The sequence below is a fragment of the Bacillus cereus group sp. MYBK30-2 genome (assembly GCF_051915945.1).
In the GTDB taxonomy this organism is placed as follows: domain Bacteria; phylum Bacillota; class Bacilli; order Bacillales; family Bacillaceae_G; genus Bacillus_A; species Bacillus_A paramycoides.
This window is the reverse complement of sequence record NZ_JBQAFR010000014.1, coordinates 1-42,717: the sequence shown is the minus strand read 5'-3', so window position 1 is coordinate 42,717 and position 42,717 is coordinate 1. Positions and strand designations below refer to the sequence as shown.

The window sequence follows — 42,717 nt, the reverse complement described above, 5'->3', positions numbered from 1 at the left end:
TATTTACTAACATAGGTTGCACCTCACTTTGTTATAGGATATCTACAGTATACAAAAAAACGTAGGCTTACGCCTACTGACATTCATCTCCCACCTACCGTTGGGCTAGCGTCCTTCACACGCTTGAGGAAGGAGTATTCTGTCAGAAAACGATAAAAAATCTTTCCCTTTCCTCTTTGTTATTAGTGTTGACACATAAAAAGAGGTCCAAACGCAAAAATAGGCTGTGGGGAAGACTTTCTCCACAGCCTGAGAAAACACTTCTCTTAAGATAGAGAAGTGTTTTTCCTTCATTATTGATTAGAGCTAGAAGATTGTGATTTTTTTGCAGCTGATTGTGCATTTTGTTTTTTCACTGCATGCACATCCGTTTCAGTTGCAAATTCTGTACCATAACTAGCATTTGCACTTTGTGTACCTGAAGCTTGTGCTTTCTTTGCCTCTGCTTGTGCATTTGCTTGTTTTACTGCTTGTACATTTGTTTCAGTTGCGAATTCTGTACCATAGCTAGCATTTGTGCTTTGGATGCTAGCGCCAGAAGTTGCCTTATTGTAACCTTGTTGTTTTTTGTTCATCTTTCTCACCTCCACAACCAATAATATAACCAATCCATTTAATAGCTATCCTTAATTTTATTTTTAAACTTCCGTATATTATTTCAGTATTCATTCAAACTACATATTATGGAGATGAAAGTATGTATATAGGACGAGATATGACTAAACTAACCATGCTTGTGAGAAATAAATGGAAAGCGAACTCTCTGAATCATCTTTTTCACTTAACTTAGTGTCCAGTTTAGTGTACCATCTCCAATCGCTGCGTAATTTTTCTGTCTAACTTTTCGGGTTCAGTTCATTATATTTTCTACTTTGTCTTTATATACAACATACTCTTTCCCATCTACTACTGCTACCACCGCAAATTCATCTTTGGGATTGAATGAAAGCCAGTCAGCCCACATGTTTGTATTTGGTCCTCCGCCCCACATATTATGAACAGTGTTTTTAGTTAAATTCATAACTTTATAAGACGCATTTGGTGCATTTGATCCAGTCTTTATTTCAAATGTATATGCGTTATGAATTTTTTTATAAAAGTAGAAAACGCTTGATGGACGAAGCTGATTCATAAAATCCTGTTCTTTTTTCTCTGCAATTTTTATCCCTTCTTGTAATGTGACAACATCTGTTCGTAATGTTTTCCAACTGTCTTTCGCTGCATTCAAGTTAGGGATTAAGAATTTATATCTATTTTGATCAACTTTTTGATCCGCTTTATCAATATGTCCCAGTACGCCCGCATATCGAGAGTCTAAATCATCCCATTGCGTGGACATATAAGTAAGAGCAGTAATAGCATTATCAATCGCACTATGCATATCACTAATATTATGAAACGCAACTCCTACTACACGATTTAATGTTATTTTATAATCTACATTCTGGCGTAATTTTGCTAATTCCGGCTCTAACCAGCCTAACTTACCTCTTGCATCACCTATCATTATCCCACCAGCAATCAATGTGGGAAGAAAGGGGATTTTCACCATGTCCAATCCCTTAGATTCTATATCTTTCTGATAGTTTACTTGCCCTAAAAGGTCCTCTAGACGCTTTTGATCATCCTCAACCGCAGCTCCTTGGCTTTTTAAAATAGACTGCAAGGTCTCTTTATGGCTTCCAAATACTCTAACATCTTCTCCAATAGCATTTTTAAATTTAGTTAATTCTTCTATTAATACTTTTGCAGACTTTTGATTTTGTTGAATTTCCCCCCGTAAATCTGTAATCCCTTTTTTTAAAGTATCTCCATTCCCAGTATTGATTGCCTCTACTAATGTTTCATAATGATTTTCAAATTTTGTATCGTATTCAATAATACCTGTCAATGTATCTAAAAGCTGTTTTTTTACTTTCGTATTCCATGAAACTGCATGTTCTCTTGCATTCTTTTGATCTTGTACAATTTTACTAGGTAAATCTGCATACCCATTAATAGTAATTCCTTCAAAACTCACATCTGGATTATTAATTAGCAAATAAGAATATTCATTCATAGATTTTACAAATAACCCAGCATCTTGCACAGTTTTTTTCATCTGTTCTTCATTTGCTGAAAGAGACATATCTCCATTGTTAGTTTGTTCAATTTCACTTGCAAAGGCTGCTACTGGTGTGACTGCATAAGTAGTTGTCATAGTTAAAAACGCTGATACAGCGAGTATTTTATACGGAATTTTTTTCATCATTTCATATTCCTCCGATATAAGATTTGATTTCAAGTTCTATTCTTCTTTAAAAACGATGTCTTTCGAAATGGGTTATACACCTTTTATAAGTATCATCCTTACTTTCTTTAGCAGCCTTTAAATCATCAAGTATTAAAAAGAATCTATGTTGTTGCCTAGAGTCGATATTATCAAGCAAATCTTTATAATCTGTCCCATATTAATCGGTTCTGTTGCAAAGTTTTAAAAAACAAGTAAAACTGCACGGTTATCTTTTTATTTGGATGAAAATTATATAAGTGAAAGGCGAAGTCTTTAATGAGACTCCGCCTTTCTGGTATATAAGGATTTATTAATTGTCGCCTTACTATTTAAGAGTGTAATCATAGACTCTCTATGTTTTAGGCCACTTTGCAACAGAATTAATATTTCCCTATTTTTGTGGCGTAACAGGTTCCACTTTTAATTCTTTTATTCCTTCTTTTAATGTGACCGCATCTGTTCGTAATGTTTTCCAACTGTCTTTAGCTGCATTCAAGTTAGGTTTTAAGAATTTAAATTTATTTTGATCCGCTTTTTGTGATGCAGTCTCAATATGTCCCAGTACTCCTGAATATTGAGAATCTAAATCATGCCACTGCGTGGACATATAAGTAAGAGCGTTAATAGCATCATCCAGTGCCTTATGCATTTCATTAATATTGCTGTAAGCAACTCCAACTACACGATTTAATGTTACTTTATAATCCACGGTCTGACGTAATTCTGCTAATAAAGGCTCTAACTTACCTAAATTATCTCTTGCTACGCCCACTATGATACCGCCAATTATCGGTAGACCCAAAATGGCACCCTTCATTACATTAAATCCATCAGATTCTAATTGTTTATAATAGTTTACTGATCCTAATACTTCTTCTAGACGCTTTTGATCGGCCTCAACATCTGCACCTTGGTTTTTTAAAATCGACTGCAAGAGATCTTTATTGCTTCCAAATGCCCTAACATCTTGTCCAATAGAGTCTCTTAATTTAGTTAATTCTTCTATTAATTGTTGTGCATACTTTTGATTTTGTTGAATTTCACCTCGTAAATCTGTAATCCCTTCTTTTAAAGTTTCTCCATCCCCTGTATTAATCGCATCTATCATTGTTTCATAATAATTGTCAAATGTTGTATCATATTCAACAATACCCGTCAATGTATCTAAAAGCTGTTTTTTTACTTTCGTATCCCAAGTAACAGCATGTGCTCTTGCATTCTTTTGATCTTGTACAATTCTACCAGGTAAATCCACATATCCATTAATATTAATTCCTTCAAAGTTCACATCTGGATTTTTAATTAACATATAAGAATAGGCATTCATAGATTTTGCAAATAATCCAGCCTTTTGCAAGGTTTCTTTCATCTTCGCTTCATTTGCAGAAAGAGCCGTATCTCCATTGTTTGTTTGTTCAATTTCACTTGCATAAGTTGCTACTGGTGAAACAACCGAAGTTGCTGTCATAGTTAAAAGAGCCGATGCAACGATTAATTTGTACGGGATTTTTTTCATCATTTTATATTCCTCCAATATAGGTTATGATTTTTAAATTCTATTCTTGTTTAAAAGCAATATCTTTCGAAATGAATTCTGCATCTTTATGAATATCATTCCAACTTTGTTTAGCAGCCTTTAAATCATCAGGTATCAACGAGAGTTTATGCTCTTGCATTTGGTCGATATTATCATACAAATCTGTATAATTAGCCCCCATTTTATTCCATTGTTGTTGAATATTCGTTAGAGACAGTATTGCTTGATCCACTGTCTGATACAGATATGCCAAAGTGTCTTTCGCGTTAGTAAGCGAAATAACAGCTTGGCTAGCGAGATCAGCTTTCATACTTAATTGTCCGATTTTGTTAGAAATTTCGTTATAGGAGTCCATATGCTTAGATGCCGTGACACCAGCTGCTGTTCCTAAACCAATTCCAGCTGCACCAAGAGCTGTAAGGCCACCAATAACAGCCGGTGTTGCTGTACCGCCAGTCACAACAATTACTACCGCTCCTGCAATAGCTCCAATAACTAAAATGGCTGCTCCTAATCCACCGCCAATTGACCATGCTAATACATTGTCAAAATGTTCTTTCTGAGTAGAATGTAGCTTCTCAATTTCAGCTTGAAGTTGTGGAATTAGCGCTTGTTGACCCGCTAATAGTGCCGTTAATCCACCTTTTCCATCTGGGCCGCCTACATTATTTTTAAAATCTGTAGAATTTGTATATAGTTTTGTTTTGAAGTCCTGTAACATCTTAATTACTTCTGTAACCTCTTTTGAATTTGTATTAATTGTAGTGATTAAATCATTTATACCTTCTTTTAAGCCTGCCTTATCTTTCTTTTGTGCAGTATCTACTAATGTGTCGTAATAATTTTGAAATTGTTCATCGTAATTTACAATATTACGTGCTGTTTTTTGAATCTTTGGTTTCGCTGTATCTAGCCAATAATTCGCATTGATTCGCGACAGTTCCTGATTAAGGTGAATGTTTTTGATTAATTCTCCTCCTTCTGAACCTAAATCAATATTGGACAGATTTACATTTGGTTGTTTAATCATTGTTTTTGCGTATAAATCCATTACAAGAATATGAGATCCTGTTTCAGCCAATGCTTTCTTCAGTCCTTCAGGCCCTAATGCATAATTCCCTACTTTTTGTTCTTGACCAGTCGTTTCTTGTGCAAATGCATGAATAGTGTTACCGGTAGTAGCAGTTATAACCGTTGCCAGAGTAGCTAAAGTCAACACTTTAAATGGAAATTTTTTCATAACTATTCTCCTTCTCATTCTTTCGCTAGATTCTTATAATCTTTTTAGATTTTCAAAAACATAATATTAAAATTTATAGACCTGTTCTTCAAGGTAACTTATTACATTTTTTAATTGTCTTAATGTATCTTTTTGAGACTGTTGGTTAGTTGTATCAACATTAGTAGATAATTTTGTAAGGCTATTTTTTATTAGACCCAAATCTTCCTTATAGTGCTTTAGTAGGTCAAGTTCTACATCTACTTGATTTGCAAATGTATGTAAATCATTTTGCATAATAAGAAGCATTGATTTTTGTAAATCTGCTATTTTTAGGTTCTTAGTTAAATCATAAAATTTTTGGTTTTGTGTCTCTAAATCTGCTAAATGTGTTCGCTGTTCTGCTGTTAGTTTATTTACTTCAGCGAAAGCACTATATGTTTTCTTAATTTTTTCAGGGTCAATAACTTTCGTAAGGTCATACTCTTTTGTTTTTGCAACTGCAGCTGCAGCTATTTCAGCTTGTTTGCTTTTCTCAATTGCTTCACGGGCTTCTTTTTTGGCAGCTTCAATCTCTAGAGCAGATTTACCCTTTTCTTTCGCTTCTTGCTCTGCTTTTTTCTCTGCTTCTAAAATAGAGTTGTTAATTTCTTTTCCTTTGTTATACGCTGCTACTGCTGTTTGAGCAGCAGGTTCAATGATATCTTTTGAAAGGTTATAGACTTCTTTGAAAATAACAAACCCTTGTTCATTTAAAGCTCCTGGTAATAATGCTATTTGTTGTAAATCATTTTGAATAGATTTTTGGGTATTTTGTAATTCATTTTTTAGCTGATCTATTTTCCCTGTTCCATCTGAACTTAGTACACCCTGTGCTTTTGTTACATCCATATCAAGATCTTGAAGTTTTTTATCCAGCTGTAATTTAAGATCTGTTAATTCATTAATCTGTCTTTGTACGTTTTCTTGGTTCGTCATAGTCATATCTTGAAGAACTTCAAGTCTATCCAAAAACCCTTCTTTATCTTCTTTATTGTCTACAAACGCTTTTAATGTTGGATAATAGCTATTAAATTTAGTTACAAACCCTTTACTTTTTGAATTTACTAGAATTAAATTTGGATAAAGTTCTGATGACCATTCCTTCATATCTTGCTTGATTAGGGATTGATTTGTATTTAAAGCTGGGACTTCTGCTAGCTGTACATTAGGGCTCATTAAACCTTGATCAATATATGTTTGGATTAATTTAGATTGTGCACCTAATTTTCGTAATGATGAGGATATATCCATGCTTTCCTGTTGAGTTTCTGCATGAACGATTGGTGTTGCAAGAGTATTGATAGGAATAGTCGCCCCAGTTACAATTGATGTTATAAAAAGTCCTGTAATTATTTTATTTTTCATTCCGTACACCCCTTTACTATTGTCTATTTACAATCTTATACATACATCTTGAACGACCTAATGCTAGGCTCTTTTTTTCACATGCTCGAGGAAGGAGAAATCTTTCAGATAGAGTGTTAAACCTCGTTATTATTTACTTCTCATAGAATGTAAGGATATTATTTACTTTTAATTTGAATATTAAGTTTCATAAAAGTAAACAATAGAATTTCATCACCTATATTTGAATTAACTGCCCAATGAATAGTATAATATTTATTTTTCTCTTGAGTTGCTGTTTGACTTACAAGAGCCCAGATAGATAAACCCATTGCTCCTACAGCTATCCCTGTCATGACTTTTTTAATAATATAATAATTTCATAATATCTCGCCTAGTTTTGTCGACAAGGTCCTACAAGATTACAAAAGATGAAATTATACTGTACATTGCTTATACTTATATTGCGGAATAAAATCACTTTTGCTATGTAGAAACTTAAAACACTTTTTTTACAAATGTGATACTTTTGAGATTCTAAATTCTCCTCTAAATTAACTGAGCATTAAGTTAATTCAAATCGACATAATATTACTTTCAACTTTACTGCACATTTATTAGTGCAATCTTCTCCCCCCTTGAGTGGTCATACCAATTGCACCTTTATTAAAACATTAAATTTTTAATACGTAAATAGTAGAATTTTGTCGATTATATCCAATAATTTAACTATTAAGTATTAATACGAGCGAGAATGTTATACTTATAAAATGATTTTTTAATATAATTTAAGTAATTATAGCAGTTACAACTTGATTTACTTAGTTAAAAAGGGGTTATTTTAAATATATATAAAATAGCTAATATAATTTGATTTTTGTTTAATATAATTTAATCACACTCTGCATATCGATCCCCTTTATTTAAATATGCATAATTACATACTTCTCCATAACAAAAAACAACAAATAAACAACAAACTAAAGATAAATAAACAACAAATAAAAGACAAATAAGCAATAAATAACAATATTCCTAAAAAACATGTCGTTATTTGTTATTTTTCGTTATAAGATGTATAACGTAATATGGAGAAATGAATTATCCGAAAGAATTCTCCTTCCTCTTACCCCTAGCTTCGCTTCACCCCAGCCACTACGCTCACATCCAAAAACAAATATATCTGCCTTATAAAAATATTGTCTATACATGAAGCGGATAAGCTTCATGTATAGGCAATATTACATATTAATACTTTAGGAAGTTATAAAATAAAGAGGTGACTTTTAAATGTATAATGAGTCAATATATTATCCTTATATAAATTATGATCAATACTTCGATCGTCAATTCCCTGGTCTTCAAATTCCTGGTTTACCAGGGCCATCAGGTTTTCCAGGTGGACCAGGTTTTCCGGGTGGACCAGGTTTTCCGGGTGGACCAGGTTTTCCAGGAGAACAAAGTTCACAAGCCCCAACATCTCCTCCCCCATCATTTATTCCTCAACAATCAACAGCTTCACCATTTGCTGTTGATCCAGGAGCAATTTCATTCTGTTTATTTCGAAACACCTATATATGGCTTACAAATGGTGAACAGTTTTGGTATTATCCGATTTTTGTAGGACCAAGATCTGTTACTGGTTTTAGATGGAACGGTAGGTTTTGGATGATTTTTGGAATTGATACAAGAAGGATTAGTTCATTTACATGTTTTTAAAAATTGTAGAGTAGCAATAAAGGTTTAATTATATAAACAAAAGAGGTATTTGAATGACAAACTTTCAATCATTTGAGGGTACAATAACTATGATTAACGATTTTGTAACAGGATCAAATGAAGAAATAGGATGTAATAAGTTAATATCCGTAAATAATGGTTATGGAACTCTAATAAATTTTGTAGTGAAACCAAATACTTATTTTATTGACTACGCAACAGTAGTAATAGGAGATAAAATAAGTGGATTTTACGATGCTAACGCTCCTGTTCCTCTCATTTTCCCACCACAATTTCAAGCAATTGTTATGGCTAAGTATACACCGCATCAAAATGTAAAAGTAGACTATTTTAATGAACAGTTGGAGAGTAGTGATGGAAAATTAAAATTAAATATTTCTCCTTCTACTCAAATTTTATTAACAAACGGTCAATTTTTTACAGGGAATCTTGTGAATCGAAATTTAATAGCTATTTATGGTCTTACAACAATGAGTATACCAGCTCAAACTACACCATATAAAATCATTGTTTTGTGTTAAAAGGGATACAGACCGATGCTCATCAAGCTAACAAAAAGAAACACCCCAGTATTGACACTCCCACCCCTAAAGGGGCCGGCTGACTAACGCCAGTGGGATTCTTGCTACCAAAGGCGAAGTCCATTTCTGGTATCGCTGACGTGCAAGATTGCGGTGTGCCATCACCACTCCCACAACAGACCATATAGGTTCATGGGCTACGGTACTGTGACCATACCGTACAGATTGTTGGTTCTCAAATGTTTTTACGTCTTTTGCATGACGACTTAATACATTTTACGGAGTAGAAGAATTTGCTACCCCAACCTCATATGTATTCTGTTTTCAGAGAACAGTCGTTTTAGAGTCTTTTGCATGACTATAAATAAAGTATACCATGTTTTGCTATGCAAAAACGCTGCTTTCATCCCACGTCTAAAGACGGACTAAAGTCCTGCGTGGGCTTTCGCGCATCGTAAATTCTGTAAAGATGAGATTTCACTTTAGAAATTGTCTTAGCGTATAAAATTCGGACTTATCTTAATCTCAATGTGAGAACTATTGGATTATCAATGGTTCTCACATTGTTTACATGTATTCAACGAAAGTTTGGTTTCTTCTTCAGACTCAAGCATATAAACACGCTTTTACCTATTAAAAAGTCGATTATCAACGTAAGCCCCTTCGGTTCAATATAATTCATAAGGTGTTCCGATGTATCCGGTTCTGGTGCAAAAAGGTGATAAATAAAAAAGGTTTTTGTTGCGAAGTTTCTCAAGAGATAAACATTTAGACAGTACATTGACAGCAGATTCTATTATTTTTTCTTCATCATTTTCATTTGAATTCAGTAGGGAACCAATTATCCCTAACAGCATTTCTTAATCCTCCGCAATTACAATTTGAATCATTTAAGTTTTCTCCTTATCGGGCATCTACTACTTAAACAAAGACTCCCCTTAAATCAAGGATTATTAAGGGGAGTCAGCCATAAATGATGAAATTATAGTTCGGATTTCACTTGAATAGAAACATTGTTTTTCGCTAAATATTTGACGTCTTTAAAGCTAACAAAATTGTTGTTTTGCTCATCCCATAGACGAAAACGGATTGACCGCAGGCTTGTAGCAAGAGTAATCGTTGGTACATTTTTTAAAGGAAGTGTATTATTGTGTGCCTCTTCTAGTTTATAGTTAGGTACCCTTGGACTTAAATGGTGAACATGATGAAATCCAATATTACCAGTAAGAAATTGCAGGAGTTTTGGAAGTTTATAAAAAGAACTTCCTTCCACTGCTGCTTTCACATATTCCCACTCTTTATCTTCTTCAAAATAAGAATCCTCAAATGTGTGCTGTACGTAAAACAGCCAAATACCTACTGAACCTGATATTAAGAATATGGAACCTTGTACTAAAAGAAACGATTGCCATCCGAGTGCCCAGCAGAGTAACCCTACTAAAGCAACGATTAAAACATTCGTCAAATAGGTGTTCATGCGTTCCTTCTTTCTGGCACCTTTTCGGTTAAATCTATTTTTAAGCAGGAAAACATAAATCGGACCTAATCCAAACATAACCAATGGGTTACGATAAAAACGATATGCTAAACGGTGTCTAAGTGGTGCTGCCAAATATTCATTCACTGTAAGGGTCCAAATATCTCCTGTACCTCGCTTATCCAAATTACCACTTGTAGCGTGATGAATAGAATGCTCATGCCCCCATTGATCAAACGGGAATAAAGTTAAAACACCCATAAATGTCCCAACTATTCTATTTGCATGGCGACTTTTAAAAAAAGAATGATGGGTACAATCATGAAAAATAATGAAAATCCGTGTCAAAAACCCAGCGGCTATCACAGATGGAACTAATGTTAACCAATAAGAAACGGACAGGCTTTTATAAGCAAGGTACCATAATATAATAAATGGCACTATTGTGTTGATGATTTGCCAAATACTTTTTTTTGTCGTTGATTTTTCAAAAGGAGCAACTTGTTTTTTCAGGTTTTTAGTATTTTGTAAGGTCATTTTTTCTAATTCCTTTCCTTTATGTTGCTAATTCATATTATAACAGAATAGAATCGATATTGTTAGTAGTAGGTATTATGTGTAGGGAATAAAAATGTCATATACAATCAAAAGGTTCTGTTGCAAAGTTTTCTAAATGAAACTACACTCTAGAAAAAAGGAACGAGGAGAATCACAAATGCGATATTTTAAGGGGAAACAGTTCAAACGAGATATTATTTTGGGAGCCGTTTTGCTTTAAGCTATCGTGATGTCTCTGAAATTCTGAAAGAACGTGGTATTTCGGTTCATCCCACAACCATTATGTGTTGGGTTCATGAATATGGGAGCTTGATTTATCAAATTTGGAAGAAGAAAACGAAAAACACCCACTTGTCTTGGAGACTAGATGAAACCTATATAAAAGTCAAAGGGAAATGGTGTTATTTATATCATGCGATTGATATAGAAGAGCACACATTGGATATTCGACTTCGTAAAAAGCGAGATCATCAGGCCGCTTATGCTTTTATGAAAAGACTAGTGAAAATGTTTGGAGAACCAACGGTTCTCACTACAAATAAGGCGCCCGCATTACTTTGTGCGTTTAAGAAATTACGGGAAAAAGGCAATTTTTTGGTTAAGAGATCGCCTTTTTTTATGGGTTGAAACTTCCTTAACGTTGTAAACCCTCACTTTCCTGACGGTACCCCACATGCCCATCCACTTAAGATTTTGAAATACCCCCAAGTGTAAAAAAAACGTTATTTTCTAAAGTTAATGAATTTTCAAAGCTCAATTTGTTTTTTCGTTATTTCTCAGTTACTTAATTTTCACAAAAAAGGCTATCTTCTTGCTTATGCACAGGATAGCCTTCTTAATTATTAATAAGTTGGAACAGCCTTTACAAGCGGTGAGAACTTATCTTCATAGATACCTTAGCCTTTAAGACTATATAAGTCCAACGATTATTTTTGATTTTTAATAACTACTTCAATCACGGTTAGCGATTTTCTCGGTTTAATATTATCCATAATAGACGTACTACCAGCATTTTAATGAAAATATACGCTAAGCAAATTTCTTATGTGCAGTCTTTTTATGTTATTAACTACATCTCTCTAAAATACGAGCTAATTCTTCATGGTTTGTTTGCATAACCCAATGCCCACCTCTTTGAATAGAATATATATCCCATTTTCTCTCCTTTGCTATTTCAGCTGATTTTTGAAAAATAGGAGCCATTGGCCAATTTGCTGGATGATCAAGAATTTCTATATATGTATGTGGGATCCCATTTACTTTCGAATTATTCATTTCAATTGATTGTGTAAATGCTAATAGTGGCATTGCAACTCTTCTTTGATCTGATGCATTTCTTGGAATAATACGCCATCCGTCTCCATGAACCTTTACTTCTTCTATAAAATGTGAAGACATTTCCGGTCCAGAAATATCCATTACAGAATCTCCGTTATTTGGAATCATCGCATCAATATACACAATATTTTTAATGCTCTCTGGATTAATTTCTGCAACTCCCGTTATTACCATTCCAGCATAGCTATGCCCGACTAAAATAACCTCCTTTAATTTTTCATAATGAATAACGTTCACAATATCTTGAATATATGTTTTTAATCCTACACCCGGATGTGCAAGATGCTCTCTTTCTCCGAGTCCAGTTAATGTAGGTGTATATACTTCATGCCCCTCTTTTCTCAACTGTGTTGCAACTTCTTTCCAAACATATCCACCATCCCATGCACCGTGTACCAGTATAAATGTTGCCATAATATATCTCCCCTCTAATACATTTAAATTTCACATTTCCAAAATCCATTATAATACATTTTTACAAAATTGACCTTTTAGGAGTAACCTTATATACCACTTAGCTTAAGAGATTTTAATACCCTCAAATACAAAAAACGTTATTCTTTTTGTAAAAATATACAGGTAGAATGATGTTTTTTACAAAGTTTTCGATTCACAGTGAACTACAATTATTTTCTGAAGAATTATCGGAATGGAACAGTAAAAACAGTCTCAGTACATCAGGGTTGATTTAGAACACATTTTGGATACCTTAAAAAATGCACTTTATTTTATCTTTATCTTATCTTTACCTTATCTTTAAATTTTTCTATTAAACTTAACATCTAGAAGAAAAATTTCGAGTCTAAAAAAGCAGGAAAATAGAGGATTATTGCATCTTTTGTAAATAACCAACTACCATTGAAAATGGAATTTCTTATACAAGGAGGAGTAATATTTGAAGAATAAGAGAAAAGTACAAATTATTATATTATTCTTTATTAGTATTTTAGGATTGGGAACAATAATTTGGATACTATATTTTAATTACAAAACCAATACTCATAAAAATAAAGTGCTTGCTACCGAGAAACGTTTATTGCAATATGAGCCCATCATGAAAAAAGAATTAGAAAAATATAATTTAGAAGAGAAAACAACACTTTTGCTAGGAATTATGTACCAAGAGAGTAGAGGTGAGGGCAACGACCCTATGCAGTCTTCCGAATCACTTGGCTTAAAGCCAAATGAAATTCAAGAGATAAACTTGAGCATTAAACAAGGGGTAAAACACTTTGCTCAAATGTATAAATATGGAACAGAAAAAGGTGTTAGCATGGATACAATTATTCAAAGCTATAATATGGGGCCAGGTTATATTGATTTTATTGCCAATCAAGAAGCTAAACAACACTCGGAAGATTCAGCTAAAAGGTTTTCTAAGATGAAAGTTGATCAGAATCCAGCTACATACACTTGTGGTGGAAATAAACAAAATTTTAGATATCCTTATTGTTATGGTGATTTCACATATACAACAATGGTGAATGAAAAAACAAAACTTATTGAAGAACGTCTCCAAAAAAAATTAAAAATGTAATTCGAAGGATTTTAACGAATTTACCGAAAGAATTCTCCTTCCTCAAGCGTGTGAAGGGCGCTGGCTCAACGGTAGGTGGGAGGTGAATTTCGGTTTGGCATAGCCAAAAACTTTTGATAAACTGGCTACATGAAATTCTTTGATAACTTGATATATGAGGTTGCAGGAAGAAAATAGAGTGCGAAAACCAAGCCATTCGGTTCCTGCGTAAAATATCAACCGTACCAAAAGAGCGTCCAAGCATTGGACATCTAGGGTTGGAACACTCCGAAGTAACGCTCAGGGAGATGAAAGGTTGCTTTCGTCGTGGAACTAAAAAGCTCCCATTTCAAGCTTTGCTAAGTGGCGAGTAGTTCACTGTAAGAACTTTAAGATTCATATAAGAAATCTATTAAATTAGAGCGTATTGATTCACGTACTCTAAGAATAGAAGGTGAAGCCCCTTTTTTTATTTGGATAGCATCCTATACCGATTAAACTAAAAAATAGAGACCCCGCGAAAACTCGAAAAATAAAAGGTACAGGCGGATCAGCTATTAATTCATAAATAATTTATTAAAAATAGTTATTGCAAACAAAAAAGTATTCTAGTAGAATATGTTTTATTATTAATTAAATACATAACTAGAAAATATTTGTATAACCCCAAGAATATGGCTAGGGGGTCTCTACCGGGAACCTAAAACTCCTGACTACAAAAAGCATAATAAGTGCTTTGTAGTCAGGAGTTTTTTGTTTATAAAAGTACTCTAAACAGAAAGGAAACGATAAAATGAATTTTAAAGTTTTTATCTTAGCTTTAGCAACCGTTGCAGTAGGTCTTGTCGAACTTGTTGTCGGTGGTATTTTACCAGACATCGCTCAAGACTTTAATATTTCTTTAAGTTCTGCTGGGCAATTAATAACAATTTTTGCATTTATTTATGCAATAACTGGACCTATCTTACTGATTTTAACAAGTAGAATTGAAAGAAAGAAATTATATCTTTTCTCCCTCTATGTATTCTTAATTGGAAATGTACTTACTTATTTTAGCCCTACTTTTTCTTTCATGATGTTATCCAGGGTAATAACTGCTATGAGTACAGCTTTAGTTGTAGTACTTTCACTTACTATTGCAGTAAAAATTGTTACACCTTCTCATCAAGCAAAAGCTTTAGGACTAATCTATATGGGGATTAGCTCATCACTTGTTTTAGGTGTACCATTAGGAATATTAATTTCTAACGTTTTTGGCTGGAGAATTATATTTTTATGTATTGCAGTTCTATCCGTCGGTTCAATCATTTTAATCTCGATATTTCTAGAAAAAATCCCAGGTGAAGAAAATAAAATTCCATTACTTGTTCAATTAAAAGCCGTATGTAGCCTAAAATTAGGATCTGCACATTTAGCAACATTGTTTATGTTAGCTGGACATTACACCTTATATGCTTATTTCACCCCTTTTTTAGAAACAAATTTCCAGATGAATCCTTACTGGATTAGTATATGCTATTTGATTTTCGGATTAGCTGCGGTAAGTGGAGGAGCCATCAGTGGTGTGGTTTCAGACAAAATAGGCGCTTCTAAAAGCATTATAATAATAATTACAATGTTTGCTTTAACACTTTTCTTATTACCTTTTACAACAGTTTCTCTTATTTTATTTATTCCGGTAATGATAATTTGGGCAGCGCTAAGTTGGGGAATAGCACCACCACAGCAAAGCTATTTAATTCAAAGCGCTCCAAAAACATCAGATATTCAACAAAGTTTTAATAATTCAGCTCTCCAAATTGGAATTGCTCTAGGGTCTGCAGTGGGTGGTTTTAGCTTAAATCAAGTACAAAACATATCCCAAATGGCTTGGGTTGGTAGCAGTATTATTGTCCTCTCCCTCATTTGTGCTATTTTTTCTTTAACTAGATTGCATTCTGAAGGAGAAATTAATAATACACAGGTTTAATAACCTATTTCCACCAAAATATCATTATTATAAGATTAGTGATGATACGCTGGTTATATATAATGGATCCCTTATTAGGGTTCTGGTGCAAAAAGACTGCCGTTTGCTTTTAAGTTGAAGTTTTACAATTAACAATTTCCGTGTTCAACTATCTGACCCGATTATTAAACATGAAAAAATCCTACGTATTAACACAGGATTTTAATCAAACTTTATTATAAATGATCCATATTTTTTATAAATAAACGAACTTTGTTTTAAAAGGTCAATCTTTTTTATAAAACCACACTATCCCACTTTAAAAATGACAAAAATGATTTTAAGTCAGTAATGTAGGTATTTTGAAAGTAAAGAAAGAGTCTTAATTTAAACGAAGCCGAAATCTGATCTCTGATTTCGGCTTTTCGACATACGATGAATTACAAATTATATTCAAAATCGCATAAAATGAAAAAATTTTCATAGGAGTAATTTAAGCATGCCTAGACTTTGCAGCAGAATCCTATTTAACGTTTTTATCTCTTTTTCTTATAAAAAAATATGCAGTAATCCACGAAGTAATAGGAATAACCAAAGCTATACCGATTCCAGCGCAAAATATAGTTATCAACTCGGCACTAAATACTTTTGAATTTACAACTTCCCCAATTGAATAAGATAAATCTTTAAACCATAAAAACAATGCTAGATAGCTTCCAGCGAAAGCGAAAAATAATGTATTCGAATTTGACCCTAATATATCCTTCCCAATACTTATTCCAAATGTAAATAAATCTTTCCTACTGATTAATGGATTGTGATTTAATCTTTCTCCCATTGGAGATGCAATAGAAATAGCAACATCAATAATCGCACCTATTGTACTCATGATAATTACAGCAGCTCCAATTTTACTAAAATCTACTCCAATATGAAGGGAAAATATGCTAAGCTCCTCTATTTCTTCTTCACCAAACCCCTGAATCATAGTCTTTTTTGTCACTATAACAATAAAAAATAGTAAAATCATAATAGTGATAATAGTGGAGATAAATGCAGCTATTGTTTTAAGGTTTATTTCATTAATGTAGAACAGAGTAATAACACTGATTATCGTACATGCAATCATGGATATAACAATGGGGTTGGAACTCGGATCTGACATAAAAATTATAATCAGAAAGATTACACCAAAGTTTAGAAATAAGGCAATAAAAGATCGTATTCCTTTTTTTCCACCAATGAGGGTCATCAATATAAATAAAATGACTGTCAGTAATACTAATACATTCATAATCTTGCCTTCTTTCGATTAATAAAATAAATGGTTGTATATAGACCTATCGGAATCGTTAACGCAATTCCAATACCACCTGCTAAGGCTCGAGTTAATTCCAATGAAAGGTTTATAGAAAGCGTATAACCCAATGGGGACGCATTCTTCAAAAATAAAATAATTATCGGAATAGAACCGCTTATGTACGCAAAAAATAAAATGTTCGTCATGGATCCCATAATATCTTTTCCAATATCCATACCCGATGTTTTTAGCGCCTTCATTGAGATGTTATTATTTTCTTCATATAAACCAAAGATAGAAGAAGACATTGTAATAGCTACATCCATTACGGCTCCTAAAGAGCCAATTAATACACCTGCCATAAACACCTCTTTATAAGGTCTAGTTAAAAATTGCATTTCTTCATATCTAAGTCCTTTTTCAGCAGTTAACCATATTATAAGGTAGGTAATTAACAATGAAATAAAAGTTCCTAGTATGGTGGAAAAAATAGCTGCAAATGTTTTCTCGTTAAAACCATTAGTAAGTAATAAAGAAATAAATATAATTAAAATGACACTTACACTGCATATTAGTAATAAATTGCTATTTAACGTATGCAAGTAAACATCTAATGCGTATGATAATAAAACAACATTGATTGCCAAACTTATAATAGAAAAAAAACCTTGCCTTTTTCCAATGAAAATTAAAACGAAGACAAAAATCCATCCACTAATCAAAACATATTTATCACGTTTTACATCTGTTATATCTCCAGTTATCTTTACGCTTTTTTCTGTGCCCTTATGAATTGAAACAAACAATTCATTTCCAACATGATATTCTTGATCATATCCACCGGATAAGGAATATTCATTAACTAAATGGATAAGTTGTCCTTTTTCTTTCCCGTTTTTTAATTGAGCTACTATACTCTGAGTGTATATCTTATCGAGATTATTGTTCCTGTCTGAAATTTCGGACGAAGACTCTAATTTAGTTTTGATAACCTTGGCTATAGGGCTTTCATAATATGAATAATTGTGATGAACAAAAATAATTGAGGCCGAAAAGCAGAGTAGTAATATGGTATAAAGAAGAATTTGTTTCCGAGTTATTCTTTTTAATTTATGTAGCACAGTATCCAAAACAAAACCTCCAACTATTTAATAGGATAAAACAAATAAAAATTTAAGATATATTGTTTGCAGGTGTCTTCAGAGAAAAATATGTCTAAAGGCATTACGTGAGGACAAGCTTAGTATATTAGTATGACAAGGATATTTTGGGTTTGGTACAAAGCATTAAAACTTTGGTTCTGCTGCAAAAATATTAGTTAGAAACATAGAGTAGCAATTTTCTCTTCATTTCTATCTTATGAAGCTAGCCCAAACAATGTATGAATACATTGTTTCTGGTTTTGCACAGAATTGTCCGATAAAACGCGTTGCCCCTTTTTTAGAGTCATACTATCAGTATGCCCAAGTTTAGGAGATTACTTGCAAGAGTTTTGAATTTTTTGCACCAGAACCGATTTAAATGTATCCATGCAAAATTACATAATTATTACTTTAATATTTATGTATAATAATAGAGAACTACTCAACATTTTTCTTTAAAGTCAGATTTTCAATCTATAACTACCTAATGAACTCAAGTAAAGTATCTTAAAAGATAAAAAAGACGCTAAAAAAGCGTCTTTTTTATAAGGACTTTTACTACTTTTTCACTTCCGTACATTAAATGAAAACATAAGTCCTTTTATCGTATTGAATATATATTTTGTATTTTACTTTAGAAAATAGGATGCAGTTATATAGAGTCTATTGGATAGGGCCTAATAACTCAATAATTTCTTCAGCTTTTGGATTTTTAATGCTGTAGTAAATCTCTAGACCTTGTCGATCTCCTTTTAAAACTTTCCCTCTCATTTTAGATAAATGCTGGGATACAGTTGATTGTGGGAGTTTTAAGATTTGGGTTATTTGTGTTACATTTAATGTTTTATGTTTATATAGTTCATTAATTAGTTTTAAACGCATAGGATGTGCCATTAATTTTAAAAGTTCAGCATCTTCCTCTAAATTCATGTACTCCATTTCATGATCTACAAATATCGTCATAGTAATTCCTCTCCTTTTACTATTTGTTTTAATGTAGTTTAATCTTTAAATTACATAATATTCTTATGTTTAGATATTGATTATATAATTTCTTAATTAAATTATATAATTTGAATATGTGCTATTTATGGAATTTATATGTGTTTAATATGAAGTTTTTGGAAGCGTTTACCAGAATGTAATTATATTTTTGATTTAAGAACTATACATGATAAAATACACTTCTAAATGAACAGAATAAAACAAAGAAGCTGACTTATTTTCAAGTTTGCTTCTTTGTCTCCATATCTAATTTACTTCTGAACATATATTGAAACAGAGCCCCCATTTACATGGAACTGCCCCCATCCATCTTTATTAATCGTTACAGTATTTGTTTGATTGCCCGTAATATCGTACCATATTTCCTCTGCATTGTTCTTTCCAACATTCATCCATTTTGATCCTCCTGGTCCATCAGAGATTAATGTTGCTAAACCAGAATTAGCATGTATACTATCCCCTTCTCTTGTCCAGCCAATCACATCTGGATGGTCTAAATAATCATGTTGCGTACCATATGCAAAGTTTTTTCGTGCCATCAGAATTGGATCAATTTTATCCTTTAACGTTGGAATTTCATAACTACTATTTCCATTTGTGCCATAGTAATCTCCATAAAAAACAGAAGGATACCCCTCTGCACGTGTTAAAATAAATGCATAGGCCAACGGCTTAAACCAAGGACTCACAACAGATTCCAATGACTGGCCAGGCTGAGAATCATGATTCTCAACGAGAGTAACAGCTAGTGTAGGATGACTTTCTACTACCGTACCCTTTAAAATATTCCTCATATCATAATTTCCATTTCCTGTTGAAGCATAATGAAAATTATAATGAAGGGGCGCATCGAACACAGATTGATTATAATTTACTTTCCCTAAATAATTGTTTAAAGCACGAATATCATTTTGCCAATATTCAGCTACTGTAAACATTTCCTTCCCCGTTTGCTTTCTAACATGATTTACCCAATCGCGGAGATATTCATGATCAATATGTTTAACTGCGTCTAAACGAAAGCCATCTAAATTTAATTCATCCGCATACCAGGTTCCCCAATTTTTCATTTCATTTGCAACATCAGGATGATCGAAATCAAGATCTGCATACATTAAATAATCATAGTTACCATTCTCACTAGACACTTCCCAGTCCCAAGCTTTACCTACGCCTCTAAATTTATAAATTCTATTTAATTTCCTTCCTTCATCCCAATCTGTTCCATCAAAATGATACCATCTCCATTTAAAATTAGAATAGGAATCCCCGCGTCCTGGAAAATCAAATCCGGTCCACGCATTTATTTGATAATCATCTGATGTTTCAATATTTCGATTATTACGATCTACCTCAACGGCTGTTACAACCTCAGTATAATCTGCCCCACCTTTATGGTTCATAACAATATCACCGTATACATCGATATTTTGATTATGTAAAGCCTTAATTGCAGATTTTAATTGTGCTTTTGTCCCATATTTTGTCCGTACCGTTCCTTTTTGATTGAATTCTCCCAAATCATATACATCATACACTCCATACCCTACATCATTTTGTGAAGTTCCTTTATATGCGGGTGGTATCCATATAGATGTAATTCCTTTATGAGCTAAATTTTCAGCATCAGTACGCAAACGATTCCAATGTTCCCCATCATTTGGCACGTACCACTCGAAATACTGCATTAAAGTTCCATTGTTCACTGTAGCTGCATTTGCTTTATTTTCTCCATATATATTAGGGGAAAATAAAGCAAATAACAAACATACTGCTATTACTCTTTTCAATAAGTTCACACCCTTCAATATTTACGAAAACGTTTTCATTATCCATTAAAATTATTATACCCGTTCTAATTTTAGTAATCTAGCATACTTTTAATTTTTCACACTATTCTTTTTGAATTGATTCAGTCCACTTTCCTTAAAGAAATAATATTTATCTAAATTACCTAAAAATGTTTTCGAAAATTAATACCTAAAATAAAAAACCAAGATAACTTCCTAAAATCATATTGATTTTTCTTTGTTAAACATGTCTTCATTATTTTTAATTAATAGAGATCGAATCTAACACGTCTACTTGACTCCCCATTGTTTTCGTAAGTTTTTCCATCCAGTTTCTACTCACACAACTTTCACATCATCCTAAGTTTATGTATGATATACCAAAAATACCAACAAATAATTATGTAAAAAACACATAATTATTTGTTGGTATTAACGTCATAAATTCTATATCAACATATCAGCGAAAGTGGATCCTACATTATTTTTACGCTTCATATGCTTCTCTAAATAGATCTTTGTTGTTTGAATATTTTCATGGCCAAGTGTTTGCATTAAATGATATAAATCTGCATTTCCTTGCTCTACTGCCATAATTGCAAAGGCATGTCGAAATGTATGTGCGGTTACTGGATTTTCACGGTATTGTAAGAACTCTAAGTTTGTCCTTTTTATCATATCTGTTACCTGATTAGATAGTGTTTTAGAGTTATAAGCATTTCCTCTTTGATTTATAAATAACGGACTCTCATCCCCTTTTTCCAATACCGTTTGGAAGCCTCTTCTTCTCCTCATTTCACAAATACATTGATATAAATGTTCTGAAACGAAAAGTTCACGTACCTTGTCCCCTTTTCCTCTAACTTTTAACCAATACTTCCCGTCATAGTGCAAATCTTTTACGCTTGCAGTACACAACTCCTGAATACGTGCACCAGTACTAGCCAATGCAAGTATTATTGTATAGTTTACTAAATGTCCTCTCTCTTTATAAAAACCTAATATTTTCATGACTTCCTCATAGGATAAATCACGATTTGGCCGATCTAGTTCATTTACATTTACTCGCTGAAGTTCTTCATGAAGCGGTTTTTCGATATAGCCAAATACATGAAGGTGTTTAAAAAAAGAACGAATTAATACTGTTTTCTTCGCGAGTGTTGCGACTGCATAGGTATTACCATTCCGACCATTTTGTACATTTTTCAACCAGAAATTAAATTTACGAATGTGCCAAGGCCGCAATGTTTTTAATAAGGAATCATTTTGCTGTACCTCTTCCCCATTTACTTCAAACTCTTCTGCATGCTGCACCATACATTGGCAAAATGATAAGATTTCAGACACATAACCCTTTTTTGTATCCTCCTTTCTATTTTTTTTCTCATCCATATCTTTTTGCAAATGTACGAAATGATAAATCACTTCAAGATCGTTTAAAAAATCATATTTTCCCTTACCTTCTTTTTCTGCTGCCTCCATCTTTTGTTCCACATCATTCATATAACGATTATTATGCAGAAATGAACCTATACCTCTTATATCTTCTAAATATGTATCTATAAATTCCTGTTGATTGTTTGTAATAGGTAATAATTCTTTTTGATTTTTATCATCCATACTTCTACTACACCTCTTCTTGTATAGATTTTTAATCTTAATATATTTATTAAGTATACTATGATTTACATAGCACTTACATCAATTATACAAATTAAAAATCATATTCTTTCTGTAATAAGGTACCATTCTTCTCTATTTATTTATACTTATAATTTTTAATAATTTTTTATAAAATAGATGTACACATATTATATTTTCATTAAATACTATAAAACATTTAAGTATTAAATAAAGATAAAATTTGTTTCACATTTAAATAACTTATAGAATGACTTTAATATACAATAATAATTTTATATTTTTAAAAATAGAAATCTTATTTTATATATAATTAGGAATCTGATATGATATATACATAGTTTATTAATTACAGAAAATAAATAAGGAGGTATACTTTCATGACACAAGATTTACTGTTTATTACAAAACCTACAGTAACAACAAAAGAAGCAGCGGATTTAATGGGAGTTACCGTTCAAACCATTTTAAAGAAAGAAAAAGAAGGATTACTAGAATGTGTATATAAAGATAATTGGAAGCAATTCGGAAGCAAAATATTCTATTTAGAAGATATTGAACGGTTAATGAATAAAGAGGAAGTAAAGGGATTAAGTACAAAAGAAGCAGCAGAAATTCTAAACGTAGCACCTTCCACTATCTTTACATACATTAAGTCTGGAAAGTTACCAGCCACAATGGTAGAAAAGCGTGGTAAACAAGTATATGTCATTGATGAAGAAGAGCTAGAAATTTTTCAGCTTAATTATGAAAAAACAACAACAAAAGAACGAAAGACGTTTATTACCAAGATTCATGACACCGATATTTATCTATATCAATTAATAACACACCAACACACTGAAAAATCAGCTCGAATAATAGAGATAAATGGTACTGATGGAAAGATTATTACAGAGGATGAAGAAATCTTTCCTTTATCAAAATATAAAGAACTTGGTTACTCATTTAAACCTTTTAAAAAGCAAGCAGTCATAACGAAACGAGGTTATTTATCTTTTACATTTAAAAAGCCTCAATTATTTCATTCCATCTCTTACAATTTAATAAACTTATTTTATAAAGAACTCGGTGTTACAAATATGCGATTAACTACTATGCCTGATATCATCAAATTAGAAATTAAACCATTCGTTTTACAGGTAGATCCGTTGCAATTTCAAGAAGAGATTAAATACTTACATTCTCATATGAAATCCGGTTCGATACTTCCACATGTAGAAGGGATTTACTTTAAAAGTAATGTAGAGCCATTAACTTTTCATGCAGATCATGAATTTAAACAAAAAGTAGTTAAAATGGCTATTGATGCTGGTATGGGGCAGGAAGACTTTTTGTTGCAAGCTGTAAAATCTTATATAACAAATTTAGAATAGCAATAAATATGTTATCAATTAGAAAAAGTGTAGAAATTAAACCTTTCTACGCTTTTTTAAATTGCTTAATTTAGTCTTGATTCTCTTTTATAAATTCATTATTACATAAATAATTTTCAACACTTCATCCTATAAACATTACAGTTTGTGTAGAACTGACGGTCCGAATCCATTTAAAAATATTTTACTGGCTTTTACAATTGTTTCGATAGGTATTCCTTTAATCATTTGAATCTTCCCTTGTTATCCCACTTTATTTCGAGCATGAGCAAACCTATCTGCGTCATCCATTAATGCTTTTTTTCTCAGTTCGTAGGTTTGTCGAAAAGAAAAATCTTGACTCATCCGTTTCCACTTATCCATTGCTTTTTGTAAAATAAAATTTTGGCTCACAGTAATATCCTCCAACATTTGAGTTAAATACAAGAATGCTTTAGCTCAAACTGCAAATAATCTTTGTTTGAAATATTACCCAGATATAATGTCTGTTGGGTTCCCGCTAAGTTTTTATTGTTGGTTTTCTAATCAGACTGTTTATAGATATGAAAAAACACCCCATTGGTTAAAAATATCCATTGGATTGAAACGGTACACCTTTCATTCTCTTACTATATATTAAAATGAAAGGTGAATAAGATTAAACTTTCTATAATAGACTATATAAAACAAATGGTTTACCATAATTTATTTATAGTAAACCATTCTAGCGTTTTACATTTACTTCCATTAATTCGCAATTTCATTAAAATATCTTGTACACTATTTTTAGGATTCTGGTGCAAAAATTGCATCTATATGCAGCCATTCCGAATAGTTGATGAATAAACTTCATTTCATTTTGGACAGACTTGTCCCGTAAAATAAGTTGGCCTTTTTTAATGATATGCATCGCTTCTATTCCTGAAAGAATAGATTTAGCTGTACGAAAAGATTTCAATCCCAACATTGAACGAACTCTCTTTTTAATAAAACGATGATCTTGCGGATATAGTAAAATCGAATCAAATTTCCCATCACGAAAACGAGTAGACTATAATCCAGTTAATCATGATGTATGTAACCCTTTTTGAGAAATCCTACATATAGCGTTCATGTAGCACATTGCACGTTATGAACTACTGCTAGCAGAAGTTGCTGCAGAGGAAGCGGTAATTGCTGCTAGCATAGCCGCCTGCTGCGCCTGTATGAGAACCTCTATCATTGCTTGTAAACCTGTGTTGGCAGCGTGACTTTCCGTACCTTTCTGACTTACGAACAGTTGGATAGCAATAAGAATATTTGCATCCGTATGCCAGCGGAATAATTTGTCCCCCTGCAATTTTTCAATGAATGCTCGAATAGAATGAATTTCTTTCTCTCCATCCTCAAGCAACGCTAGTAGTCCGATAGCCGGATAATGCATCTGTTTCACTTTTACCTTTTCTTGCTTTAGCAGATTCCAAATGTTTGTGTATCGTGCTACTAAAATATCTTCACTGACATCCTTCTTTAGAGAAAGAATATGACTTAAAAATTGAAGATTATTCCCTTTGTACATACCAGCTGCCGCCAGCTTCTGGTAGAGACGTTCCACTCGATCCATAAGCGTCTCTACTTTCTCTGATTGTCCTGCTAGTAAAACAGCGAGTGGGTAATCATCTGTACTTGTAAGAAAGAAGTGATCCTCTTTCATGCGTTTATATACTTGCAGCGACCGCTGAATACGTGTGTCATGCTGTCCATTGTCTTCTGGTAAAAGCGCTGCTGCTGCCAAATAAGTGAATATACTCCGGCTAAAGCCACCAGCGACCAATCGTTCATATAATTCTAGAAACTGTTGAAACGCTTCTTTGTAATATGTAAAGTGAATATCTAATGTTGCTGCAACCACAAAGCGGTGATAGGATTTTAAATAGGAAAACATCCCTACCTGATCCTTAATATAATTACTAATTTCTAAAAACCGCCTAAGATCAAATGGCTTATCGCTGCCTGCATACAAAGCGGCAATCATCATCCCAGTCCGAGAATCACTAGTTTTCCACCTTAGTTCTCCCTTCAACTGTGTATATATGTGTGTATATTGCTCCAACTTCTGCTGCAATGTAATCATAGTGGTCCCTCCATTTTTCTTTTGCTTCTCTTCTATCATACTATTATTCCATATTTAGGAACAATGTTTTTGATCCATAATTTTCAAGCTTATACTCCTCTTAGTGTTTTTTCCATAATACCCCTATTGGTTATAAGTAAAATCCCATTTCCGTGTTTGAGGTGATAATTTTTAAATGCAGAAATTTATGGTTTCATTTTAAATATTTTCCTTTAGTAATAAAAGGGGGCAAAATCCATTACTATCAACCTAAGATGGATTTACACCTATAATTCATAGAAAGCGTTATTCTTTTTGTAGAAATATACAGAAAGGATGGCGTTTTTTTATTTATATGGATACAAATTTATCTTAGCTTGATAGCGATGGGGTAACACCAACAAAACGCGAATTTCGTACGCTAGCAAAATTTTATAAAAAGGAAGTCAATCTCTTGTATATTGAGAGAATCGACTTCCTTTTTATTTTTTTAGGCTTCTTCTCTCTTTGCTTTTGTTTATATGAAGAACTATGTTGTGTGTAATTGGCGTTTAATTCTTCATTTCTTCGAACGGTATTATAATGAATACCTTTTCCATCTAATTCTTTTGTTTTGTTGGCAATGGAATGTAGAGTTACTGTTTTTCCTTCTCTAACTAAGTTATCGAGAGCCATTTTGCCTAATTGAATTGTCCTATTTTTCTTTTTATCATATTCTTTTATTAACCACGACTTATTCACTTTTATTTTAATTAGCTTTCAGCAATACCGTAAGCAAGTAATGAAATATACCCGATTATACAAATTGCAATAATGTTAAGTATTATTAGTAGCCATTTCACTAAACCTTTTTTAGCTTTTAGTCCCAAAGAAAATCCTAATAATGGGAACAGAAACATTGAAATAATAAATGGTCTACCAAATGTTCCTAACGCCACACCACTCAACATTGTATAAAACAAAACAATGAAGATTACTAAAGTAGCAAGCGAAAAAACACTATATTTATTCATATGGGTTCACCTCCCGAAAGTTAGTTGTTATTTCCAATGTATAATATTCAAATCTCTATTGAATTACCATTTAATTCCTCATGCAATGTCACTTAGTTGAACAATATTCTTTTTAACCGCTTATTTTATGTCGAGATTTGCTTAGCATACGAAATTCGCGTTTTGTTGGTGCTACCCCATGCCCATCAAGCTAAGGTGAACAAGAGGGTATATGTGAATGTGTTTTTTGAAATTTCTACGACTACACTAAAGATGTGCATAACAAATAAACCTATTAACTAGGCGTTTAAAAAAATATTATGCAGCCTTGAAACTTTTTGACAACATATAATCATACACAACACCTAAGATATCAAAGACGGTTTTCTTTTCGTACCGGTGAGATTTTCTTCCGTTTTTCTCTAAAAGATAAAACAAACGCAGTAAAACTTTTAATAATTCATGGCTGCCCTTCTGTAGTCCCTCATAAAACAATAGATAATAATTCTTTATCATATAGATGGATTTGTATTCACTTAACTCTTTCTTTTTCTTATCCAAGAGTAACTGACGCATTTTGAACATCGTCGATGAACAGAGTAAAATACTAATGAGTTGTCCATATAAATGGCATTCTAAGCGTTCTTTCTTGATTTCTTTGCACTTGTTAATTTGAAAGAAAGATTTCCATGTTTTGAACAAAATTTCAATTTGCCAGCGTAATGAATACAAGTCATGGATATGTTCCGTTGGAACATTTTCTGTAGAAAGATTCGTAATATACACGTTGATCCCACTCAACCGTTTACTTCGTTCTTTGTAGGTAATGCCTTTCTTCTTTTCTTTTTTGGCTTGTTCCTTCAACCTTTTCTCTGTTTGTTCTTTTGTTAATCGATGAATAATAACGCGAGCTGGTAATTTTTGATACTGTCCAATGTATGCCTCTGAAATCTCCATTGTTTGACCAGGGGACAATTGATTCATGGGTTCTTCCATATCTAACTGAATATAGAGTGTCCCTTTTTTAACGGTCCCATTTTGAAAATACTCTGGCTTATCATTCTTACGATAGATTCGAGAATTTAATTTCAAACGTGAGACATAATAAGCTCCTTTATCATGGATCTTCTGTAAGTCATCTAGGTCGAAATAGCCTAAATCTCTTATATACAAGTCTTTGGGTCGAATGGTTTGTAGGCTTGTTGAACCAAAGGTTTTATCATTTTCTCTTCCTTCTCCTACATAAACGTGCAGGAACTTCCCACTCAATAGGTCATACTCTAATTGACTTTTGACTCCTGACGTATGGCTACTTCCACCTGAACCTTGATAATGTGAAGAAAACTTATCTGGAAGCTGAAATGTTGTAGAATCTAGAATACGAATGTGTTTAAAGGTCGTGGTATATTGATGAATTATTTCTTTTGTTGAATGAATTCTTTGAGTTAGAAGATTAGCTAGAACTTGTTCTAGCAACTGTACTGTGAAAGCATTAAATCGTTGGTTAAGTCCTTCAGGGCTGATAAGAACACCCGTAGATACTTCAAGATAGCTACATAATTGTGTGAGTGATGTACTTGCAACCTGTTGGCTAAGCCATACACATAAAGCAACTAACTCCTTTGCTTGATATTTACTCTTTCGCTGAACGAATCCTTTTTCTTTAGCTAGGTGTTCTAGAACATGAGGAGACATATGTCGTTGTAATTCTTCGGCAATCGGTTGAAGTTCGTTAAGAATCGAAAGACCCATAAAAAAACGCCATCCTTTCCTATAATTCTACAGAAAGGATAACGTCTTTTTTGCTTTATGGATAGTGCAAAATCTTAGCTTGATAGCGATGTAGTGCTACCCCTTATAAAAAAGTTTGATCATATCTCAAAAATTTCTTCAATCCCTTTCATTACTTCAAAGGATCCTGAACTTTTGTTTGAAGGTATCGCTATCTTGATTCCTGATTTAGGATAAAAAGCAGAATGGAAGCTCACGCCAGGGTCATATCCCATTACATGATACTTAATTATAGATTTTTCCCTTTTAGTGATCCAAAGTCCATATCCATAATCTACCCCATCTTTAACATGGATTTGCGAATTTAAAAGTATTTCTGTGTATTCTTTACTTAAAAGCTGATGATTTAACAATGCTTCCCAAAATTTGATCATATCTGATGGTGTAATAAAAGCCCCCCCATCAGCTCCACCTTTTATTGGAATCGAGTAGGTATTTGTTCTCCATGTTTCATCTTTATTATCTATGTACCCATAGGCAGTGCTTTTAGGGAGTCGATCTAAAGGAAAATATCCTGAGGCATTCATTCCACATCGTTGGAAGAGATTTGTTTCAATATAGTCGGTAAAAGAAAGTCCTGATTGTTGTTCCACAATTAAACCTAAAACAATAAATCCAGCATTATTGTAGTGGAATTTTTCTCCAGGTTGGAACATCATCTCCCCACTTTGAAATAAAGGAAGAAAATCTTTTGCGTCATTCAAGAGATACATAGGTATTTGTTTCCAAAGGTCTTCAAAGTCATCCATTACTTGTTCATCAAAATAGTCCGGTATTCCAGAACTGTGGGTCAAAAGGTGATGAATTGTTACGCCTTTGTTAAAATGCGGAAATTTTATGTTCAAACAATTTTCAAGACGAGTTTCAAATGATAGTAAACCCTTTTCAACGAGTTGGCAAATAGCAACAGCTGTAAACAACTTACAGCCAGATGCAATTCCAAAACGTGTATGAACAGTATTCAATTTTTTATCCGCCCTGTTCGCATAACCAAATGCTGATTCAAATAAGACTTCAGTGTTATCCTTGATGTAAATAGCTCCAGAAAATTGTTCATCTATTATGTTATGAATTGCTTTAGTAAGGTTTAAAGCTCGATTGCTCAAAATAATCCCCCTTATTCATAGATAGTAATATATTATTCCCCATTTTAGTACGAATTTCCTTTTACTCATTAATACCTGGAAAGAATAAAGTCCAGTTTTTCAGGACAAGATTTTGAGATGCCCCCATTACCATCAAGCAAAGATTTTGAAGTACCCCCAAAACAAAAACTTTATCTCACCACAGTTGTCTATGAGAATCCAGTGCATTTTTTTCGTTTTGGAGAACGATGAGTTTCTTAACTTGATAGCCATGGGGTACCGCTAGCATTTCGGAAAAAAACCACGCTAAGCAAAAACATACAATAAGCTGCCCATATGGACAGCTTATTTACATAATTTTCGTTAGCGGAAGTCAATTAAACTTATAATCGGGGTATTGCCAACATAAAAAAAACACGTTAAGAGTTTTCTAGCCATTTTAATCATTTTTTAAATTGTTTAGCATGAAAAGGATAATAAATAAAAGTATTTAATATCCTTAAAGTGTTACAGGTGTATTAAGATGCGTAGTATCTCCTTCTAGTTGTATTGTGTAACCTTCATCTTTAATTTCTAAAATAGTTAAACTAGTACCATGTATGAAGGGAGGATCCCATAAATTTGTAATAGATTCCGCTTTAACATGCATAAGCAATGTTTTTAAAAAAATTGCATGGGTAACAATTAAAATATTTCCTTCTTGATGAGTTGAGATAATGGTATTAAATACTGAAACAACTCGGTCTACAAATTGTTTAAGCGTTTCTCCTCCAATTGGTTCATAGTACATTGGATTTTCCCAAAAATTTTTGTACTGTGCTGGGTAAGCTTTTTTTATTTCTTCATGTGTTTTCCCTTCCCAAGCCCCCATATTGATTTCTCTTAAATCTGGATTTAATATCAAACTAGTATCGTTTTGTTTACTAAGTAATTTTGCTGTATTTACAGCTCTGTTACTTGTACTTGTATAGATTGCATTAAATTCTATGTTTTTTAGTGAATTTCCTAAAGAAATAGCATTGTTTATTCCTTCGGGAGTTAATGCTGAATCTTTCCAACCTTGCATTCTATTTTCTATATTCCATTCTGTTTGTCCATGTCGGGTTAAGTAAATTCTCATTATTCTGAACCACCTTGATTTTTTTCTTTATTATATCATTTAGAATAATTGATTTGTTGTAAAAATTAGATGTATATTCCATTCATGTCAGGTTAACATAACGTCTCATTATCGGTAGCAAGGAAAAGGAGGAACCCTACTCTCTCAAGGGAACCTCCTTTTTTCGTTCTATGGACCTATGCATTTTTTTATACATTCCTATTCTGGTGCGGTTTTAGGTTTCTCGATTGTTGTTGGATCAACCAAAAAACTGTATTAAATCTTGCATGCTCCTAGGGGTCACTATATATGAACACTACGTATTTGACTTTCTCAATGACCAACATTACTTAACGTGGTAAAATAGTATTCGGATGGGAATCCAATGTTATTAAAATTAAAGTGGTTATCAAGTCGGAGGAAGGCACCTTAGGGTGTCTTTTCTTTTTAAAATATATAAGCGCACCATCCCTTTCCTAATAGAGGCCCCCCTCATGCCTCCTTACAGGAAGAATGATACGGCATTTTTTATTTACCCAATTACCGAGCTCTCAAATGTTTTAAATAGTTACAATACATGTATTGCTTCAATAACATATGATCATTCTTAAGAATGTCATTGAAATGTACCAATAGATTCTAGTGCAGCAAAATAAATTGTGCTATGATGTGAGCAAATATAAAGCTATCTAACGGAGGGATTCACATGCCGCATGTTGTGTTTCGTGGAATTACTACTGAACAATTAAAACGTATAAGCAAGCCATTAGTAGAAGAGCTCGCAGAGATTTGTGAGTGTGGTACGGATAATTTTACGTTGGAACTACCAAGTTCTACGTTTGTATTCAATGGAGAAGAAATAGAAGCGTTTCCTCTTATTGAAGTGAAATGGTTCGAGCGTGGACAGGAAATTCGTGATCGATTTGCCAAGGCCATTACTACATATGTAATGGATTTTGGACTTCCAGAAGTAGAGGTTGTATTTACGGTTTTCACAGAATCAGCGTATTATATTAACGGGAAGCATTGTGCAAGTTAGAGCTATTTGAAAGATTTTTGTAACATTTATAAGGGGTAGAACCACATCGCTATCAAGCTAAAATTTTATAGTACCCCCAGAACGAAATTTTGTGTTAACTTATAACAAAAAAGCATATTTTTTCGTTTTGGGGTTGACCTGTTTTCTTAGCTTGATGGTCATGGGGTAGCACCACATGCCCATCAACTTAAGAAAAGTAAACACCCCAAAAACAAAAAATGAGCTGATTTCTCAAAATAACTAACTGTAGAGAAAGAAAATTTTCATTTAGGGGGTACTTCAAAACCTTAACTTGATGGCGATGTGGCGGTACCCCTATAAAAATAATATATTTCAATTAATACCTCCTATTTTTGGAATAAAATATAGATTTGATTCATATTTCTCAATGACTAATATTACTTAACATGGTAAAATAATATACGGATGGGAGTCCAATACATATTATTAAAATTAAGATGGTTCAAGTCGGAGGAAGGCACCTTATGGTGTCTTTTCTTTATACTCTCTAAAAATGTCCTAACATATAATATCCGATTTTTGCCGTCAGTACCCTATCGCTATTAAGCTAACAAAACAAAATACCCCCAAAAACGAAAAAGAGATGATGAAAATAATAAAAAAGCTTATCATTAAGTGCTAAAAGATAAGCCTTTTTGTCTATACTTATTGAATTTTATTAGATTTATTCCATGCTAATATAGTAATAAAATATTGAATCCCCAACAAAATAGTAAAAAGCAAAATGTATTTTAGACATACTAACATCCATCCAGCAATGTCTTGAGCTAATTGATTATGATATGTAGTGCTTGCTACAGCAGCAAAAGAGAAAATAAGGGTATAAGATAATCTATCTTTTAATTTTTGTCTTAATTCTTCCTTGTTATCGATTTCTGGTTCAAAAACACCAGCTAAAATGGATCTAATAAAGAAGAATACCATATAACGGATAATGATACCAAGAGCAGTAGCCCATTCTAGAAACGGTCCTTGTAAGTATATGCCCCTTATTATTAAATTCCTGATTGATATAGTATGTTCACTTCATCTAATCAACAATCTCCCAAAATTGAATGGCCGCCTTTGAGAGTGGTTTATCTTTTAACCTTATAAAAACCGGCTCGACACTAAAATCAAATTGTTTAAGTTCAAAAAGTGTTGTATTTTCCAAAAAATGCGACGTATAATCCATTCTTGGGATGATAGATATGCCTAGTCCTCTGCTTACAAGTGCTACTACCATTGTGACATCTTTACACTCCATAATGATATTCGGCTTCAGATTATGTTCATTAAATGTTTCCAATATACTTTCATATAAAAAATGCCCTTCCATTGCCCCTAACATAATAAAAGGGAATGAAGCTATTTGTTCCAACGTCATATCCTGTGATGAAAAAAATGATAGCCATCTAGTTGGAATAATTACGACGAACGGCTGTTTATTTAATATTTTCACATGATAGTGTTCACTATTGTCCGGACGTAAGAGTAATGCAATATCAAGTTCTCGGCGTTCCAGTTTTTTTAATAGGACTTCTGAGTTTCCTGTTACTATATTGATTTTAATTTTAGGATATTGTGTTCTAAACATACTGACATAGTCAAGGAGCATATTCGAACATGGAGATGACACACCAATGCTTATTATTCCTGCTATACCTTGTTCAATCTCTTGAATTCGCTGCTTTACCTCTTGCATTTGTATTAACATTTTCTCGGCATATTGATACAATAGTTCACCAGTTTCCGTTAGTTCCCATTTTTTTCGGTATCGATGAATCAAAGTTGTACCAAGATCATTTTCAAGCTTCGCTAGCATTTGGCTAAGAGGTGGCTGTGCTATATGGAGAACCTCTGCTGCTTTAGTAATACTTCCCTGTCTAACAATTTCTCTAAAGTAATGTAATTGTCGAATATCCATTTCACACCCCCATTATATGTTTTTTGATATGATCAGTTTATCATATATATATTATTAATATCTCTAATTCACTGCTATACTTACTCGTATACTATTTATAGAAAGCGAAGGATATTATAAATCATATGAGTAAAACAATGAGGCGAATCATCTTATACGTGCTTGGCTTATTTCTTTTGTCGTTTGGCGTTAGTCTCTCGATTCGAGCAGGATTTGGTGTATCGCCTGTGTCATCACTAGCATACGCAATGAAGCTAACGACTAGCTTATCACTTGGTTTCACAACAGTGCTTGCCAATGTGTTATTTATTGTTATCCAAGTAATATTAAATAAACGAATTGAGTTAAATGAATTTGTAGTTCAATTAATTATTTCGTTTTTATTTGGGGGCTTCATGAATATAACGCTTTTCATAGTACAAATGTTTCCTACTCCTGAAACAATTTTTTCTCGAACTATATTTTTAATTGTTAGCTTTTTCGTTATATCTGCTGGTTTAATGGGATATTTCACAGCGAAACTTCCATTAATGCCATACGATGCATTAACGTATACAATTCATGAAAAATTCAATTTAAAATTTAGTAAAGCGAAAATATCAAGTGATGTAATTAATGTTTGTATTGCTGGCGGAATATGTATAATTTTCATTCAATCATTAGGCTCAATCGGAATTGGTACACTAGCCGCTGCCTATTTCGTTGGAAAAATTTTAGGCTGGATGCTATCACATTACCAACAGCCTCTTCTACAATGGACATCTAAAACTGAACGCGCTGCCTGAAAAAGCGTATAACATACTAGTGAATGTCTGGAACAAGAAATTCGCTCATCTTAATGAATTAGCCCATTGTGTTCAACATCCTATATAGGGCGCGGAAACGATTTCGGGTATGGGGTACTACCACACATTGCCATCAACTTAAGAAAAAAAATCACCCAACAAACGAAAAAACGCTATTCTTCCTGTATATTTCTACAAAAAAATAACGTTATTTTCGTTTTATAGATACAATTTCAGATGAAGAAGAAGAATTCTTTCGGGAAGTGCGGTTAAATTCTTTAATACTAATTTCTCTCTTCACTTTCTCTTAATAACCGCGTTACCAATTCCTGTTTAACAGATTGCCCATAGATTCCATCCCCCTTTACCAAAAAAGAGCTAAGATGTTTGCCCTTAGCTCCTTCTTGGTAAAATCGATTTATTTTTACAATTCTTCAATCATTATTTCACTTCATTAGCCACAAAAAAGTGTTCACATACATTTGATATACGTTGCAAGTCCACATTTCCACCGGATATAACGGCAACTACTTTTTTTCCTTTTGTATATTTATCAACTTTTCCTGAAAGAAGCGCAGCGGTAGCTAATGCTCCAGCCCCTTCTACAACAGCTTTCCCGCGTTGTAATAAATCTTTCATCGCCACTTCTAGCTCTTCTTCCGATACTGTTACAATATCATCTACTAGTTCCTTAACAACTTCGAAAGTTAAGCTGCCTGGCATTTTAACTGCACAGCCATCCGCTATGGTCGGTGCATGATAATGCTCCACGATTCCTCCATTATCATAAGAGGCTTTCATTCCATGAACATTATCCGCTTGAACACCTATCACATTAATTGATGGATTAAAAGATTTTAATGCAACAGCAATTCCAGAAATAATTCCTCCTCCACCAATAGGTACAATTATAGTATCAACATCCCACAAATCATCAAGAATATCTAAACCAATTGTTCCTTGTCCAGCCATTACTTCTACATCATCATATGGATGTAAGTATGTCTCTCCTGTTTCTTGTATAATTTCCTCACACTTCGCTTTGGCATCATCAAAAGTTTCACCATATAAAATAACTTCTGATCCATACCCTCTAGTTGCCTCTACTTTCGCTTGAGGTGCAGAAACTGGCATAACAATTTTACTCTTAATTCCAAGTAAATGAGCGGATAAAGCAACACCTTGTGCATGGTTTCCTGCCGAACAAGCAATAACACCTCGTTCTTTTTCTTGATCTGTCAAATGTGACATTTTATTAAAGGCACCACGGAATTTAAAAGAACCCGTTAATTGCATATTTTCTAATTTCAAATAAATTTCTCCACCTGTTTTACTAGTCAAATAGAAAGATTTAACTAATGGCGTTTTTCTAGCATTTTTATCAAGAACCTTTTGGGCTTTTTTGATGTCAGCAATATCTAATGGTATTTTTTTAGTTATCATACTAACACTTCTTTCAATTGTTTATAATCTAACCCTAGCGTGATTCCTAAATTTTCGTAAGTAATGACCCCTTTATAGATATTTACCCCGGATGCTAATGATGCTTTATGCTGCATAGCGGATTCTAATCCTTCTTTAGCGATTGCTAGTAAATATTCAATATTTCCATTCGCTAACGCGATTGTAGCGGTACGTGGGGTGGCACCAGGCATATTTGGCACTGCATAGTGTATTACGTCATGTTTAATGAATACGGGATCATCATGTGTTGTATACTTATCAATTGTTTCAACTGTTCCACCTTGATCTATTGCGATATCTACAATAACACTTCCAGGTTTCATAGATTGAACCATGTACTCTTTCACGATTTTTGGAGGTCTAGATCCTGGAATTAAAATTGTTGAAATAAATAAATCGGCTTCCTGAATCATTCGCTCCAAGTTTTCAGTGTTTGATTCAATGATTTCAACATTTTCTTTCGTATATTTCTCTCTTAAATGAGAAATTCTTTCTTGATTTATTTCTAATATTGTAACTTTACAACCAATTCCAATTGCCATATCACAAGCGTTAATTGCAGCATTTCCTCCACCCAGAATCACAACATTTCCGGCGGGGATTCCCTCAATTCCAGATAATAAAATACCTTCTCCTTGATGTTGCTTTTCTAAGTAATAAGCACCCATAAATACGGCACGTCTACCAGCAATTGCGCTCATAGGTTTTAATAATGCTAGATTTCCATCTTCACTAATCGTCTCCCCTGCAATTGCAGTTGTGCCAGCATTTCTCATTGCCTCTACACACTCTTTAGAAGCGGCCAGATGTAAGAATCCCCATACAATAAGATCCTTTTTAAAGTAATGATATTCTGCAGGTAGTGGTTCTTTCACCTTGACTACCATATCAACATTCCATGCTTCTCCTTGCGTCACGATACTTGCACCAGCGTTTTTATATTCATCATTTGTATAACCAGATCCTAATCCGGCATCTTTTTGTACTAAAACTTCATTTCCATCTGCAACTAATCTTTGAACATTTTCTGGAGTCATCCCTACACGAGCTTCTCCTTTTTTTATCTCTTTCACTACACCAATTTTCATAACAACACATCCTTTATTAGATTCAGATATAAATTATATTGTCTATGATTTGATAAACATTAAAGTAGCAAAAACCAATAAAAATGTTATGGCAATATAATTCGTTTTGCGTCTTGCTGTTGCACCTACAAGATAACACCACTCAAAATCATGAGTCAATCTATTTGTGAAAAAGTTCACAAAGTAGACTTTTTTATTCAAAATTCTATTTTTATGTAACAAATAAAATTGAATCTAGGATCCCCTTATGATATTCTTCGTTTGTGAAACATTTCACATGTAATAATGTTAAATTTGTAAATAAGTATACATTCTTTCAACTAGGAGTGATTATAATGTCACAGCAACAACTAAAAAAGGATATTGGTTTCTTTGCAGCACTAACCACTGTTATTGGTACTGTTATTGGAGCCGGGGTATTTTTTAAACCTACAGCACTTTATGGGGTAACTGGTACAGCCAGTTTAGGCTTACTTGCCTGGATCATTGGTGGGGTATTAACAGTATGTGCGGGTCTGACCGCTGCTGAACTATCTGCAGCCATCCCTGAAACAGGTGGAATGATGGCATATTTAAAGCGTACTTATGGAAACTTAACAGCTTTCCTACTTGGATGGGCACAAACTGTAATCTACTTTCCTGCTAATATAGCAGCACTTGCGATCATCTTCGGAACACAAACAGTTAGTTTATTTGGTTTAGACATTAGTGAACACAAAATGTTGATTATCGGAATTTCTGTAGCGACTGCAACATTTGTAACTCTTATGAATTTCTTAGGAGCAAAAGCCGCCGGTGGAATCCAAATGGCATCTACTATATGTAAGTTACTTCCACTAGCTCTTATTATCATTTTTGGATTACTACACAAAGGCGATGTTACTTTTCAACTCTTACCTATTGAAGCTGGACCAGACAAATCGTTAATATCTGCACTTGGATCTGGTTTACTTGCAACAATGTTTGCATATGATGGCTGGATTCATGTAGGAAATATCGCTGGAGAAATGAAAAACCCTAAAACAGACTTACCAAAAGCAATTGTATTAGGGTTATCAGCTGTTATGGTTATATACTTACTTATAAACATTGCGTTTCTTATGGTCATGTCCGCAACATCACTTGCAGCAACTGATACTCCTGCTTCTGAGGTAGCAACAATTATTTTTGGCGCAATGGGTGGTAAATTAGTTACAATCGGTATTTTAATTTCCGTATTTGGAACAATCAATGGTTACATTATGACTGGAATGAGAATTCCATACGCTATGGCAGTTGAAAATAAATTGCCATTTAGCAAATGGTTTGCTACATTAACTAAACATAGCAAAGTCCCTTATAACTCCGGTTTATTTATGTTATTTGTATCTATTATCATGATGGTCATTGGTGGATTTAATACTTTAACAGATATGCTAGTCTTTGTAATATGGATATTCTACACAATGACATTCCTTGCTGTCTTTATTTTACGAAAAAGAGAGCCAGAACTTGTACGACCTTATAAAGTTCCACTATATCCGATAATACCAATAATCGCCATTATCGGTGGGCTATTCATCGTTATTAATACATTATTTACTCAAACACTTCTAGCACTGTCAGGAATAGGTTTAACCTTAATTGGTCTCCCTATTTATTTTACAATGCGGAAGAAGGGACCTTTAATCATAGATAATAACAGTAAAAAGTAATCCTATAAAAAGATTTAAATTTTACCAATGTCATATAAGTAGCCTTAATAAAAATTCAAAATGAAAGAGCCTATTTTAATCATCAAAATAGGTTCTTTTACTTTAATGTACCTATATCAAGTAAATAAACAGAAATGTTTACTGAACATACGATTTTTATTAGTTTAATAATATTTTTATCATGATTTATCAAAGTCTGTTGAACAGGTTATGTCCTTCCATTTATCAAACTCTTTTTGTAAGGTAACTACTTTTTCCGAAGCCACATGATAAGCATCCGAACCTAGCAATAAATGAACGGGAGGATCTGTTTCTGCCGCTGTGCGTATCATAGCTAAAGCAGCTTTTTCGGGATTACCTTCTTGTTTCCCATCCATAACATTATCAAGAAAATCCTTTACCTCATGGACTGCTTTATAATCCTCAATTTGTTCTTTACTATACATAACGGAACCACTACTTAAGAAATTGGTTCTAAAATAGCCAGGTGCTACCATTGTAACTTTAATGCCAAATAGCTTTGCTTCCTCTGCCAGAGACTCAGATAAACCAACCACTGCAAACTTTGTAGCACTGTAGCTACCAAAACCCATACTGCCCACGTATCCTGCAAGTGAAGCTATATTAAAAATATGCCCTGATTTTTGTTTCCTTAAATAAGGCATTGTTTTCCTAATTACATTCAATGTACCAAATACATTCACATCAAAGTTTTGACGGATTTCTTCGTCTGTTAGTTCCTCGAGACTCCCACCTAAACCGTAACCAGCATTATTTACAACGACATCAATCTTACCAAAAGTTTCAATGGTTTTCTCAATTGCTTGTTGTACGCTGGCCTCATTAGTCAAGTCAACCGACAATGGTAGAAATCGTTTTGTATCATCATTAACTACCTTTATTAAATCATTTAATGTTCTTGAAGTTGCAGCAACTTGGTTGCCATTCTTTAATAATTGTTTTACCAATACAAGTCCCAAACCTTTTGAGGCTCCAGTTACAAACCATACTCTATTTTTACTCATAGCGACTATTCATTCCTTTCTTGTCAAACCTATATTTTTACCAACAAAAACTAATTTTAGATAATTATACTATTATGAAGATAAGAGTAATGATGAGTTTTCTTTTTGTATATCATATTCATGCCAAGTTAGCATAACGTTCTATTATACGTAGTAAACAAAGGGTCTATCACCACTTTTTACATGGATTAAGCCTTTTCTCTTTTGAAAGCTTTATACAAAAATGTATACATGCCTTTTTTATTAAGAATGATTTCTCTGGATTATCTATATTTTCTGTATAAAAATCATATATTCTCTATTTTGTCTAATGCAATATTTTAATGCAGCTCATCACCATTCATGACATATAAGGGTGAATCTAAATCTTTCTTTTATGAGTTAAGATGAAGAAAGGAAAAAGAATATGATGGTATCAATAAAGTTCAGTCTAATACATTTTTTTAATGGAACAGTATGCTATAACAATTAATCCTCATTATAGAGATTATCTACAGTTTCTTGCAAAGAATCTAAAAGATAATCTCTGAAATTACCGTAAGTAACTGCATACAGTTCCTTTGAAAAACGGCTCCAAAAAATAACAGGGCACTCACCATTCTTCATTTGACTTATATCTAGGCATGTTACGGTGCCATCAATATCATTTAAAACAATATAATGTAATGGTAAGTCATACGTTTCTCTGTACAATTTTGTATGATAGACTACGGATGAATCTACTGCCGTACTTTCACATCCGTGTATCTCGATCCCGTCAAGACCGCCACTTCCATACTGTTTTAAAAACCAATGATAACTACTTGGGAATGAAATATTTAGAATCTGTGCTGCTTGTTGAATCGTATCTTCATTTGCACTACCCATAAAGTCGCCAAGTTTTTGATATGTGGTAATGATTGAAATAATCTTTTCATTCATTTTTTTATCTTCCTTCCAACCAAACATAGCTTTTAGTCTCCCCTTTTTATAACCAATAACATTATCTTTTTTATAGAGATAGAACCAACAAAACGGGTTGTCCCCAAATCGATAAAAATGAGCTTTATTACTACAAAAGATTATAAAGAGTATTTCTGTGATTTAAAATAGCAACGATAATACTCTAAAAAACAATGCATCGTATCTTATTATCTTAAATAGGCTGTAGTATTTATAACTGCCAAATCTTTTAGAAGACATGAAACATAGTATTAAACCAAACCGTACATTAAATCGCAATCGAATCGAACAATAAGTACGACACGTGCTGGTATTGATGAGTTCTTGGAGCGTACACTCTCCAAGAACCTTAATTTGCAAGAACTAGCGCTTTTAATCTTCTGTGAATATCAACGAAAAAATAAATTCTAAACGTAAGAATAAGGAGTGAGTACTGTGAACGATAAGATTAAGCATATTCATCATATAGGCCATGTCGTAACAAATATAGATATTGCACTAAAGCTATACCGAAAGATAGGCTTCGTATGTCCTCCTCCAGCCCTATCCGACAATGGCCGAAAAAGAAGGCGCGGTACCTAAGCCATTTGGTGCAGCAAATACACATGCCACATTTCTCCATAATTTTATCGAAATCGTTACTGTAGTGGAAGACGAAGAACGAATTCCTCGCGATGCCATCCTTGTGCCCATTCAGGCTCCCCCGACTTTACTTCCTCGAATTCTTGAAAATATCAAACGCACTGTTGCTACCATTTCTAGGTCTCTATCACGTTTCGAAGGAACACATATCTTATGCTTTTGTACACCTGATGCAAAGGCATATGCAGCTCAATTCGATCAGGATAGTGTTCATAGCGGTGTTAATAGCGTTCAACGTCCTATAGAGACCGTAACTGGAATGCAAGTGGTCTCTTTTAACTATATAGAAATTGATGGCGAAGATGTGCCGGAAGGTCGACTAGCCATCGCTGAAAATCCGCCGTTGGAGGTTTTGAAGGCACAATCTCATATGAATCATCCGAATGGAGCGATTGAGTTAGTGGAAGTAATTCTTTGCGTTACTGACTCTAAGCTTAATGATTTCATCAAACGCTATCGGCGCTATCTAGGTCGTGATGCACAAACGAAGGGTATGACACGCATTTTTGATCTTAATCGTGCTCACATAACAATTGTTCCTGAGTCCCGATTGACCGATATTTTTCCAGGTGAAGTGGTACCGCCTTTGCCAGGGTTTGTCGGATATACTGTTACAGTGCGTGATATCTTAGCTACACGTAAATATATCGAAGGAAATGGGTTCCCAGTTGTTGAAACAGAAGGGGGGGATATTTTCGTACCGGCTTCCGCATTTCTTGGTACTGCCATAATCTTTAGACAAAATAGAGAGTGAAATTGCAACTTAATGTCCTGTTAATCATCTAATTTTAACTTATAGAACACATAAATATGTTTTTGGATGCAGTAATAACAAGGTTTCATGTTCCTTAATGTATAATTTCCCCAGAATGGTATCGTGTGATCTCCTTATTTAAAAAGCCAGGTTGATTAAAAGCAGCCTGGCTTTTTGGTGTCATCATACATTACTATCAACCTAAGAGGAATTTATACCATAACTCATAGAAAGGATGGCGTTTTTTCATTTTAGTGGGTATTTTATTTTTTTTAGATTGATGGGGATGCGGTACCGCCAGCATTATGGAAAAAAACATGCTAAGCCAAAAATATAATAAGCTGCCCATATGGACAGCTCATTTACATAATTATCGTTAGCGGAAGTAAATCAATTTGGTATGTTTAATATAAGCACTCGTTTATTGAAGAAGTGATTTTCATTGAACTACTCACCACTTAACATCCTTACGGACTGTTTGAAGTGGGAGATTCCTAAGTACAGAAACCTAACAGTTTCTAATTCAGTAGGCTATCCCCGTAGTTCCTACGGT

33 protein-coding genes, 4 pseudogenes and 1 riboswitch are annotated in these 42,717 nt (G+C 33.4%); of the genes and pseudogenes, 11 read left to right on the top strand and 26 right to left on the bottom strand.

Annotated features, from left to right (window positions below):
* Nucleotides 1–293: 293 nt before the first annotated feature.
* The 5 genes from ACTFQM_RS26770 to hblC all read right to left on the bottom strand — a co-directional run bounded on the left by ACTFQM_RS26770 (nucleotide 294) and on the right by hblC (nucleotide 6,435).
* Nucleotides 294–575, bottom strand: a complete 282-nt coding sequence (locus ACTFQM_RS26770) for a gamma-type small acid-soluble spore protein (protein ID WP_440036961.1) — start codon at nucleotides 573–575, stop codon at nucleotides 294–296.
* A 275-nt stretch (nucleotides 576–850) separates the two neighbouring features.
* A complete protein-coding gene (gene hblB / locus ACTFQM_RS26765; RefSeq protein ID WP_178939414.1) occupies nucleotides 851–2,251 on the bottom strand; it encodes a hemolysin BL regulatory component HblB in 1,401 nt (466 codons plus the stop codon).
* 412 nt (nucleotides 2,252–2,663) lie between these two features.
* A complete protein-coding gene (gene hblA / locus ACTFQM_RS26760; RefSeq protein WP_440036959.1) occupies nucleotides 2,664–3,791 on the bottom strand; it encodes a hemolysin BL binding component B in 1,128 nt (375 codons plus the stop codon).
* 37 nt (nucleotides 3,792–3,828) lie between these two features.
* The gene (gene hblD / locus ACTFQM_RS26755; RefSeq protein ID WP_002175240.1) at nucleotides 3,829–5,049 is read right to left on the bottom strand and encodes a hemolysin BL lytic component L1; all 1,221 of its coding nucleotides are present in this window, start codon (nucleotides 5,047–5,049) and stop codon (nucleotides 3,829–3,831) included.
* A 66-nt stretch (nucleotides 5,050–5,115) separates the two neighbouring features.
* On the bottom strand, nucleotides 5,116–6,435 hold the full coding sequence (hblC, locus tag ACTFQM_RS26750) for a hemolysin BL lytic component L2 (protein WP_440036957.1): 1,320 nt from the start codon (nucleotides 6,433–6,435) through the stop codon (nucleotides 5,116–5,118).
* Between the two features lie 1,269 nt (nucleotides 6,436–7,704).
* Between hblC and ACTFQM_RS26745 the strand changes: the two genes are divergently transcribed.
* Nucleotides 7,705–8,133 carry a collagen-like protein gene (locus ACTFQM_RS26745; RefSeq protein ID WP_440036956.1) on the top strand — a complete coding sequence of 143 codons (429 nt, stop codon included), beginning with the start codon at nucleotides 7,705–7,707 and terminating at the stop codon, nucleotides 8,131–8,133.
* A 53-nt stretch (nucleotides 8,134–8,186) separates the two neighbouring features.
* Nucleotides 8,187–8,675, top strand: a complete 489-nt coding sequence (locus tag ACTFQM_RS26740) for a hypothetical protein (protein WP_048371934.1) — start codon at nucleotides 8,187–8,189, stop codon at nucleotides 8,673–8,675.
* A 982-nt stretch (nucleotides 8,676–9,657) separates the two neighbouring features.
* Here the strand turns inward: ACTFQM_RS26740 and ACTFQM_RS26735 are convergent.
* On the bottom strand, nucleotides 9,658–10,689 hold the full coding sequence (locus ACTFQM_RS26735; RefSeq protein ID WP_440036955.1) for a fatty acid desaturase: 1,032 nt from the start codon (nucleotides 10,687–10,689) through the stop codon (nucleotides 9,658–9,660).
* A 178-nt stretch (nucleotides 10,690–10,867) separates the two neighbouring features.
* On the opposite strand from ACTFQM_RS26735, the pseudogene ACTFQM_RS26730 reads away from it, so the two are divergent.
* Nucleotides 10,868–11,298: pseudogene (locus ACTFQM_RS26730) on the top strand (IS6 family transposase); the annotation flags it as partial.
* A gap of 477 nt (nucleotides 11,299–11,775) precedes the next feature.
* Here ACTFQM_RS26730 and ACTFQM_RS26725 read toward each other — a convergent pair.
* A complete protein-coding gene (locus tag ACTFQM_RS26725) occupies nucleotides 11,776–12,462 on the bottom strand; it encodes an alpha/beta fold hydrolase (protein WP_440036954.1) in 687 nt (228 codons plus the stop codon).
* A gap of 481 nt (nucleotides 12,463–12,943) precedes the next feature.
* Here ACTFQM_RS26725 and ACTFQM_RS26720 point away from each other — a divergent pair, with 481 nt between their 5' ends.
* From ACTFQM_RS26720 to ACTFQM_RS26710, 3 genes and pseudogenes are all read left to right on the top strand, one after another.
* A complete protein-coding gene (locus tag ACTFQM_RS26720; RefSeq protein ID WP_440036952.1) occupies nucleotides 12,944–13,585 on the top strand; it encodes a lysozyme family protein in 642 nt (213 codons plus the stop codon).
* A gap of 615 nt (nucleotides 13,586–14,200) precedes the next feature.
* Nucleotides 14,201–14,300, top strand: a riboswitch (purine riboswitch).
* Between the two features lie 57 nt (nucleotides 14,301–14,357).
* Nucleotides 14,358–15,533, top strand: coding sequence for an MFS transporter (locus ACTFQM_RS26715; RefSeq protein WP_440036951.1), 1,176 nt, complete (start codon nucleotides 14,358–14,360; stop codon nucleotides 15,531–15,533).
* Nucleotides 15,534–15,898: 365 nt separating this feature from the next.
* Nucleotides 15,899–15,979, top strand: a pseudogene (locus tag ACTFQM_RS26710) (IS6 family transposase); the annotation flags it as partial.
* Between the two features lie 56 nt (nucleotides 15,980–16,035).
* Here the strand turns inward: ACTFQM_RS26710 and ACTFQM_RS26705 are convergent.
* The 5 genes from ACTFQM_RS26705 to ACTFQM_RS26685 form a co-directional block, all read right to left on the bottom strand.
* Nucleotides 16,036–16,806: a YibE/F family protein gene (locus tag ACTFQM_RS26705; protein WP_440036950.1), complete on the bottom strand. Its 771-nt coding sequence runs from the start codon at nucleotides 16,804–16,806 to the stop codon at nucleotides 16,036–16,038.
* Nucleotides 16,803–17,942: a YibE/F family protein gene (locus tag ACTFQM_RS26700; protein ID WP_440036949.1), complete on the bottom strand. Its 1,140-nt coding sequence runs from the start codon at nucleotides 17,940–17,942 to the stop codon at nucleotides 16,803–16,805. Before ACTFQM_RS26700 ends, ACTFQM_RS26705 begins: the two co-directional genes overlap by 4 nt.
* A 675-nt stretch (nucleotides 17,943–18,617) precedes the next feature.
* Nucleotides 18,618–18,917, bottom strand: coding sequence for an ArsR/SmtB family transcription factor (locus tag ACTFQM_RS26695; RefSeq protein WP_098304293.1), 300 nt, complete (start codon nucleotides 18,915–18,917; stop codon nucleotides 18,618–18,620).
* A 293-nt stretch (nucleotides 18,918–19,210) separates the two neighbouring features.
* Nucleotides 19,211–20,758: an alpha-amylase gene (gene amyS, locus ACTFQM_RS26690; protein ID WP_400560603.1), complete on the bottom strand. Its 1,548-nt coding sequence runs from the start codon at nucleotides 20,756–20,758 to the stop codon at nucleotides 19,211–19,213.
* Nucleotides 20,759–21,196: 438 nt separating this feature from the next.
* Nucleotides 21,197–22,369, bottom strand: coding sequence for a tyrosine-type recombinase/integrase (locus ACTFQM_RS26685; RefSeq protein ID WP_440036948.1), 1,173 nt, complete (start codon nucleotides 22,367–22,369; stop codon nucleotides 21,197–21,199).
* A 401-nt stretch (nucleotides 22,370–22,770) separates the two neighbouring features.
* Between ACTFQM_RS26685 and ACTFQM_RS26680 the strand changes: the two genes are divergently transcribed.
* Nucleotides 22,771–23,766, top strand: coding sequence for a helix-turn-helix domain-containing protein (locus tag ACTFQM_RS26680; RefSeq protein WP_440036946.1), 996 nt, complete (start codon nucleotides 22,771–22,773; stop codon nucleotides 23,764–23,766).
* A 138-nt stretch (nucleotides 23,767–23,904) separates the two neighbouring features.
* Here ACTFQM_RS26680 and ACTFQM_RS26675 read toward each other — a convergent pair.
* The 7 genes and pseudogenes from ACTFQM_RS26675 to ACTFQM_RS26645 all read right to left on the bottom strand — a co-directional run.
* Nucleotides 23,905–24,189 (bottom strand): annotated as a pseudogene (locus tag ACTFQM_RS26675) (Rpn family recombination-promoting nuclease/putative transposase); the annotation flags it as partial.
* A 319-nt stretch (nucleotides 24,190–24,508) separates the two neighbouring features.
* A pseudogene (locus tag ACTFQM_RS26670) lies at nucleotides 24,509–24,748 on the bottom strand (DDE-type integrase/transposase/recombinase); the annotation flags it as partial.
* A 126-nt stretch (nucleotides 24,749–24,874) separates the two neighbouring features.
* On the bottom strand, nucleotides 24,875–25,858 hold the full coding sequence (locus ACTFQM_RS26665) for a DUF4003 domain-containing protein (protein WP_440036944.1): 984 nt from the start codon (nucleotides 25,856–25,858) through the stop codon (nucleotides 24,875–24,877).
* A 731-nt stretch (nucleotides 25,859–26,589) separates the two neighbouring features.
* Nucleotides 26,590–26,850 carry a hypothetical protein gene (locus ACTFQM_RS26660; RefSeq protein ID WP_440036942.1) on the bottom strand — a complete coding sequence of 87 codons (261 nt, stop codon included), beginning with the start codon at nucleotides 26,848–26,850 and terminating at the stop codon, nucleotides 26,590–26,592.
* A 297-nt stretch (nucleotides 26,851–27,147) separates the two neighbouring features.
* Nucleotides 27,148–28,581, bottom strand: a complete 1,434-nt coding sequence (locus ACTFQM_RS26655; RefSeq protein ID WP_440036940.1) for an IS4 family transposase — start codon at nucleotides 28,579–28,581, stop codon at nucleotides 27,148–27,150.
* 119 nt (nucleotides 28,582–28,700) lie between these two features.
* Nucleotides 28,701–29,726 (bottom strand): serine hydrolase domain-containing protein, encoded by a 1,026-nt coding sequence (locus ACTFQM_RS26650; protein ID WP_440036939.1) that lies wholly within the window; start codon nucleotides 29,724–29,726, stop codon nucleotides 28,701–28,703.
* Nucleotides 29,727–30,204: 478 nt separating this feature from the next.
* Nucleotides 30,205–30,825 carry a histidine phosphatase family protein gene (locus tag ACTFQM_RS26645; RefSeq protein ID WP_440036938.1) on the bottom strand — a complete coding sequence of 207 codons (621 nt, stop codon included), beginning with the start codon at nucleotides 30,823–30,825 and terminating at the stop codon, nucleotides 30,205–30,207.
* Between the two features lie 685 nt (nucleotides 30,826–31,510).
* Here ACTFQM_RS26645 and ACTFQM_RS26640 point away from each other — a divergent pair.
* On the top strand, nucleotides 31,511–31,843 hold the full coding sequence (locus ACTFQM_RS26640) for a DUF1904 family protein (RefSeq protein ID WP_001120967.1): 333 nt from the start codon (nucleotides 31,511–31,513) through the stop codon (nucleotides 31,841–31,843).
* Between the two features lie 666 nt (nucleotides 31,844–32,509).
* On the opposite strand, the gene ACTFQM_RS26635 is transcribed toward ACTFQM_RS26640, so the two are convergent.
* Both ACTFQM_RS26635 and ACTFQM_RS26630 read right to left on the bottom strand, forming a co-directional pair.
* Complete coding sequence (locus ACTFQM_RS26635) at nucleotides 32,510–32,878, bottom strand: hypothetical protein (RefSeq protein ID WP_440036968.1); 369 nt, start codon at nucleotides 32,876–32,878, stop codon at nucleotides 32,510–32,512.
* 16 nt (nucleotides 32,879–32,894) lie between these two features.
* Nucleotides 32,895–33,770 carry a LysR family transcriptional regulator gene (locus ACTFQM_RS26630; RefSeq protein WP_440036935.1) on the bottom strand — a complete coding sequence of 292 codons (876 nt, stop codon included), beginning with the start codon at nucleotides 33,768–33,770 and terminating at the stop codon, nucleotides 32,895–32,897.
* A gap of 137 nt (nucleotides 33,771–33,907) precedes the next feature.
* Between ACTFQM_RS26630 and ACTFQM_RS26625 the strand changes: the two genes are divergently transcribed.
* Nucleotides 33,908–34,555, top strand: a complete 648-nt coding sequence (locus tag ACTFQM_RS26625; protein WP_440036966.1) for a YczE/YyaS/YitT family protein — start codon at nucleotides 33,908–33,910, stop codon at nucleotides 34,553–34,555.
* Nucleotides 34,556–34,996: 441 nt separating this feature from the next.
* Here the strand turns inward: ACTFQM_RS26625 and tdcB are convergent, their stop codons facing one another.
* A complete protein-coding gene (tdcB, locus tag ACTFQM_RS26620; protein WP_440036933.1) occupies nucleotides 34,997–35,998 on the bottom strand; it encodes a bifunctional threonine ammonia-lyase/L-serine ammonia-lyase TdcB in 1,002 nt (333 codons plus the stop codon).
* Entirely contained in the window at nucleotides 35,995–37,107 is a 1,113-nt protein-coding gene (gene ald, locus ACTFQM_RS26615; RefSeq protein WP_440036932.1) for an alanine dehydrogenase, read from the bottom strand. Before ald ends, tdcB begins: the two co-directional genes overlap by 4 nt.
* A gap of 335 nt (nucleotides 37,108–37,442) precedes the next feature.
* Here ald and ACTFQM_RS26610 point away from each other — a divergent pair, with 335 nt between their 5' ends.
* Nucleotides 37,443–38,801, top strand: coding sequence for an APC family permease (locus tag ACTFQM_RS26610; RefSeq protein WP_440036931.1), 1,359 nt, complete (start codon nucleotides 37,443–37,445; stop codon nucleotides 38,799–38,801).
* Nucleotides 38,802–38,980: 179 nt separating this feature from the next.
* Here ACTFQM_RS26610 and ACTFQM_RS26605 read toward each other — a convergent pair whose 3' ends face one another.
* The 3 genes from ACTFQM_RS26605 to ACTFQM_RS26595 form a co-directional block, all read right to left on the bottom strand.
* Complete coding sequence (locus ACTFQM_RS26605; protein ID WP_098305170.1) at nucleotides 38,981–39,826, bottom strand: oxidoreductase; 846 nt, start codon at nucleotides 39,824–39,826, stop codon at nucleotides 38,981–38,983.
* Nucleotides 39,827–40,294: 468 nt separating this feature from the next.
* The gene (locus ACTFQM_RS26600; protein ID WP_048376745.1) at nucleotides 40,295–40,747 is read right to left on the bottom strand and encodes an SMI1/KNR4 family protein; all 453 of its coding nucleotides are present in this window, start codon (nucleotides 40,745–40,747) and stop codon (nucleotides 40,295–40,297) included.
* A 564-nt stretch (nucleotides 40,748–41,311) separates the two neighbouring features.
* Entirely contained in the window at nucleotides 41,312–41,461 is a 150-nt protein-coding gene (locus ACTFQM_RS26595) for a hypothetical protein (protein ID WP_331457132.1), read from the bottom strand.
* Between ACTFQM_RS26595 and ACTFQM_RS26590 the strand changes: the two genes are divergently transcribed.
* Nucleotides 41,397–42,164, top strand: a complete 768-nt coding sequence (locus ACTFQM_RS26590; RefSeq protein ID WP_440036964.1) for a VOC family protein — start codon at nucleotides 41,397–41,399, stop codon at nucleotides 42,162–42,164. The two genes, ACTFQM_RS26595 and ACTFQM_RS26590, sit on opposite strands and share 65 nt — an antisense overlap.
* Nucleotides 42,165–42,717: the final 553 nt, after the last annotated feature.

What these genes read in the sequence shown, in the direction of transcription:
- ACTFQM_RS26770 (WP_440036961.1), bottom strand. Translation starts at nt 575, where the DNA reads ATGAACAAAAAACAACAAGGTTACAATAAGGCAACTTCTGGCGCTAGC.
- hblB (WP_178939414.1), bottom strand. Translation starts at nt 2,251, where the DNA reads ATGATGAAAAAAATTCCGTATAAAATACTCGCTGTATCAGCGTTTTTA.
- hblA (WP_440036959.1), bottom strand. Translation starts at nt 3,791, where the DNA reads ATGATGAAAAAAATCCCGTACAAATTAATCGTTGCATCGGCTCTTTTA.
- hblD (WP_002175240.1), bottom strand. Translation starts at nt 5,049, where the DNA reads ATGAAAAAATTTCCATTTAAAGTGTTGACTTTAGCTACTCTGGCAACG.
- hblC (WP_440036957.1), bottom strand. Translation starts at nt 6,435, where the DNA reads ATGAAAAATAAAATAATTACAGGACTTTTTATAACATCAATTGTAACT.
- ACTFQM_RS26745 (WP_440036956.1), top strand. Translation starts at nt 7,705, where the DNA reads ATGTATAATGAGTCAATATATTATCCTTATATAAATTATGATCAATAC.
- ACTFQM_RS26740 (WP_048371934.1), top strand. Translation starts at nt 8,187, where the DNA reads ATGACAAACTTTCAATCATTTGAGGGTACAATAACTATGATTAACGAT.
- ACTFQM_RS26735 (WP_440036955.1), bottom strand. Translation starts at nt 10,689, where the DNA reads ATGACCTTACAAAATACTAAAAACCTGAAAAAACAAGTTGCTCCTTTT.
- ACTFQM_RS26725 (WP_440036954.1), bottom strand. Translation starts at nt 12,462, where the DNA reads ATGGCAACATTTATACTGGTACACGGTGCATGGGATGGTGGATATGTT.
- ACTFQM_RS26715 (WP_440036951.1), top strand. Translation starts at nt 14,358, where the DNA reads ATGAATTTTAAAGTTTTTATCTTAGCTTTAGCAACCGTTGCAGTAGGT.
- ACTFQM_RS26705 (WP_440036950.1), bottom strand. Translation starts at nt 16,806, where the DNA reads ATGAATGTATTAGTATTACTGACAGTCATTTTATTTATATTGATGACC.
- ACTFQM_RS26695 (WP_098304293.1), bottom strand. Translation starts at nt 18,917, where the DNA reads ATGACGATATTTGTAGATCATGAAATGGAGTACATGAATTTAGAGGAA.
- ACTFQM_RS26685 (WP_440036948.1), bottom strand. Translation starts at nt 22,369, where the DNA reads ATGGATGATAAAAATCAAAAAGAATTATTACCTATTACAAACAATCAA.
- ACTFQM_RS26680 (WP_440036946.1), top strand. Translation starts at nt 22,771, where the DNA reads ATGACACAAGATTTACTGTTTATTACAAAACCTACAGTAACAACAAAA.
- ACTFQM_RS26665 (WP_440036944.1), bottom strand. Translation starts at nt 25,858, where the DNA reads ATGATTACATTGCAGCAGAAGTTGGAGCAATATACACACATATATACA.
- ACTFQM_RS26660 (WP_440036942.1), bottom strand. Translation starts at nt 26,850, where the DNA reads ATGAATAAATATAGTGTTTTTTCGCTTGCTACTTTAGTAATCTTCATT.
- ACTFQM_RS26655 (WP_440036940.1), bottom strand. Translation starts at nt 28,581, where the DNA reads ATGGGTCTTTCGATTCTTAACGAACTTCAACCGATTGCCGAAGAATTA.
- ACTFQM_RS26645 (WP_440036938.1), bottom strand. Translation starts at nt 30,825, where the DNA reads ATGAGAATTTACTTAACCCGACATGGACAAACAGAATGGAATATAGAA.
- ACTFQM_RS26640 (WP_001120967.1), top strand. Translation starts at nt 31,511, where the DNA reads ATGCCGCATGTTGTGTTTCGTGGAATTACTACTGAACAATTAAAACGT.
- ACTFQM_RS26630 (WP_440036935.1), bottom strand. Translation starts at nt 33,770, where the DNA reads ATGGATATTCGACAATTACATTACTTTAGAGAAATTGTTAGACAGGGA.
- ACTFQM_RS26625 (WP_440036966.1), top strand. Translation starts at nt 33,908, where the DNA reads ATGAGGCGAATCATCTTATACGTGCTTGGCTTATTTCTTTTGTCGTTT.
- tdcB (WP_440036933.1), bottom strand. Translation starts at nt 35,998, where the DNA reads ATGATAACTAAAAAAATACCATTAGATATTGCTGACATCAAAAAAGCC.
- ald (WP_440036932.1), bottom strand. Translation starts at nt 37,107, where the DNA reads ATGAAAATTGGTGTAGTGAAAGAGATAAAAAAAGGAGAAGCTCGTGTA.
- ACTFQM_RS26610 (WP_440036931.1), top strand. Translation starts at nt 37,443, where the DNA reads ATGTCACAGCAACAACTAAAAAAGGATATTGGTTTCTTTGCAGCACTA.
- ACTFQM_RS26605 (WP_098305170.1), bottom strand. Translation starts at nt 39,826, where the DNA reads ATGAGTAAAAATAGAGTATGGTTTGTAACTGGAGCCTCAAAAGGTTTG.
- ACTFQM_RS26600 (WP_048376745.1), bottom strand. Translation starts at nt 40,747, where the DNA reads ATGAATGAAAAGATTATTTCAATCATTACCACATATCAAAAACTTGGC.
- ACTFQM_RS26595 (WP_331457132.1), bottom strand. Translation starts at nt 41,461, where the DNA reads ATGGGCACAAGGATGGCATCGCGAGGAATTCGTTCTTCGTCTTCCACT.